A 57,671-nucleotide genomic window follows, 5' to 3' on the forward strand; every position below is an offset into this window, starting at 1 on the left:
AAGGCGTGTTTTTTAGGCTTGATGAGCTACCAAAAGCAGCGCAAGTCGCAGGTGAAGCGCGAGACAAACTTCTGATGCGTGTTATCGGTAGCCCAGACCCTTACGGCAAACAAATTGATGGTATGGGCGGCGCTACTTCAAGCACAAGCAAGACGGTCATTGTTTCGAAAAGCGATCGTGCTGACCACGATGTTGATTATCTTTTCGGTCAGGTATCTATCGACAAACCATTTGTTGATTGGAGTGGCAACTGCGGGAACTTGTCTGCAGCTATCGGTCCATTTGCGATTCATGCTGGTCTAATTCCAGAATCGCGGATTCCTGAAAACGGTATTTTGGAAGTGCGTGTATGGCAGGTGAACATCAGCAAAACCATCGTAGTTCATGTACCCATTGTTAATGGAATTGTTCAGGAAACAGGTGATTTTGAACTGGATGGAGTGACGTTTCCAGCCGCAGAAATTCAGGTCGATTTTATGGACCCAGCGGACGGTGAAGGTTCGATGTTCCCAACGGGCAATTTGGTTGATGATTTAATCGTACCTGAAGTTGGTACCTTGAATGTCACCATGATCAACGCTGGAATACCTACGATTTTTGTCGATGCTGCTGCTATTGGTTATCAGGGTACGGAATTACAAGAAGATATCAATAACGACGTAAAAGCATTGGCGATGTTTGAAAAAATACGTGCACATGGCGCGTTAAAGATGGGCTTAATTCAAGATTTGGAAGAGGCGAAAACAAGACAACATACGCCGAAGGTGGCGTTTGTTGCCAAACCGAAAACGTATCAATCGTCGAGTGGTAAAACCGTTCTAGATTCAGATGTTGATGTACTGGTTAGAGCGCTCTCTATGGGTAAATTGCACCACGCAATGATGGGGACTGCTGCCGTTTCCATCGCTGCGGCGGCTTGTGTACCCGGCACCTTAGTTAATTTGGCTGCAGGTGGTGGAGAAAAAGAATCTGTTACTTTTGGTCATCCGTCCGGAACATTAAAGGTTGGAGCAAAATCCAGTGCGACTGAAGAAAGCGGCTGGAAAGTAGAAAAAGCCGTTATGAGTCGCAGCGCACGAGTGTTGATGGAAGGTTGGGTGAGAGTGCCTGCTGAAACAATCGAAACTTGTTAAGCCAGAACATTATTCCAAGTTGTTTTTGGCAATAAAACTTGGAGTATAAAAAGGAGAAGCACAATGTCTACGTATTTGAAGGAATATCTATGGGCAAAAGAGCAACCGGAATCGTTCTGGCATGCACAAGCTCAGAAAATCGACTGGTTTGAATTTCCTCAAACCATTTTAAAGAAAGACGAAAATGGTATAGAGCGCTGGTATCCCGATGGCTTACTCAATACCTGTTGGCTAGCACTGGATTACCATTGTGAGCAAGGTCGAGGCGACCAAACAGCGTTGATTTACGATTCTCCAGTAACTGGTAAGAAACAACGTTATAGTTACTTTGCATTACGTGACACTGTCGCGCGCGTTGCAGGTATGCTGGCTGACCAAGGTGTGACGAAAGGCGACCGTGTCATTATCTATATGCCGATGATTCCAGAAGCCGCGATGGCTATGCTTGCTTGCGCACGTCTTGGTGCGATTCATTCGGTTGTTTTTGGCGGCTTTGCGCCAAATGAATTGGCTGTTCGCATTGAAGATGCTGAGCCTAAAGTCATCATGACCGCTTCCTGCGGGATCGAAATCAGCAAGGTTATTCCATACAAACCAATGGTCGATAAAGCGATCATGGATAGCCGCTGGAAACCAGAAAAAGTAATTGTATTTCAGCGTCCTGAAAGTTTAGCGGATCTCGACAACGAACGTGATTTAGATTGGAGCGCCCAATACGAGAAAGCGCTGCCGCATGCCTGTGTACCGGTTCTGGCGACAGATCCGCTTTACATTCTTTATACGTCAGGTACTACGGGCAAACCGAAAGGTGTTGTTCGTGACAACGGCGGACATGCTGTTGCGATGAAGTACTCGATGAGCTGTATTTACGATATGCCTCAAGATGGAGTGTTTTGGGCAGCCTCTGATGTGGGTTGGGTCGTAGGACATTCTTATATTGTTTACGCACCGCTCATTCACGGCTGTACTACCATTTTGTACGAAGGTAAACCGGTGAGAACTCCTGATCCGGGTGCTTTCTGGCGTGTATGTCAGGAATATAAGGTGACCGCGTTGTTCTCAGCGCCAACCGCTTTTCGAGCCATTAAAAAGGAAGATCCGAACGGCGAGTTCCTCAACCAGTATCGTCTGGACAATCTGAAAACGATATTTATGGCAGGAGAACGGTTAGACCCTCCGACACTTGAATGGGTACAAGAGAAAACCAACAAACCCGTCATTGATCACTGGTGGCAAACAGAGACTGGTTGGGCAATAGCGGGCAACCCGACAGGTATTGAATTAATGCCTGTTAAAGCAGGGTCTGCAACCAAACCTATTCCGGGCTATCAGGTTGAAATTTTGAACGAATTGGGTGAGGTATTACCGCCAAACCAACAAGGTTTTGTCGCATTGAAACGACCATTACCACCAAGTTGTTTACCAACGGTATGGCGTAATCATGATCGATTTGAAACCGGTTATCTGGCTCAGTTCCCTGATTACTACGTGTCGGGTGATGGTGGTTATCTGGATGAAGAGGGTTACCTGTTCATCATGGGGCGTATCGACGATGTAATTAACGTTGCTGGGCACCGTTTGTCGACGGGTGAGATGGAAGAGATTGTGGGCGCGCACCCAGCCGTTGCTGAATGTGCTGTAGTCGGTGTTCACGATGAACTCAAAGGACAACTTCCATTAGGTTTGGTTGTGTTGAAAGACGGTGTGAAAGTCGATCTAGAGTCCCTCGAATCTGAACTTGTGAATAGTGTTCGCAGCCATATCGGCGCAGTAGCCTGTTTTAAACATGCCTTGGTTGTAGAGCGTTTACCGAAGACGCGTTCAGGAAAGATATTGCGCCGTATTATCCGTCAGATTGCTGATGGAGAAAGTTACACTGTCCCTTCTACAATTGATGACCCAAGTAGTTTGAATGAATTAGAGAAAATTCTGCACGTTTAATCTGCTGTAGGTATCTATTTTCCACTTCTTCATTTTCTACAAATAAGTTCATGGCGAACTTTTGTGCTCCGCTTGCGGGGCACTTTTTTTGTCCATGTCTTTTTAAATACCCTTCAAAAAATTACAAATTGAAACACATTGAAAAACAGTAGGTTAATGCAAGAAGCATAGATGAGATGAATTTATAGGCTTTACATATAATAAGTAAAGCTTACTATATGTAAAAATTTGTTACATATACCAACCCGTAAACCCAAAAATAGCCAATATAGGTAATGTTATGACGACTCCATCGATAGGGTATCTGCTTTGGGACGTAACGCGCTTAGTTCGAAAACGTTATGAATCAGCTTCCAGTTCGACATGCTTAACCCTCGCTCAGGCAAAAGCTTTGTCACACATTGCTTGTAGGCAAGGTGTAAAACAGGTGGATTTAGCAGAAGTGTTGGATATCAAGCCAATGACGCTAGTTCGTGTAATCGATTCTTTGGTTGAAGAGGGGTTTGTTGAAAGACGTCCCGATCCAACTGACCGACGCGCGCACCTTATCTACTTGTTACCAGCAGCAGATGAACAGCTTAAGAAAGTAAAAAGTGTCGCCAATGGAATCTGGGCGGAAGCGCTGGAAGGTATATCGGAACAAGAGAAGGAGCAGTTTATTAGTATGCTCCAACATATTCATAGCAATCTAACGATTGATAACAAGTTAACTATTGATAACAAGTTAACTATTGATAACAAACCTAAGTCTTAATTTTCAGGAACACCTTGTATGTCTAATACCAAACCAGAGCAGGAAAATTCGGTTTCAACATTAGCGCCTAAATCACGTCGTAAAACGAAGCGCGCCGTTATGCTCTTTATTGTCCCTTTACTGGCAGTGGCTGGCGGTGTCGCTATTTATTTGCACGGTGGTAGATACGTTGAAACAGAAAACGCTTATGTGAAAGCGGATAAAACATCGATCACTTCTGAGGTATCGGGTCGCATCGTTGATGTTCCTGTTGAAGAGAACCAGTTAGTGAAGGCGGGGGATTTATTGCTTCAAATTGATCCAACGTCTTACAAAATAGCGGTTGAGCAGGCTCACGCCAATTTAAATGATGTGAAGACCACATTAACAACGCTCAAAGCAGAATATCAAAGCAAACTTGCAAACATTGAGGTATCGAAAAGCCAACACGATTACCTTAAAAAAGAAGAAAAGCGCCAACTTGATTTGTTGAAGAAAAAGTACACTTCTCAATCTCAATATGATTCAGCTCGTCAAAATACACTGCTTGTTGAGCTTGAAGTGAATGCGCTTAAAAAAGGATTAAAACAGGTTGAAGAAAGTCTTGGCGGTGATGTAAACGCACCAATCGAACTTCATCCTAAATATCGTGCAGCGGTAGCGGCATTAGACAAAGCGGAAAACGATCTTGCGCACGTAAACCTTTATGCGCCTGCTGATGGTGTGGTGACAAAAGTAGTAGAGAAAGGTCAGTACATCTCACCGGGAAGTTTGGCAATGATGTTGGTGTCGGATTCGGATATCTGGATTGAGGCAAACTTTACCGAAACTGAATTAACACACGTGAAAACTGGTCAAGATGTTGAAGTGAAAGTGGACTATGCACCGGGCTTTACTTGGAAAGGTACAGTGGAAAGCTTAAGTCCTGCAACTGGTGCTGAGTTCTCAGTTATTCCTGCACAAAACGCAACGGGTAACTGGGTAAAAATTGCTCAACGCTTGCCAATTCGTATTCGTCTAGAGCAAGAAGAAGGTGCTCCTAAACTTCGTGCTGGTTTGAGTGCTGTGGTGACGGTTGACACTAATCATCAGCGTCACTTGTCCCTGTAAGCGGAGTTAGACGATGACATCTCACGTCGAAACTAATGCAGATGATAACCAAGGTAGTAAACGATTATTTATCACCTTGTCAGTCATGCTTGCAACGATCATACAAGTACTCGACACCACTATCGCGAACGTTGCACTACCACATATGAGAGGCACCATGAGTGCCACTCAAGACCAAATATCTTGGGTATTAACGTCTTATATAGTTGCTTCTGCAATTGCAATGCCCTTAACGGGTTTTGTTGCGGCGAGAATCGGTCGTAAACGTCTGTTTTTGTATTCAGTGCTCGGATTCACCTTTGCTTCTGTGCTTTGTGGAGCCGCTCAATCCTTAGAGCAGATCATTTTGTTCCGAATCTTACAGGGTATATTTGGCGCAAGTTTGGTTCCGCTATCACAGTCTGTGTTGCTGGATACTTACCCAACTGAGCAACATGGTTCTGCCATGGCTATGTGGGGGGTAGGTGTGATGGTAGGGCCAATCCTTGGTCCGTCATTAGGTGGCTGGCTCACTGAGTATTACAACTGGCGTTGGGTTTTTTATATCAACGTACCGTTCGGCATCATGGCTTGGATGGGCATTGCCGCTTACGTAAAAGAAACAGCAATCGATACTACACGACGGTTCGACATGTTTGGCTTTGCTTTACTCGGGCTAGCTATCGGTAGCTTGCAAATGTTCTTAGACAGAGGCGAATCGCTTAACTGGTTTTCAAGCTTGGAAGTGATCGTTGAAGCTTCTCTAGCGGTATTGGCTTTCTATATGTTTGCTGTACATATGTTTACGCATAAAGCGCCCTTCCTTGAACCTATGATGTTTAAAGACCGAAATTATGTAGTTGGCCTACTGTTCGGATTTATGATCGGTGTGATATTGCTTGCGACGATGGCACTGTTACCGCCATTTTTGCAAAACTATATGGGCTACCCAGTGCTCGATGTTGGACTTTTACTGACACCGCGCGGGTTCGGTACTATGACCGGCATGATGATTGTAGGGCGGGTCGCCAGAAAAGTTGATTTACGTTATCTGGTTGCTACAGGTCTAGTTCTTATGATTATTTCTCTGTGGCAGATGACGAAGTTCTCTGTTGATATTACTCGTTGGGAAATCATTTGGACGGGCATCGTACAAGGTTTAGGTTTAGGTTTAGTGTTCGTTCCTCTTTCAACATTAAGCTTCTCGACTCTTGCACCACGCTATCGTAATGAGGCAACAGCGCTATATAGCTTAGTTAGAAATATTGGTAGTAGTATCGGTATCTCAGTCGTGACAACGTATTTGTCTCATCGAGTTCAGATTAACCATGCTGTTTATGCTGAGCACATCAATAATTTCAATCTGGCTTTGCAGGATGCGGTGCAGAAAGGCGCGTATGATCTTTCAACCACGGCTGGATTAGTCAGTTTAAATAACGTAGTCACTAACCAAGCGGCAATTTTTGCTTATCTGCAAGATTTTAGATTGATGATGTTCGTGTGTATCTTTACCTTGCCTTTGCTCGTTTTGCTGCGAAGACCTGGAGCGAGCAAGTAGTTCATTAATAGAAAACGCCCTTTATAGGGCGTTTTTCTTTTTTGTTTCGTAGGGAGACATACCTAATCGACGTTAACTGTTGTTGTTAAGGTTTGAAAAAACTAACTGATTGTAATCAGGAAATATTCCGCTTTATGAAGTGTTCTTTTCAACATTATCTTATAAAATCTTAACAAGCTTAATTTTTATGGCATAAAAGCATGTCTACATTTTTGATTGTTCCTGCCCGCGCAGATGATTTGGAAGAGCTCAATGATCTGATGTACGAGCTTCATGATGAGCACCATATTGCTTGTCCAGAGCACTTTAAAACTGCGGAAGAGATAGAGCAGGAAAAGAGCATCGCTCGCTATCTTGATATGCCAGAGTGTTTGGTTTATGTCGCGAAACAACAAAACGCTATCATTGGTTTTATTACTGGTCACTTTTGCGAGTTGGTTTCGACAGTCAGTAAACCTGTGCAAATGGGTAGTATCGATGAGCTGTATGTTTTGCCTGAATATCGCAAGCAAGGCGTCGCGACATTGCTTTATAAAAAGCTTGAAACAACATTTATCGAATATGGTGTTGAACAAGTGTTTGTTGAAGTTTGGGCATTTAACCACAATGCGCATCGCTTCTATGAAGATTCGGGGTTTGAACCGCACATTGCATGGCTAAGAAAATCGGTTAAGCACCGCTAATATAACGAATAAATAACGTAGAGTGAGTTTAGTGTTTCAACGTCGGTTGCTAGAAGTATTTGTCATTTTTTTGCTTTCATACCTGTTACCAGCATACGCCCAAGAGCAGGGGGAAAGTGCTATCCCGAGTAAAGCCGATTCGCTTTATAAAGGGGCTTTATGTCTCATCAAAGCTGATGACAAGATAGTTCTGGTTAATGAAATCATTACTAAGCAACTGTCTATTCCCGGCGGCACAATCAAACCTGGCGAGCCACCTAAATTGGCAGCGCAAAGAGAGACGTGGGAAGAGACCGGAATTGTCGTTACAGTCGGACAAGAGCTAGGGCACACGGATAAAGCAGTCTTCTTTGATTGTGTTAGTGCTTCTGAAATTATCGCATATCAGCATCAGAATTCGATGGGTGGGCATGAGCTGCCAATATGGTTTGCTCCGGATTATGGGGTTGAGGTATCGAGTGCAACCTTGGTTGATCCTCAAAACGTTGATGCACAGAAATATCGCTATCCTGAAGAGTGGCAAGCTACGGTCGAAATGTTCCAACGAGCAACCAATCAACCGGTGAAAATCGTTGCAGATTTGGTTCAGGCGGCGCCGAGTTTTCATCAAAGCGAACTGAAGTGGATACAAGCTTTTCAACTTTGGGTTAACAAGTTACCCGAGCAGTGGAGCGGGTTGGTACATAATCTTCTGTTCAGTGGCAACCTATTGGCGTCACCTATTTGCGGCATCATTTTATTTCCGCTGCTTTACTGGCGCTGTGGCAAATCGGTTTGCTACAAAGTCAGCTTCGCCATCAGTATCACTTCTTTGCTGTGTTTGTTTGCTCAGCAAGGATTCGCGCTTCCGCGCCCCCACGTTTATTTTCCGTCTTTGCAGCTTATTTCCAGTTACGGCAACGGCTTCCCAAGTTTACCGATTGCGGTATGGAGCAGTATCGGTATTTTGCTTATGACGGAAAAAGAGAAATTAGGTGGTCGATGGTTTGTGGTGGCTTATGTGATTTCTGCCATTTGGTTAACGCTATCAAAATTCTATTCTGGAAGCGCATTCATAGCAGATATGGCGGTGGGCGGTTTCCTTGGTTTATTGATCACTTGGAATATTGTTCGTTTCGATATCAAACGTACTGAGAAAGCAAGAACCATGATGGGGTCTCGACGTGTATGGTGGGGAATCAGTTTCGTTGCGGCAGCATTCACTTACTACTGGCAACTTCCGGTTTTTTCGGCGTGGTTAGTGGTTCTTGTCGTGATGGCGGTAATTACCACCACTCTGAAAAGCCAGAGGGAGTACCTGTCTTTCTTTCACTGCGTGCTGTTTACTGTGATATTGTCCGCCGTTTATATGAGCATCTCTTATGTCGCCGCAAAGGTCTCGTCCAGTGGAATAGAGTCTTTGCTAGTGGAGGTATCACGTTATCCCGCGATCATTATTGTGTTTGTTGTGATGATAAAACTGACCGCATCGTCTAAGACAGAAAAGCCCAGTTAAACTGGGCTTTTGCTTCAAGGTATTTGACCGTTTAACGAGCCAGATACGCTTTAATGAATTCACTGATCTTTACTAAATCTGCAACAGCAATAAATTCTTCAGTCGTGTGCACTTTAGACATACCTGTCGAGAGGTTAGCTGTGGTCAAGCCTTTCTCATTGAAGTTGTTTGCATCACTACCGCCACCAGTACTCTTAGTGATGGGTTGAACGTCCATTTGTTCAAAGACATGTTTAATTGCTGCAATGTGAGTGTTGTTATCTGCAATTACAAATGCGTTGTACGAACGTTGTGAGTCGATTTCAACCGTTGCACCATGCTTTTCAGCTACTGCTTCAAACGTTTGAACCATATGCTTTACTTGAGCATCCAGTTTATCGTTATTCAATGAACGAGCTTCAGCAACGATAGTCAGCTCAGGCATCACGATATTGGTCGCTAAACCACCGTTTACCATCCCAATGTTCGCTGTGGTTTCTTCATCAATACGCAGCAGGTTCATCTGAGTTATTGCATCTGCCGCTACAGAAATTGCACTGATACCTTCTTCTGGTGCTAGCCCTGCATGCGCTGGTTTACCGTGGATTGTCACTTTGAGTTTTTGCTGCCCAGGTGCTGAGGTAATGATAGTGCCGATAGGACCACCGCTATCGAGAACAATCCCCTGAGTAGACTTAACGTAGCTCATGTCAAAGTGTTTTGAACCCATCAAACCGCCTTCTTCATGAACTGTAAATGCAATTTCTAGGGTCTGATGTTGTGTTTTTTCTTCTTGCAGTGTTTTGACGGCTTCTAGAATCGCTGCAATACCAGATTTGTCATCGCCACCGAGAATCGTATTACCCGCAGAACGAATAATTCCGTCTTCAATGACTGGTTGAATTGATTTGCCAGGGCTTACTGTATCCATATGGCAAGAGAATACTGTGCTACCCACAAGAGTACCTTCAAGACGTGCGTATATGTTGTAGCCGTTTGAAATACTCTCTGGAACTGGAAGCTTGTGAACTTCAAAGCCTAGTTTTTCTAATTGAAGAGAAAGGACATCAGCAATTTGCTTTTCGTTACCCGATTCGCTATCGATTTGGATAAGTTCTAGGAAGTGTTCGATGAGGCGCTGATCGTTGATTGCAGGCATAAGATTATCTCTTGGGGAAAACAGGAGAAGTACCATGCCTTTCAAAGCAATGGATGACCCTGAGATAAATCAAGGAAACGGCGAAAAATACAAGCAGAGCGGTGAAACTACAAATTATCCTAATTGGTTTTAATAGTTTATCCCTATCAAATTAATGGTTTTATACGATTACTATTTAACATCGAGAGCGAATATTATTCTTTCAACGAAATGAATACACGAAACGAAAAATATAAACATTAAGAGGTGATGTTATGAAAAAGAATCTAATTGGTCTCGACAAAGAACAAAGCCTACAGCTAGCAGAAGCATTGAACAACTTGCTGGCTAATTATCAGGTGTTTTATATGAACACCCGTGGTTACCATTGGAATATTAAAGGCAAAGAGTTCTTTGAACTACACGCAAAATTTGAAGAAATTTATACCGATTTACAATTAAAAATAGATGAAATTGCAGAGCGTATTCTCACACTCGAAGTGCAACCGGTTCATAGCTTTAGCCAATATCTAGAACGTTCAAAAATTAAAGAACATACAAATGCAACTGACGGAGTAAGCACAATGAAAGGTCTTGTTGAAGGTTTTGGCTCACTGATTAGTCAGCAACGTCAAGTGCTGGGTTATGCTTCAGAAGTGGGTGACGAAGGTAGTGCAGCTTTGATGAGTGATTACATCCGCGATCAAGAAAAGCTGATTTGGATGCTTAATGCATGGCTTAACTAAGCCATAGCCCGTCTCAGAAAATTCGCAATCGCCAATCTACGGATTGGCGTTTTGCTTTTGTTTAGCAAAATACGATTTACCCTTACAATCACCTTGCAAGTACAGTGTACAGTCGCATTGAGAGATTGACTTATATCAGGATAGTCTCATTTATTTCTGTTTTAATTTGTTTTTATTAAAACAACGTTTCAATCGTCACATTTTCTCCTATTAGAGAAAGGTAAACTGCGGGCAATTGTTACACTTATATAGGATCATTGTCGTGTTTGTAGGTAAAACGTCACAGCTTGAGTTTGCTGGTTTTTTGTCTCCAGAGCTTAAGAAAATTATTGCTTCAGTATTAGATCGTTTAGAGACTCCAATTGAAAATGGTCGTCACGAAATTGATGGCGCAAATGCATTCTTTATGTTGGTGGATGACAACACTCAGCTTTTAGCGCAACGTAAATCAGAGTGTCACAGCCGTTACCTAGATGTTCAAATCCTTCTGGAAGGTAATGAATCATTTGGTTACAGCCTATCTCCATACAAAGGCTTAGACGAAGACATGTTAGCTGAGAAAGATCTCGCATTTAGTGAGCAAATGGATGTTGAACACTTCGCTACACTTACTGCGGGTGAGTTCATCGTATTCTACCCAGGTCAGCCTCATCGTCCATTAGTTGCTGTTGGTGATAAACCAATGCCAGTTCGTAAAGCGATCATCAAAGTAGATAAAGCGTTGTTTGCTTAATCTATAACGAATACGAATATTCGATATACAAACGCCCGCAAATGCGGGCGTTTGTTTTTCTACCAAATAGCAACGGTGAATTTGGGTAACTACATTCTTTAACCCGACTTGGCGTTATATAAATCGACTTGGCCAGTCAGAGAAAATTGCATCGACTTTATCTAGAAGAGGGAAACGCTCTGCTTCATTTACGGTGTAGCACCAAATCTGATATTGATGCTGACGTAAATACTGGATGTGTTTCTCGGTTATCCACTTATAGTTCAGGTTGCAACTGAACGCCTTCACTTCGTCCAGCAGCTCTTTGTCTTTGGTTGATAAACGTTCGCTCAGAACTCCCAATTTGTAGCCTGCACAATGTAGGTGGAGCTCGCGAATGATGTCATGGCTAAAACTGGAAAGTACGATTTGTTCTTTTGCGATAGGGTGTTGGTCTAACTGCTGCTTAAGTTGTGAAACAACACTGGTCACGTCATGTTTATCAACTTTAACTTCGAGATTCAGACCAAGCTGATGCTGCTGAGCAAGTTCCAGCAGTTCTTCCAACGTCATAATGCTTTCACCTTCAAACTGAGGAGCAAACCAAGCACCAAAATCAAAGGCTTTCAGTTGATCAAGCGTATAGGCATCGACGCGACCTTTACCGTTGCTACAACGATTTATCGTGTGATCATGGCAAACGATCAGTACGTTGTCTTTTGTTGGCTGAATATCGACTTCAACCCAAGATAAGCCCATATCAATTGCGGCTTGGACACTGACGCGAGTATTTTCTGGATAGGTGCCTGCAACACCTCTGTGACCGACAACGATCAGAGACATACAAATTCCTTTGTTGAAAACGAGAGCAGCAAGATGTTATGCAACCACCAATTCTACTTGGTGTGTGTAGCACAACGTCGTAAATTCATGGGTGGCTTCATCGGCGAATAATTTATGCATTTCCGACAACTCACCACTGACCACGGGAGCATAACGCCCAAATTTGGTTTTGTCTGCAACTAACCAGCATTGCTGGCTCTGCTCGATAATGGCTCGGGTTAAGTTAGACTCTTCTGGCGTGAAATCAAGCAGTTGACCTTTGGAATTGAAACCACCGACACCAAAGATACCGACTTTAATGTTGAACTGTCGGTAAAAACGGGTTGTAGTTTCTCCTACGGTATCTTCATCTGAAGGACGCACTGCGCCACCAGCGAGGTAGATAGCGATATTGGGGTTGCGGCTTAGTATTAATGCCGCGTTAATATTGTTTGTCACCACCGTCAGACCCGGATGATCAAGTAACGCCTGAGCGACGTATTTCGGTGTGGTACCGATACCAAGAAAGATGCTGGTTCCTTCTTCAAGTTCGGTGACCACACGTTGTGCGATCTTCTGTTTTGCAGAGAGATTAATCAGTTCTCGATTAGTAAATGACAAGTTGTCATTAGGGCTTGGTAAGGTAATCCCACCATGAACTCGGCGTACCATACCTTTATCACTGAGATCATTCATATCCTTACGAATCGTTTGAACCGACACCTCGAAGCGGTGTGATAGCAGATCACTGGACAACACGCCATGAGCGTGTTGCAGGTACTCGAGTATCTGTTTTTGTCTGGTAGATAAACTCACATCAGTCCTTATGCAATCGCTCGTTTAGCCAATGAAATAGGGCACAAACGCTTTCCCTGTACATCGAAAAGATGAAGGTTACTGCGTGACACTGAGATGCTTAGCGGCTGATTGTGTTCAAGATGCATTTCCGGTGTGACAGCGATAAAGCTGTCATCGTTATGGACGCCAGTTAAGCTACCATGAACCAATTGGTTAGGTCCTAATGGTTCTACAACATGTATTGATAGCTCCAACGAAATGGAATCATGACTTGAGTTCGCGCTAGTGATCTCAGCGTGCTCAGGACGTACACCGAGAGTAATGTTCTCGATGCTTAAGCCATCATACTCTGGCAAGAAGAATTGCTTACCCGCAACGTGCAGTTGACCGTTCTGTAATGTCGCTGGCATAAAGTTCATGGCAGGGCTACCTATAAAACTTGCCACAAAAGTACTTGCTGGTTTGTGGTATACCTCTGCAGGCGTTCCCACTTGTTCAATTTCACCTAACTTCAACACCACAATTCGGTCTGCCAAGGTCATCGCTTCTACTTGGTCATGAGTAACGTAAACACTAGTTACACCAAGCTCTCTTTGTAGCTTTTTAATTTCCAATCGCATGTGCGCACGCAACGCAGCATCGAGGTTCGATAATGGCTCATCAAATAGAAATAACTGAGGATCGCGAACGATCGCTCGTCCCATAGCTACGCGCTGACGTTGTCCGCCAGATAGTTTGGCTGGTTTACGCTCTAAGTACTCTTCGATTTTGAGTGTTTTAGCCACTTTCTCAATTTTCTGTTCGATGGTGTTTTTATCAACACCACGGTTTTTCAGTCCATAGGCTAAGTTGTTGTAAACACTCATATGCGGATAGAGAGCATAGTTTTGAAACACCATAGCGATGTCGCGTTTGGCTGGCTTTTCTGTATCTACGCGGCGACCTGCTAAATGTATTTCGCCGCTGGTGATAGTTTCTAATCCAGCGATTGAACGCAGGATAGAAGATTTGCCACAGCCAGAAGGGCCAACAAGTACAAGAAATTCGCCTTTATCGATAGACAAATCTACACCTTTTACTGCTTGATGACCGTTTTCGTATGTTTTAACAAGTTGTTTGATATATAACATTACGTTGTCCTGCTTAATGCTCGCAGAGCTGTGTACGAGATGCATTGAATGACTATTTTTCACTTTCTATTAATCCTTTGACGAACCAACGTTGAAATATCACCACGACCAAAACGGGTGGCAACATCGCGAGAATGACCATGGCGAAGGCATAGTCGTAGCGTGGGCTATTGGTTTCATTGATGTTATTCAATATCTGTTTGATACCCATTACGATGGTGTTGTACTGCTCATCAGTAGTCATCATGATTGGCCATAAATACTGGTTCCAACCCACAACAAACATAATGATGAATATCGCTGTGATCATGGTTTTGGATAGCGGAAATAAGATGTCAATAAAGAAGCGAATAGGGCCTGCATTATCCAGCTGCGCAGCTTCGAGCAACTCGTCTGGTATCGTTTTGAAAAACTGACGAAAAAAGAAGGTCGCTGTCGCCGATGCAATCAAAGGAAGAATTAAGCCGGAATAGCTATTGAGCATCCCCAAACTTGAAACGACTTCATAGGAAGGGATAATTCGAACTTCCAATGGAAGCAGCAAAGTGACAAAGATCAGCCAGAACCAAGCGCTGGCATACGGTAAGCGGAAATAAACTAACGCGTAGGCCGCCATCATTGAAATGATGATTTTCCCAATAGCAAAACCTAGCCCCATGATGACGGAGTTAAAGATCATGGTTTGCGCGGTTACATCGCCTGTAAAACCTAAGCTTTTGTTCCATGCTTCGTTGTAAACAGCCGAAAAGTTGTTGCCAATGTCCCACTGTAAACCTTGGCTGACTAATACATTTGGCTCATGGGTTGAACTGGCGAATATCAACCATAGCGGCACCAACATAAAAAGAGCGCCAAGGATCAATATCAAATGATCGGAAAGAGAATTGCTTTTCATGATATCTCCTCAGTAATGCACACGTTTTTCGACAAATTTGAACTGTATGAAGGTCAACGCCAGCACCAGCAGTAATAAAACAACTGATTGAGCTGAGCTGCCGCCTAAATCTGCGCCGACAAATCCATCACGGTAGACTTTGTAAACCAGTGACGTTGTAGAACCACCGGGGCCACCGTCTGTGAGCGTGTCGATCACACCAAAGGTGTCGAAAAATGCGTAAGTCAGGTTAATGACCAATAAGAAGAATCCGGTTGGTGCAAGAAGCGGGAAAGTAATCGTCCAGAAACGTTTGCTGTCACTGACACAATCCAATGTCGCCGCTTCTTTCACGGCATAAGAAATGGATTGGAGACCCGCGAGAAAATAGACAAAATTGACCGCTACCTGTTTCCAGACTGATACCAGAATCAAAGCAATAGTGGCGTCAAGCGGATCAGTTTGAACACTGAATTTCCAACCAATGTGTTCTAAGAAATCTGTAAGTACACCGATGTGCGGGTTAAATAGGAAGCCACCAATTATCCCAGCAATAGCCGGAGCCACTGCATAGACCCAAGTGAGCGTGACTTTGTATGCGCTCTGACCGTGAATCACATTATCGGCTTTTACCGCCAGTAAAAGCGCAATGGCTAACGAAAGAAATGAGACAAGAATAGAAAAAATAAGTGTGAATCCAAGAGATTCTAAATATTCCGTAGACTGAAAAAGAATCTGGTAGTTTTCAAACCAGACAAACGTTGAAGACATACCCCATGGGTCTTCAAGCATGAAAGAGAGGTAAACGGCTTTTGCGGCTGGATAGACGAAGAAAATGGCAATAATGGCGATTTGCGGAGCAAGCAAAAAGTAGGGCATGGGAGAGTGAAAGAATTGTTGTCGACGTTCCACAAGCTTTGTCCAATAGGTGTAAAAAAAATGCCCACTGAACCTAATATCCAGTGGGCATGGGAAGAGTTATTTCACTGTACGAGCAAAACGATCCAGAAGCTTATCGCTTTCGTCTTCTACTTTGTCCAGACTTGCCTGAACCGTTGAACGACCCGCGAAAATGTTGTCAAACTCACGGTGCATAACTTCACGGATTTGTGGATAGAAACCTAAGCGGTAGCCTTTGTTCCATTCTCCAGAAGCCAAGCTAAGTTGTTTAACACCAACTTCAGCATCAGGTTGTTCGTTATAGTAGCCAGATTGCTTGGTAAGTTCGTAAGCTGCGTTAGTCACCGGCACATAGCCAGTAGTCTTGTGCCAGTACATTTGGACTTCAGGTTTGGTTAGGTAAGCAAAGAAGTTAGCGACACCTTTATCTTCATCTTTACTGTGACCACTTAACGCGAACAACGCTGCGCCACCAATGAAAGTATGAACGCCTTTGTTATTGAGTTTTTCCCAATAAGGTAGATACGTCGTACCCAATTCAAATTTCACGCGGTTACGTAGACCACCGAAAGAACCAGATGAACCCATCCACATAGCCACTTCTTGACGTTCGAACGGTGTTTGGTTTGCGTCCCAGTCACTGCCGTAATATTTGAAATAACCTTTATCTGACCATTCTTTCAGTTTGTTGAAATGCATCACCATGTCTTTAGTGTTAAACATGATTTTTGAAGAGAGCGCTTGGTAGCCATTTTCTTTATCAGATAGCGGTAGGTTATGGCGAGACTTAAAGTTTTCGAACATGATCCAAGGGGTATGTGATTCTGAGAATGCTACATAGCCTTTTGCTTTTAGTTTTTCAGCAAGCGCTTCAAGTTGTTCGTAAGTTTGCGGAGCTTCTGCACCGACTTTCGCTAGGATATCTTTGTTGTAGTAAAGCACTGGGGTAGAGCTGTTAAATGGCATACCAACCATCTTACCGTTGTTATCTGCGTAAAAGTTACGCACACCGGCAAGATAGTCTTGCGCAGAGAACGGGTAACCTGCATCAACCATAATGTCCTGAACTGGTTTTGCTACGCCCGGTGCATTCATGATTGTCGCAGCGCCGGCATCAAACACTTGAAGAATGTTTGGTGATTTGCCAGCACGGTATGAAGCGATACCTGCAGTCAGAGTTTCTGTGTATGAACCTTTAAATACAGGCGTGATTTTGTATTCAGTTTGTGAAGCGTTAAAGTCTGTAGCGATTTTGTTTACCGTCTCGCCCAGTTGTCCGCCCATTGCGTGCCACCACGTAATTTCAGTTGCTGCAAAAGAAGTTCCTGAAACAGTTGCTGTAAGCAACCCTGCTACCCATAGCTTATTCATTGACTTTATTCCTTGTTAAGTTTCGAACGATACTGTTTGTGTTTCGTTTGATGCTATGGTGGCGAAGAAATGTTTCACATAGGTGGACGAAAAATGTCACTGAGGTTAAAGATTTATGGATCAAGTGACTTAAATCACATTAAACAATGATAGTTTTATTGCACCAATTTGGTTTACTGTGAATGTTTAATGAACTATAAAGGAGCGATATTGCAGTAAATAACGCCATAAAGAACCTAATTTGCAAAATATAATTGGAATGAATGTTGCTAATACTAGTAAAATCTACAATCCTAATTTTGATCTTGTTAAGTTGTTCAAGGAACGAATATGAAAATTGGTGTTATTGGTGCTGGCGCAGTTGGAGTAGGTATCTGTAACTACTTATTAACTCTAGGTAGTGTGAGTGAGCTGACTATTCTTGACCGCGATGTGAAACGTGCGGAAGGGGAAGCATACGATTTTAGACATACAGCGGCGCTGACTTTCTCGAAGAACACGCGTATTACGCCAACCGATGATTACATGGAATTGATTGGTGCTGATATTGTCGTGATCACTGCGGGTGCCCAAATTCAGCAAGGGCAAACACGTATGGATATAGCGGAAATCAACGCAAAGATTGGCGTTGATATCGCAAAGAAAATCGAGCGTGTAGCGCCTAAAGCGATTTTGATTGTAGTCACCAACCCATGTGACATTGTCACTCATAGCATCGTTGCGAATACGGGCTACAGCCCACAGCGTGTTATTTCCTCTGGTTGTGTGATTGATACAGCTCGCCTGATGGCGATTGTCGCGCAACGCGTTAACTTAGACCCGAAAAACGTATTTGGCTATGTATTGGGTGAACACGGTAGTGAATGTTTCACACCTAAGAGCTTGATCAGTATTGCTGGTCAGCCAGCAGATTATTACTGTGATTCCAATAATATCCCGCGAATTGATGCAGATGAGCTTCTGGAATCGGTTAAGCAAGCAGGTTTCGAAATCTTTAAACGCAAGAACAACACAGTTCATGGTATCGCTGCGAGCGTCTTCCGTATTATCCAAGCGATCATGATCAACGAACATTCAGTGCTTCCAGTGGGTACTTTATTGCGAGGTGAATACGGCTATAAGGATGTTGTTCTTAGTCTGCCTGCTGTTATTGGTAAGAATGGGGTAGAGAAGATACTTATTCACCCATTTACTGACGAAGAGAAACAGCGTCTCGACGAGATCACAACCAATCTTCGTAACCAGATGGTCAATGTCGCTAAGTTGACCGGTTTAAGTTATTAAAATAGACAGTTGCTAAATACACCGTGACTAAAGAAACCAAATAGAAAAGGTGGCAGATGCCACCTTTCTTTTATCCAAACTTTTATGTATCCGAAGCTTAAAGTTACGGTTGCTTCTTCAATAGGTTTTTCATTCGCTAAAATGCGTCACATCATTGTTGCTAGTTAGAAAAATCGCTAATATATGAAAATCTAGTTGATAATGAGAGTTTTTATCAATAACATTCCTGCACAACTACGCGCTATTTGATTACCATGATGAATCTTTTAAAACCCAGTTTTATCCTTATTTCCGCAGCAATGGCTTTACCCATTCATGCCAATACGCTTGACGATGCGAAAGCGATTCAAAATAAAACCAACGCGGCTTCCGCTGCCAGTCAGCAAAAAATCGACAAGAGTTCGAATGTTGCAATAGAGCTTCAAGCTGAAATCGAACAGTTAAGCGAGCAAGTAAAGAACTTAGAAGTTTATCGAAACCACTTACAGGCATTGGTTGATAACCAGCAACAAGAAATGGTGAGCTTGGATAAACAAATTGAAGAGATCAAAGATACTCGTCAGGGCATTGTTCCTCTTATGTATCAGATGATTGATGGTCTGCAAACCACACTTGAGCAAGACAAGCCAATTCGTTTACAAGCGCGTACCGAACGTCTTGAGCAGCTTAAGTCTCTTATGCCGAGAGCCGATGTCAGCGATGCAGAGAAATTCAGAAGAATTCTCGAAGCCTATCAAATTGAGATGGACTACGGACGTAAGCTGGGTTCATACCAAGGTCAAATTACGTTGAGTGATAACGATTCTGTTGATGCGGATATCTTATATTTGGGGCGTGTAGCGTTAATCGCTCGCAATCCAAATGCCACCCAATACTGGACTTGGAATCAAGCACAGAAACAATGGCAAGGTTTAGATAGCAGTTATAAAACTAACCTTGATTCTGCGTATAGCTTAGCAGCTAAACAGATTGCACCTACGCTTGTTACTCTCCCTGTATCGCTTGTTAATGCGGAGGCAAATTAACATGAAGAACAAATTTGCTCCGTTAATATGTGCAGCTTTAGTTATTGGCGTTAACGCTCCTGTTGTTGCAGCGAACGATATTGTCAGCCAAGCAAAAACGGAAAACACGGCACAACGCAGTCACGATGCAAAGCGTGAAGCGGAATTTAAGCTCACTGAACAGCAACTCAAAGACAAAAAAGCGCAACTCTTGGCACAGCGTAATAGTCTTCAAAGCCAAGCTGACAAGCTTTCTGCTGAGTTTTCTAAAAATGAGGATTCACTTGCTCGCTTGGAAGAGAAACTGCGCTTAGAAACGGGAAGCCTGGGTGAGATTTTTGGCGTTGTTCGTCAAAACGCTAAAGAGATCCAAGGTGATCTTTCACAATCAGTTACAGGTGTTGATCGCCAAACTAACGCAAACGTGATTGAAGAGATTGTTGCTGCGAAGTCTTTACCATCAATGAAACAGCTAACTGGTTTATGGCAAGCAATGCAAGAACAAGTCATAGCAAGCAGTGAAGTATCAACAACAAACGTCACACTAATTGATGGAGAAGGACGTAAGCAAACCGTTCCAGCTACACGTATTGGTGCATTTGGATTGGTTTCAGAGCAAGGTTACTTACAGTGGAACAACGGTCGTAAAGATGCGGTTGCTTATCAGGTTCAACCAGAAAATGCTCCAACCTTAAACTCATTGAATACACTGGAAAACGGGAACGTTGCTTCGGTTGTATTAGATCCTTCTCATGGGATTTTGCTTGAGCAACTAGCACTTACACCAACATTAGGTCAGCGTCTTGACGCGGGCGGTGTAGTCGGGAAAATCATTTTAGGGCTATTAGCAATTGGTTTGATTATCGCTTTGTATCGTGGCGTCTCTTTGGCTATCGCTCGACAAAAGATAGCTGCCCAGCTTAAGAATCCACAGCAACCTGGTAATAACCCGCTTGGTCGTGTGTTATCTGTACACGATAAAGAAAAGCATCGCACTGTAGAAGCATTAGAGCTGCGTTTATTAGAAGCTGTTGTCGACGAGCAAACGGGCTTAGAGAAAGGTCTGTCAATGCTGAAACTGTTAGCAGCACTAGCACCGATGCTTGGATTACTCGGAACTGTGACGGGTATGATTGAGACTTTCCAAGTCATTACTCAGTTTGGTAATGGTGATCCTAAAGTGATGGCTGGTGGTATTTCTATGGCACTAGTAACCACCGTACTTGGTTTAGTTGCTGCGATGCCACTACTGTTAGCTCACAATATCTTGAGCTCACAGGCAGAGAACATTCGAAATATCTTAGAGAAGCAGGGCATCGGTTTAGTTGCAGAGCAAGCTGAACGGGAAAGCAGTGAAGCGGTTTCTGCCAAAATGGTCAATGCGGCGTAAGGGTTGAACATGCAAGCTGACTGGTTTACGTCATTCAATAATCTGTTTTTACCACTGACCGAATTTATGGATCAGGGGGGGGCAGTATTGTGGTGGCTTGCTGCGGTTGTAGCCGTGTGTTGGCTGTTGGTCGTTGAACGTATTATCTATCTGGTGTTTACCTTTCCTAAGCAGCGTAAACACTGGATAGATCTTTGGCACCAACGCACGGAACACAACTCTTGGCATGCTCACGCCATCAAACAAGGTTGGATAGGGCAAGCTCATATTGCTTTAACTCAGAACCTCAACGTTATCAAAGTGATGGTTGCAATTTGCCCGATGTTGGGTTTGCTAGGCACAGTTACTGGGATGATCTCGGTTTTTGATGTGATGGCAACGCAAGGCAGCAGCGATCCGAAATTGATGGCTTCAGGTATTTCATTGGCAACACTGCCCACTATGGCTGGAATGGTTGCGGCTTTGGCAGGCATGTTTGTTCATGCGCGCCTAGTGAAAACGTGTCGTCTATTTGAAATGAAATTAGAAAAATCTTTAAGGAGTCAGCGATGAGACTCGGTCGACGTCAATCTCAGCAAGAAGAGGCACAAATAGATCTAACTTCTATGCTGGATATCGTATTTATCATGTTGATTTTTTTCATCGTGACCAGCTCTTTTGTACGTGAATCGGGTGTGGAAGTTAATCGGCCTACAGCTTCAAACGTTGTCAGTCAAAAAGATGCTGGAATCTTCGTAGCAATTACATCTGCAAATGACATCTACATTGATAAACGCCAAGTCGATGTCGAGCGCGTGCAAGCTACACTTGAGCATTTGCTATTGGAACAGCCTGAAGCCTCTTTAGTGATTCAAGCTGACGAGCACGCATACAACGGAACGGTTGTTCAGGTAATGGATGCTGCAAAAGGCGCTGGTGTGAAGAGTATTGCGCTCGCTGCGGAGAAGCGTTGATGCTGCGTTTACTGTTCGCAACGCCGATTGCTGCTCTTATCTCTTTAAGCCTGTTCGCTTTTATGGCTTGGATGGTTGATAACGGTAATCAACGTGTACCTAAAGCTAGTCAACCGCTTAGTTTTAACATGGTGATGTTAGAGCAGGAAAATCAGGTGCAGCGCAGACAACGAAGTGTTCCTGAGCAGCCAGAATTGCCAGAACCGCCTCCACAATCTCCTGTTTCGCAAAAACAGACTTCGGTGGCCAACACGCAACAGCTTTCTAGCGTTCCATCATTAGGTTTAGATACCGCAATTAGCGGTATTTCGATCAATGCTCCAACCTTTGGTGATTTTGGTGTTAACCAACAAGCAATGCCATTACATCGTGTCGAGCCAACATACCCAGCACGTGCTTTACAAAGGGGGATTGAAGGCTATGTTGTCATGAGTTTCACCATTGATGAAACTGGGCAACCCACAGATATTCAAGTGGTAGAAGCAGAGCCGAAGAGAGTGTTTGAACGTGATGCAATACGGGCGTTGAGAAACTGGAAATACCAACCTAAGTTACTGGATGGTAAAGCGGTGACCCAACCGGGACAATCTGTGAAATTGGAGTTCAAGTTAGCCAAATGATGAAACGACTAATCGTCAGTCTATTGTTGCTGGTATCCACTTCGAGTGTAACAAACCGTATGGCTGTTGCTGCGGAACTAAGCCAATATGCTGCAAATAAAGCAATGAAAGCTAACCAGCTAGCGCAAGAAGACAAATTGCCTCAAGCGATTGAAACGCTTAAAACCGCTGATGTTTCTCGTGGCTATGACAAAGCGTACTTCTCTCGAATGTTGGGCGTTTTCTACTGGCAGAATGAGCAAATTAAACCGGCCATTAATGCTTTAGAACAAGCGGTAGCTAGCGGTGAATTAAAGGACGACCAAGGTTGGTTAACAGAACGTATGTTGGCTGATTTATTGTTAATGAATCAACAATATAATCAAGCTCTGCCTCATTACTATCAACTGAGCAAAAATATCCCACAGACGCAAAATGCTAGCGAACTATGGTTGCGAATTAGCCAAGTACACTACCAAATTGAACAATGGCAAAAAACGCTAAGCGCAATTGCGGAGTATGACAAATACAAACAACCTGACGCTGTTACTCCGCTGTCAGTAAAGTTAGGTGCGCAGCTTCAACTAGAACGCTGGGAAGAGGCCATCCCAACGCTCAAGAAGTTAATCAATCTAGAACCGGAGCGTAGCAACTGGTGGTTACAACTGGTGAATCTGGAGTTGAGAACCGGCAAGAAAAAAGATGCATTGAGTAGTTTGGGTTTAGCTCAATTGCAAAAAATCGAATTGAGTGATGCAGATTTACGTTTATTGGCTCAGCTCTATGCCCATAACGGCATCCCTGAGCGAGCTGGTCTTGTATTAGAGCAATTGAAAGATGCCCAAACAAATGTTGATTTGATTACAGAACGCGCTTTCTATTGGCAGCGAGCAAAAGAATGGGACAAAGCCATCGACACTTGGGCATTAGCTGCGAAATTTGACGGTAAGTACCACTGGAACATCGCTCAGATCTTAATGCAGCAAGCTCGTTACGATGATGCACTATCTGAATTGGATAACGTAAAAGAGAAGGGTAAACAAGCTCAAGTTGCCTTAGCCCGTACTAAAGCGTTATACAAACTCAACCAACTTGAACCAGCACTGATTGAAGCTAAGAAAGCAAACAATATTGAACCTTCTGACGAAGCAAAGAGCTGGATAAAGTATTTAACTCAGCTGCGAAAAGCAAAAGACAACCAAACATCGTAAATGAGGGCCTATTTTATAGGCCCTTTGTTTTGTTAATGATAATAGTTTGCACTGTGTAATGATAATTTATATCATTATTAAATCTTGACCGTACGGCTATTTTCAATGGGTTTATCCACAGTACATTTCGAAAAACTATTCGTTCATGCTCGAAACATCACTCCTTATTTAGATGGCAACCTTGTTGAACATGAAAGTAGCTGTTTAAGCCATGGTGAGAGCCCAAAGTCGATCGAATCTCTTTACACACAAATTGCAAATCGACATCCAGAAGCGGGACAAGCTTATTGGTTAACTCGCACATGGGATTTGCTGTGTTGGCAACCCGTATTTGTCTCATTCATTGCAATTTATACACAAAGAGCCTTGCCAGATGTAGCGACGATTTCGCAGAAACAACAACACTGTTTTATTTCTGGTTTTAGTTTTATGGATCACGAATGGACGCATGCAAGTCGATCGGCCCTGATAAAAACAGCGGGAGAGCAACTCTCTCAACTATTTGAAAACTATAGAGAGGCAATTAACCAGTGGGGAAGAATTCGCCCTGGGTTTACGAATCATCTACTCGCTGATCAGCTATTGAGTTGCTTAGTCCGCTTACAAGAACTCAGACCAAGTTATTCCAACGGCACTATTTTGCAACAAGCCAAACTTTGGTTGGATGCTTTTAATCTTCCTCATAAACACATCAGTAGCTTAATAGTGGATGTAGCCACCGACCGCTTAAAAGTGGTCAGAACCAGTTGTTGCCTTGTATACAAATGTGACGGGCGACCTTTATGCGCAAATTGTCCACGTTTAGAGAGCAACAAGGCGAATGCTGCAATCGCAGCAGTACAACAGGTTGCAGCTTAATCGGCGATATCTATCTGATTGATAAGTTAAACCCATTTGCGAGGTTAACCAGTAAGAATTATCTTTAAATGGTTAAAACGATAATAAGGGTTTAAAAATGGCAGGACAAAAGGCATTAGTAGTCGAAGGTGGGGCAATGCGCGGCATTTTTGCTAGCGGCGTTCTTGATTCATTTATGGAATTAAACCACCGTCCATACGATTTCGTTATGGGAGTATCTGCTGGTGCTTCAAATCTTGTAGGTTACTTGTCTAATCAACCTCTACGCAGCTATCAAGTGATAACTCAACTTGCTACTAGCAGTCGTTTTTATAACCCTGGCCGTTTCCTAAGAGGCGGTGACTTAGTTGATGTTCGATGGCTAATTGATGAAGCAAATGAGCGTTACCCGATCAACGAAGAAGCGCTGTTCTCGTCAATTCCTTTTTATGCAGCTGCCACTAACATCGAGACGGGCAAGCCTGATTACTATCAAATTACTCCGGATAATTTTGTAACAGCGATAGAAGCCACTTCTGCGTTGCCTATTGTCTACAAGAAAACTCCTTGTTTCGATGGGCAGTGCTATACAGATGGTGGCGTGTCTGACTCTATTCCAGTGAAAGAAGCTTATCGTCGTGGTGCACGTGATATCACTGTTGTTCTTTCTCATCCAGAAAGTTATGAGATGCCAAAGGTTAAAAGTGAATGGATGATGAAAAAACTATTTGCTCGCTATCCAGAAGTTGCTAAATCAGTTACCGCAAGGGCTGAGAAATACAATGGTTCGCTGGAGTTCATTCGTAACCCGCCTAGAGATGCGAACATTCGAGTTATCGCTCCACCTGAACATTTTGCCGTTAAACGTCTAACCATGAATAAAGGAACATTAGATCATGGATACAGCATGGGTTTAATTGCAGGTCGTATGCACGTCCACAGTTTGAAATAACAGGAGTACATTATGAGCTTTCTAGAAAAAATGATTGTTTTTGTATGTGAAATTGACACTTACCAAAGCGTACTTGCTGGGTTGGAAGATACCTATTTAGAAAATGAATCACCGGATAAGTAAAAAGGTCAGCATCGCTGACCTTTTGTTTTCTGAGGGGGTAGGTTACTTCGAAGCAAAATCTAACTGGACTTGTTGATCCTGCTTTTGAATCCAGAGTAGTCTCAGGCTGAGCATAACTGCCGCAGAACTTAATCCGACTATGAATCCAATCCAAAATCCTTTTGCACCCATAGGTTCTACGATTAAATCGGTCATTGCTAACGTATATCCCGTAGGTAATCCTAAGATCCAGTAAGCAATAAAAGTACGAACAAAAATTGCGTTCATATCTTTATATCCGCGTAACGAACCAGCCGCGATAACTTGTATTGCGTCAGTACATTGATAGATACCAGCAAAAATTAATAGCTGCATAGAAAGGGCAATAACCTCTCTATTATCCGTGTAAAGATGCGCTATCTGTTCACGGAAAATCACTGTGAATGCTGCAGTAATTAATGCAGTCGCTACACCAAAAAACAGCCCAACGTGAGATGCAACCGCTGCACCTTGTACGTTTTCTTCACCGAGCGAATGTCCCACACGGATAGAAACGGCTGCACCGATGCTCATCGGTAACATGAAAATTAAGGATGAAAAGTTAATTGAAACCTGATGTGCGGCGACAACTAACGATCCCAAAGGCGCTAAAGCAACCGCTACCACAGCAAATAGTGTCACCTCAAAAAACAGAGCAGCTGCGACTGGTAAACCCAATCGGAATAAGCGCCATTGTGGTTTGAAATGCGGTTTATGAAAGTGAGCAAACAGTTTCACGTGAGCTAGTCGATTTGAAGTTGCAACGTAGAAAAGCAACATCAGAAACATCAGCCAATACACGATCAAAGTTGCTACACCACACCCAACACCACCTAGCGCTGGGGCTCCTAGCTTACCGTATACGAAGATCCAGTTGAGAGGTATGTTAATCAATAGCCCAAAGAAACCAATGACCATGGCTGGTTTGGTTAATGACATACCTTCGGCAAAGCTGCGCAAAACTTGAAATAGCAAAAATGCGGGTACAGCAAAGATCATTGCGTTGATGTAACCAATGGTTTTTTCGGCCATTAATGGTTCGACTTCCATCAACTTCAAAATAGTACTGGCTTGCAGTAATACTAGGATTGTTGGAATAGAAACAATTAAAGCTAAAAATCCACCCTGATGAATTTCAGACGCAATTTTATGCTGTCTGCCTGAACCATTGAGCTGCGCCACTACAGGTACCAGTGCCATTAAGAGGCCAATACCAAACAGAATTGTTGGCATCCAAATACTGGAAGCGACAGAGACAGCTGCTAAGTCAATTGCACTCACACCACCAGCCATAACGGTATCGACGAAACTCATACCGGTTTGAGCGATGGAAGCTATTAGAACTGGCGTTGATAACTTTACTAATTTTTTTATTTCATTTTTATAATGTTGCACAAACTTCTCCGAAGGGAATATTTACTGCTTAATTAATCGGCGGGTCGTACTGGTGGGAATGATAAAGAAATGTCACACTGATCACCACGAAAAAGTATTGGAATTACAAAATGTTTACTGGGATTGTTCAAGGCATGGCGAAAGTCGTTGCTATTGATAAAAAAGACATGTTTCAAACCCATGTTATTGAACTAGAACCCTTATTAATTAAAGGGATATCAATTGGTGCTTCGATAGCTCACAACGGCTGCTGTTTGACGGTAACTCACGTTGATGACAACCGTATTTCATTCGACTTAATGCAAGAAACTCTCAAACTGACTAACCTAGGTGAACTTGAAGTGGGTTCTATGGTGAATGTCGAGAGAGCGGCTAAATTCGGTGATGAGATCGGTGGACACACTATGTCGGGTCATATTATGGATACTGCGACAGTTAAAGAAGTGATTGATTCGCCAAACAACAAAACTATCTGGTTTGAGTTAGCGCCAAAGTATATGAAGTACGTTTTGCCGAAAGGTTTTATTGGATTAGATGGCTGCTCCCTGACTATTGGCGAAGTCAGTGAAAATAGTTTCAATGTTCATCTCATTCCAGAAACATTGCAAAGAACACTCTTTGGTCAACGAGCTGTCGGTGACAAAGTAAACGTTGAGCTTGATCCGCAAACTCAAGCGATTGTAGATACCGTTGAACGAGTGCTTGCTGCTAAACAATAAGTCCAGCGTTAACTAGTACGCAGCAGCGAACAAAATATTATTGGTCTAGAAAATTTGCTCGTCATCAGCATCAACTTGTAGCTCAACAATATCGAGCTGCTCATTGATCATCAAATTCATATGAATTGGATTACAGCAAGCAGGGCAGTCATCATAAAACTCTTGGCTGCCATTTGAAGAGTCCAATGTTACCGGAACGTGATGCCCACAGTGGGGGCAAATAATCGATTTTTGGATAAAGTTTTTCATCTTGATTCTCGCTTCGTTTTTTATTGTTGTTAGTTTAATAGTAAGACGAGAAGTTGATTCTGAACGAGAAATAAGTGCAAATTTTGACCATTGAATATAGAAAAAAGAGCTAAAGTTAATTAGCTCTTTTTTTGTTTATTTTTAATGAGATAGAAGGTTCGTAAATAAGTTTAGAACGAAAGAATTTTCTTAATCAGATACTCAGCTTCATCCAAATAGTGTCCACCGAAATGGTTGTAGTGATTCAGTATGTGATAAAGGTTATAGATATCTTTTCGCTCTACGTAACCGAAATCCAACGGCATGACTTCTTCATAGGCTTGATAGAATTCAGGTTGAAAACCGTTAAACAATTCCGTCATCGCAATATCGCATTCCCTGTCTCCCCAATAAGTCGCTGGGTCGTAGCAGATTGGACCAAGCGGTGAGTTTGCCACATTCTCATTCCACAAATTGCCATGCAATAGTGACGGACGCGGTGTATGGTTTGCTAGCCTCTGCTTAACAACTTCAACGAACTCGTCGATATTGACCAGATGAACACCTTTCTCATGCATCAGTTGCAGTTGCCAACCAATTCTCTGCTCTGCAAAAAACTGACACCATTTCTTCGCCCAGTTATTGGGTTGAACGATACAACCTAAGTAGTTATCAATATCAAATCCGTATTCTTTTTGATCACCCCATTGGTGCAATTTGGCGAGTTGTAAACCGAGTTTAAAACTGTTTGTCGCGTCATCTAGTGGTTTAGTCACTAGGTAATTTAAGATAATGAACGCATGATCCTTAGTGCTACCAGTAAGAACATGTTCAGGGACGTGAATACTGTTACTTTCTCGTAGAATCCGTAAGTTTTCAGTTTCAGCTTCAAAGTTTGGTAAAAAGTTACGGTCATTTAGCTTCACAAAATACCGCTCTTTACCGTCGGTAATCATATAACTTTCGCTAATGTCGCCGCCCTGTAGTTTGGTTTTTTCTACAAGGTCGAATTGGAACATCAAAGTATCTGAGAGTTGTTGGGTGATAGCTTGCCACATAGTATGAACTCCATGACCGTCCTTTAATCCGTTTTAGTTTAGAACATCAAATGTGACTTTACTGAACCGTAAAGCAAATAATTTCATTCACTTAGTTTGAATGCGCTGTTAATCCGCATATTTGTGAACTTACTCATAAAACGTTTCGTGAACTATATTGCCTTTTGAATGAATAGAAAGTCACAATGACTTTAGCAAATGGTTTAGTTGTTAACTTACTAGGTAAAGTTCTATAGCTTTCTTATACTAAGTTAGATTTTTATCAATGAATCGTTTGAAATTTCATCAAGCAAACATATCAAATGTGTGAAATTTTCTTCACATAGCTTAGTATTATTGAAGGTACAGTGAGTTACTGGTGACGAAGCAGTAAAGCGGAGAATTAAAGTGGTTGTAGAAACCGATGGTTATTTAGCGCTAATAGAACATCTTGCATTCAATATGGATGTATTCACCCGTGGCGGCGGTGACACCGGTAAAGAAAGCGTTGAAGATGTCGTTACTGATATGGTGGCGAGCAACATCATGGCTGTTTTCGAACAGAACCCTGAACTTCATTCAAGTGTGCGTTTCCAACTTCTAAAAGAAGCCGATTCTGTCGTGGAAGATTTAGGTGAGGTACTGGCTGGTGTATGGGCAAAACCCGCAACGAATGATCAAATCATTTTCCTTGATGAATACATTGCGTTGGTGAAAAACTTATTCGATACAGCAGTAGCCACTTACGATTAGGTTATTTCGTTAAGCTGTCGACTCTTCTAAATTGCCAAAATTTAGAAGCCCAATAGGGGTTATCTAGCCGTGAAATGATGACTCCTTGAGATGTAGAGGCATGCATAAATCTCAAATTTCCCAAGTAAACGCCGACATGGTTCGTCGTTTTTGTAGTTTTAAAGAAGACTAAATCACCGTATTTAGCAGCGTCATATTTAACATTCTCACCGACTTTACTTTGAGACTTTGTCGTTCTGGGCAAAGGTAGTTGCCAAGCGTCACGATAAGCAATCTGAACAAACGCAGAGCAATCAATTCCATCCATGGTATTCCCGCCTAACCGGTAAGGAACACCTTGCCATTGGTTATAGATACTGAAAAAAGATTCTTCGCGCGCGATGATATTATCAACACTAAGGCTGGCATTAAACGTTTCCTGTTCTTGGGTATAAGCATTATTTGCACTTTGTTTTTGAGCACATCCAGTCACCAATGAAAATATAATAACCGCAAATAATGAGCGGTTAGTTATTGGTTTCTGAAATAAATGTGTCATAAAAATTTCCTAAAATACCGGACGTTGTATTTAAACTGGTATCGGACTACCTTAGAAATGAATAATTCAGCCAAGCCCCGAATAACATTTTCACTTATTCAAACACTTTCTATTATTTTTGTCACTATAACCTTACTTGTCATAGTTCTTTCTGTCACTAGCGTGCGTGGAATTGACAAAATTGGGTATCAATTTAGCCATCTCTCCGAACGAGCACTGCCGTTATCTACCAACAATGCAGCGCTTACTCAAAATATACTCGAACAAGTTAAATATATTGGTTATGGGACAAGAGCTAAATCGGTTGAACAATTAGATAGTATTCGCGCTGATTTATTAAAGTTGGATCAAAATGCCACTGTTCGACTGGAGGAAATGAAAGGAATCACTCAAGAATTTGGTTCAATAATAGATTCAACGTTGCAAGAAGAATTAACTCAAAATATCGAGAAGTTTTCTCAGTATTCAACAGCAATTATTCAGTCACAGCAAACTCAACTTGAACAAACGGCAAAAATTGCAGAACAGGCTACTGGTTTTAGATATGGACTTAGTTCGATTGGTCCTGAAATGAACCGTATCGCTTCGTTTTTAGCTATCGATAATCCAGAATCAATGGACGCGGCAAACCGATTTGTAGCCGCATCTGGTGTCATGGAAAGCACATTTCTTCTATTTATGGTTCAAGAAGAGATGGAGCTGGCACAAAAAGAATACAAAGAATTAAAAACGCGTATTTCAGGACTTGAACTCGCTTTCGATGATTTTAAAGAGTGGCATCCAGACGTTAAAGAATTTGCCAGCCTCACCGCACCTTATCAGATGGTTTTGGAAGGCTTTAAATCAGGTGGAATACTAGACCAAATAATGATTCGTTTAGAAACAGCGCAAAATCAAAATTCGGACTTTACCCAAGCAGCTTTAATGGCTGACAACATTGCAGATCAGCTCGCTGCACTGTCAAATATCACAACCGAAATTATTCAATCTAAAGAACAGGAAGTTCAAAGCACCATCAACGAAATTACGTTAGCCTTGTTGATCGGCGGAGCTGTACTTGTCTCTCTTGTCGTTGTTTCATGGCTTGGACTCAGAGTTTGGGTAAACAAAGGTATGAAGAATATAACGACCAGCCTTACTTATATGACCGAACATGATTTCAGTCATAGCCCAGCGCTAGTTGGACCAATGGAGTTTCATGATATTGCCGGGAAACTCAACCAAGTTATCGCATCAACAAATGAATCATTAACAACAGTGACCTCAAACTGTGAATCACTCTATAAGACTGCGCAATTAAGTCATGATGCTGCAGAATATTCTAATCAGGGACTGACGTTACAAAATGAAGCTCTTTTGAGTATGGTGACCACGATTAACCAATTAGAAGCCTCTATTCGCGAAATTGCGGGCGTTACTAATGATTCATACACAGACTCCGTGACCGCAGCAGAACACTCATCTCAAGGTGTTAAAGCAGTAGAAGAGAATCGCTACCGATTAGAAGCCTTAGAAGAATCGTTAAACACCAACGAATCTGCTATGAGTGAGCTAGATAGTAGTGTTTCTCGAATCAGTGAACTCGTCGATTTGATTACTGGCATTGCAGAAAGTACCAATTTGCTGGCACTAAATGCCGCTATTGAGGCTGCGCGAGCGGGAGAGCATGGAAGGGGATTTGCTGTTGTTGCTGACGAAGTTCGAAAGCTCGCTAAAGATACCACTCAGCAAACGGGTAGCATCCGTGACATGATGAGCCAGCTACAGGCTTCGGCTGCGAAGTCACGTCAAGCCGTATTGGAGTCCAGAAATGAGATGGTCTCAGCGCTTCAATCTAGTGACGAAGTGAAACTGACGTTTGCTGATATTGAAAGCGCAGTTACACATATTCGAGCCAGAGTAGAGCAAATTTCCGTGGCGACGGAAGAGCAAGAGCGAGCGACAGCCGATGTGAGCCGATCGATCGTACAAATTTCTGATCAAGCTACACAAACAAAACATCAGCTAGAGTCCATGGTTGATAGCTCTCAGCAAGTGGCAAGCATAGCAGGTCAACAAAAAGCGATGCTTGATAAATACTGCTTGAATTAGGTTTTCAGCACAGCTTTGTTACTTTTCTCTGAATGGTTGGGTAAGCATCTTATCCAACCATTGCTCCCTAGAACGTTTGAACATCGGTAAGCCAATTCTCATTTCATCGTGTCCTAGATAAGGCTGAGCGATGTAAGTACCGAAAATTCGATCCCATATCGACAAGAAAAATCCAAAGTTAGAGTGGGTTTCTCGTTCTATTACTGAATGATGAACTCTGTGCATATCAGGCGTTACAATCAGTTTTCGCATCCATCCGTCGAGTTTCAAAGGCAATTTTGCATTGCTATGGTTAAACATAGCACTCGCATTCAGCACAATTTCAAAAGTAACTACGGCCCAAACAGGCGCGCCAATCAGTGTTACCGCGCCAATTTTAATCCACATAGAAATCAGAATTTCAATTGGATGGAATCGTGCGCCAGTGGTCACATCTATATCTTGATCTGCATGGTGCATGCGATGGAGTCGCCATAAGAATGGCACACTGTGGAACATAATGTGCTGCCAATAAATGATGCCATCAAGCAAAACCACTGAAAAAACGAGAGACCATGTATGAGATACATCCAGCCAGTGCATAAGGCCGAAAGAATGGGCTTCTGCCCAGCTTGCTGCAGAGAGGGCGACAATCGGCATAAGGAGTGTAATTAGTACGCTGTTTAGACCAACTAAGCCGAGATTATTAATCCAACGTACAGACTTGCTCTGAGAAAGGTGTTTACGTGGAGCATTTGACTCCCAAAATGCGCAAATCAATAGCACCAAAACAAAGAATGCTAACCTGATGGTTTCTGGTTGGTAGGACATAACTACCTCCGTGTGATACCTATTTACCGTGTCATAACCATTTATTTCTTGAACATCATTTACTGATTTACAAAGTGATGTAATCCAATCACTAATCAGAGTTTCAAACTTAAATTGCGCTGGAGAACTCGACTAACAGCGGTTAAACTCTGCGCCACTTTCAGTCAATCAAATTTTTTAGTACAAAAATTATCAGTACTAGAAAATTAACGTACTTCTACAGATATGAGAATCCATGCTTTCCATCGTTTGTACCAATATCGGCTCGAACGATCAACAAAACCTTTTTTAGCTCGCGGCTGCAAAATTCAACGTTGTGCATACTGTAATGTGGGGCTGACGCATTGTTTGTGTCAGCATCAGCCTGATATTGATACGCAAGTTGCGGTATTACTTATTGTTTCTCAACAAGAAGTTTTTAAGCCAAGCAATACTGGTCGACTGATTGCAGACATCGTAAAAGAAACGTACGTATATCAATGGAATCGCACGGAGCCTGATTCTCAGATGTTGGATCTTTTACAAGATCCATCCTATTTCCCAGTTTTAGTTTTTCCTGCAGAAACAGAAGAAGAACATGCACGAGTAATGCAAGAAGTAGAAAGTATAGCTGCAGGTAGAAAACCACTGCTTATTTTCGTCGATGGAAGCTGGCGTGAAGCAAAAAGAATTGTACGCCGCTCTCCTTACTTATCACATTTGCCATTAATCTCAATCGAGCCTCAAGTTCTTTCTCAATATGTGATGAGAAAATCAGACAACGAGCAGCATCTTGCTACCGCTGAAGTCGCGAGTCTTGTTCTGGATAAATTCGGGGAAAAATTGGGCGCTGAAACGTTACGCTTGTGGTTTGAAACATTTAAAGAAAGCTATTTGCTGGGTAAGACTCGTATAAAACCCAAGCAAGAAAAAACGGCGCTCAAAGAATATTTGCAATTCACGCAAAGCCTAGATTGAGACCGAACACTCAATACTGCTTTACATTTGCGCAATCAAAATGTGTAGCCGGATAAATAAGTGTTTGGTCACGGATTGCATGGGGTGGGTTATGGATAATAAGCCAATATTTTTTAATCGCGAATTAATTACGCTGATATCGGTCAGATAGCTTCGGTCATTTGGGTGATTTGGTTATTTAACAGCTTTTGTTAATTAGCTAAAGGATGGCGCAATTGGTGCGTGAATCGCTTTAAATAATTTCCTTATTACTGGGATTGAGTAGGAGAGGTTTGCATGTATTACGGCTTTGATGTCGGCGGCACTAAGATTGAATTTGGTGCGTTCAATGAGAAACTTGAGCGTGTTGCTACTGAACGTGTACCGACACCAACAGAAGACTACCAGCAGCTAGTTGAAACAATTGCTGGGCTAGTTGCTAAGTATGATGCTGAATTTGGCGTAGAAGGTACAATTGGTTTAGGTTTGCCAGGTATGGAAGATGCTGACGATGCAACGGTATTGACAGTAAACGTACCGTCAGCAAAAGGCAAACCACTGCGTGCTGATCTCGAAGCTAAAATTGGTCGTAGCGTAAAAATTGAAAACGATGCGAACTGCTTTGCTCTTTCTGAAGCATGGGATGAAGAACTGAAAGATGAGCCATCAGTACTAGGTTTGATCCTAGGTACAGGTTTTGGCGGCGGTTTAATCTATAACGGTAAAGTGTTCTCAGGTCGTAACCACGTAGCGGGTGAGATCGGTCATATGCGTCTGCCAATTGATGCTTGGTTCCATTTAGGCGGTGATAAAGCGCCATTATTGGAATGCGGTTGTGGCAACAAAGGCTGTATGGATAACTATCTTTCAGGTCGTGGTTTTGAGTTAATTTACGCACATAACAACGGTGAAAAGAAGAAAGCTATCGATATCATCAATGCATACAACGAAGGTGAAGAGAAAGCAGTTAAACACGTTGACCAGTTCATGGAACTATTGGCAATCTGTTTTGGTAACATTTTCACTGCGCATGATCCACATGTGGTTGTTCTTGGTGGCGGTCTATCGAACTTTGATTTGATTTATCAAGAAGTGCCTAAACGTATCTCTAAACATCTTCTTTCAGTAGCAAAATGCCCGAAAATCATCAAAGCAAAACATGGTGATTCAGGTGGTGTTCGTGGTGCTGCATTCTTGAATATCGAATAACACTGAGTTTCAGTTGGTTAAATAGAAAAGGGCTTGAGTATTCAAGCCCTTTTTTACTGTCATCCCTAAACCACCTGTTCGCTGATGCTTATTGGCGGTAGTGATGATTGCGAGAAGTTTTTAACTATTTAACTTGTGGCTTTGGTTTTTGTCCAACACCCAAATTCTCTTTAGGTTTAAGAGTAATGATGCCAAAGCCCAATTTCTTGAAATGGTTATCGCGATAGTTGCGAACAGCTTTGGTATCAGAAATTTGCTCTAGCTGCTGTTCCATTTTCAAATAATCAGTTATGTCTATACCCTCAGCTTCTGCTACAGCTTCATGGATGTTTCTGTGCTGTTGGTAAGAGAAAGTCAGCGTTTTCTCTTCATCTTTGTAGGTATAAATAATAGTGCGAGCCATAATTTCTCTCGTTAGCAGCAATTTTCAAACGCTAGATTCTGCCTTGAAGTGGAATGATTGTCACGCTTTCACCGGATTTAACTGTATCTACTGCTGGTGATATTTCGATTAAGCAGTTGGCTTCACTCATTGAACGCAATATTCCAGAGCCTTGTTTTCCCGTCGACTTAACTACTAACTGCCCAAACTGGTTAATGCTGTAGACACCGCGTGTGAACTCAGTCCGACCTTGGCGCGATCGAAGTTCTTCCGTCGCTATAGCATTAACTTTTAACGGTTGCCAATTCAACTCGCCCTGCATTTTACGCAATGCTGGTTCAACAAAATTAATGAATGAAACCATTACCGCCACTGGGTTTCCCGGTAAACCAAAGATAGGTTTATCGTTAATGCTGCCGAATGCGAGCGGGCGACCAGGTCGCATATTGATACGCCAAAACTCAATCGAGCCTAACGATTCGAGTGCTGACTTAATAAAGTCAGCATCTCCAACCGAAACTCCACCTGAGGTGAGTACAACGTCCGCTGATTGTGATGCTTTGTGTAATGCATCAATCATCGCTTGTTCGTTATCTTCTATGATACCAAGGTCAATGATTTCACATCCTAGCTGAGTTAAAAGCCCCATCAATGTGTATCTATTGGAATCAAAGATTCGAGAATCATTGGCAGGAATACCCGGTTCTTGAACTTCATTGCCCGTTGAGAAAATGGCGACTTTCAGTTTTCGAAACACGGGAACGGCATCCATACCTAGTGAAGCAATCATTCCCATTTCTGGAGAATGTAAGCGTTGACCTGTTGCAAAAACACGTTGACCAATTGCCAAATCTTCACCAGCTTGGCGAACATTTTGACCCGCTTTTATTTTTGCGTCACCAAACGTGACTGTTTTCCCAGATACGGTGGCTTGCTCTCGCATGACAACGGTGTCAGCACCTTGTGGAACGGCAGCACCTGTCATGATTTTTACTGCTTGACCTGATTCAACAACTTTCAGATAAGTGTCACCAGCCATAATTTCAGCGACTATTTGATAGTGCTCGCGATTTAGGTCATCACTGCGTATACCAAAGCCATCCATCGCTGAGTTTCTGTAAGTTGGGACATTGACAGGGGATGAAATGTCTTTAGCTAACACTCGGTTATTAATGTTTGCTAGTTCAATTGATTCAACATCTGTTAGGACAGGAACGCGATCAAGAATGGCTTGGCGACCTTGCTCTACTGAAAGAAAAGCTGGAGATAACGTATCACAGCTTCCTGATGTCGGCTTTTCTTTACCAAAATCATTTGCGTAATTAACGACAAACGTGGCAATGCTTTCTAAATCGTTGATGTTGAGTTGAGGGAGATCGGACTCAACGATTTCATCTGCGGCAATTGCAATGATGTTGTTATCGTTTAAGTAGAGCCAAGGCTTGTTAAGTTCACTTCTATGCAATTCAACCTTTGGGAAAGCTATGTTTTTACAGCCTTCAACTAAGATGATGTCGAGTTTTTCACTATCGAAACGACTGAGAAGATAGTTGAACTCCGCTTCTGCCTCTGGCGTTTCCGTCATCAACACGTGTCGATTGCGTGAAGCAATCAGCATTTGGCTGGCTCCGGCTTTTCGTAAGCGATAGCTGTCTTTACCTGGTATATCGACATCAAAATCGTGGTGAGCGTGTTTTAATACACCTAAACGTAAACCTGCTCTGGTAAGCATTGGGATTAGTGCTTCAAGCAGTGTCGTTTTACCTGTACCAGAATATGCGGCAAAGCCTAAAAGAGGCAGATGAGGGCGCTGTGTGTTCATATTTGTAACGCTCCGAATTGGGTCAGTTCACCTGGCGTATTTAAGTTAACAAAACACTGTGGTGAGTCGCTAAAGTCGACGTATTCAGTATGACAGTCGTTGTAAAGCAAGATTATCTTTCTATCCCCACGCTCTAAAAACGCCGTTAGTTTAGGAAGTACACGTTTATGGTAAAGCGTAAAGACTGGCTGAGAATGTTCACCGTCGTGGGCTACGATGATATCGGTTTGTTCGGAAACAGCCTGACAAAAACGCTCCACCAAATCTTCAGAAATCAGTGGGCTATCACACGGGACAAATCCAACCCAGTCTGTTGGCGCATTCAATAATCCGCTGTGAATACCACCCAAAGGTCCAGGGTAACCAGCAAAACTGTCGCTGATAACCGTTCCGTAGTGGCTGTATTGTTCTAGATTACGATTCGCATTGATAAGTATCTGAGATGTTTGTTGTTTCAAACGTTCGATGACATGTTCAATTAGCGGTTTGTTATTAAGCTTAATAAGCCCTTTATCATGTCCACCCATTCGAGTCGCTTGCCCTCCGGCAAGAATGACCCAACTAGTTTGAGAGGGAAGTAACATTGGTACTCTCTTTTTCTGGTTTTACTATGTGTAGCAATGGTGTTTCGATAAGTGTGCAGTCATTTATCCACCATTGTTTCTTGCAAGTTGCAGTCAAGGCGTTGGCTTGATGGCTGGTAATGACAAGGCTAGAGCCTCTGGCTAGCAAGTCCTTCGCCATGATGACCAATCTATCGATGGATTCTTGGTCAAGTGAAGCACTTGGTTCGTCCATCAACAAAATGGAGGGATTTAAAATCCAAGCGCGGGCCATCGCCACTCGCTGTTTTTCTCCACCGGAAAGAACGGAGATATGCTCATCAGCTAACGTTTCTAAGCCAACCATTCGTAGAGCATTGATAACTGTAGAACGTTTTACCTTGGTACTCAGTGATGAAAACTTAATGCCGTAAAGCACATTTTGGTAGACAGTTGCATCAAACAAGTAAGGTGTTTGATGTAAATAGATAACCTGTTGGCGTGCTGATGATTGAAAAACTCGTTGCCACCAAGGTAAAGAGTTAGAAACATTGCCTTTTGAAGGCTTTTGAAGACCTGCCAAGATTTTCAGTAACGTTGTTTTACCGACACCATTGTCTCCTTTGAGATAAATGGCATCGTTTGGTCCTATAGAAAGATGATCGATATGAAATAACACACGATCTTTGAAACGCATTGATAACTGTTGAGCGTTAAGTGTTATCGACATTCTTATCCTTACGTTCTCAAAAAGCCTTTTCCACGCATTGCAGAAAGAGCAAAATTCAAGGCTAGTGCTAGGCATAGTAGCACCATTCCTAATGCAACTCCTTGAGCAAAAGCGCCTTTGTGACTTTCCATAGCTATGGCTGTTGGGATATTTCGGGTCAAGCCCATAATATTTCCACCAACCATCATAGAACAGCCTACTTCAGTAACGATTCGTGAAAAACTCGCAATAACGGCAGCGAGAAGAGGAAATCGGGTTTCCCATATGATAGTGGCTGCAATTCTGGGCGTTGAAGCGCCAAGAGTCATTGCCGTCTCTACTGAACGCCTGTCACTCGACTGCAATGTGCCGTGCATCATAGAGACGAGAATAGGGAAACAAATCATCATCTGACCAATGATCATTGCTTTCTGAGTAAAGAGCAGAGACCAGTTCCCAAGGGGGCCAGAACGAGAAAGAAGCATGTACAGCAACAAACCAATGACGACTGTAGGCACAGCTTGTAGGGTATTTATTACCGACAACAACAGCCATTTCCCTCGAAAGTTACTGTACGCAAGTACGAAGGAAAACAACATCGCGGGGATTAACACCACACAGATAGCAGAAAGAGAGACACTAAAGGAGACCGCAACGATCTCCCATAGTTCAGCATCAAAATTGATCAGTAACGTAAATGCTTCTTGAGTAGTTTGCCAAAGGCTCATACAAGACCGTTATTTGTCAGCGTTAGCAACAAAAAGCTGTTGACCGTTTAGAGTAAAACTGTTGATTTGTTGCTGACCTTCTGCAGAAACTAACCAATCACTGAAGGCCTTGGCACCTTCGTAGTTCGTTGCAGGATAACGCTCTGGGTTGACTAAAATGACTTGGTAAGGGTTGAACAGCTTATCGTCGCCTTCAAAAACAATTTTAAGTTCAAGTTTGTTTTGGTATGCCAGCCAAGTACCGCGGTCAGTCAGAGTATAAGCTTGCATTTCAGACGCCATGTTAAGCGTTGGTCCCATACCTTGACCAACAGACTTGTAACCGCCGAAGTTTGGTTCAATTTTCGTTTGAGCCCAAATACCTAGCTCTTTCTTATGAGTACCTGAATCATCGCCGCGTGAAATGAAAGTCACGCCATCTTTCGCGATGTGGCTAAACGCATCCAGCACATTTTTCTGTTCAGTGACTTTAGCTGGATCATTGTTTGGACCAACCAAAACAAAATCGTTGTACATCAATTTGCGAGGTAGAACGCCAAAACCGCTGTTCACGAAGTCAGCTTCTGATTTAGGAGCATGTGTCATCACTAAATCAACGTCGCCATTTTCGCCCATTTTAAGCGCTTTGCCGGTTCCAGTAGCAATAACATCAACTTTGTAGCCTGCTTCTTTTTCAAAAATAGGCAGCAAATAGTCTAGTAAGCCTGAATGGTACGTACTGGTAGTGGTCGCTAAACGAATACGGTGTGCATCATCTGCACTTGATGCTGAGTAGCTGACTAAAACCAATGACGCCGTTGCAAGAGTAAGAGAAACTTTATTATTCATTATGAAATCCATTTTGATTTTGGGCTGAGCTAATTCATTCACTAACCTTCACTGAGAAAGTTAGCAAAACAGACTCTATAGCAAACTAGATGCCAGATTTAAACCAAGGTTTTTTGTATGGGAAATAGACAATATCATGATTTGTATTAGAAAATTAGGCGATAGCGCACAATTGTAGGGACAAAATGTCTCAGCATAGACACATTGGTAGTATTGTTATGTGAGTCGTTCTGTCCTAATGAGCTATCTTCGAGAAAATCATGACTAATACTATAGACTCCAAACAAGCGCCTTTGTACCAAGCATTTTCAGTCCTTGTCGTCGATGATGAACAGGGAATGCAGACCATTTTAAAAAAGGCACTCACTAAATGGTTTTCTAAAGTTGATTGCGCAAGTTCAGTGGATGAAGCTGAGTCACTACGTAGCGAAAATCACTATGATTTGATTATCCTCGACATCAATTTGCCGGGTAGGTCTGGCATCGAATGGGAAGAAGTCTTCAGCGACGAATATAATAAAGCAGAAGTTATTTTCATGACTGGCTACGCGGATTTGGAAACGGCAATCAGCGCTTTAAAGCTAGGTGCATCCGATTTTATTCTCAAGCCTTTCAACCTCGAACAAATGATGCAAGCCGTTAAGCGCTGTATGGATAAATGCTTAAATGAGCGTATGCAATATGCGCTCAAACATGATTTCGAACGCCATACAACCAGTCAGATCATTGGCCAGTCAGAGAAAACCAAGCAACTGAAACAGCTTATCGTGCAGTTTTCTCCTTCTCGAGCTTCTGTATTAATTGAAGGTGAATCCGGGACAGGAAAAGAATTGGTGGCACGAGGAATACATGAAGCGAGTGGGCGTAAAGGACCATTTGTTCCAGTGAACTGCGGAGCTATTGCGCCTGAACTATTAGAAAGTGAGTTGTTTGGACACACTTCTGGAGCCTTCACCGGAGCGAAGAAAAGTCGTGAAGGTTTATTTCGAGTTGCAAATGGTGGAACTTTGTTTCTGGATGAAATAGGCGAAATGCCATTAACCATGCAATCATCATTGCTGCGAGTATTGGAGCAGCGCGCTATCCGTCCTGTAGGATCTGAAAAAGAAATTAACGTTGACGTGCGTATCGTTGCTGCAACGAACCGCAATTTGCAAAAAGAAGTGGAACAAGGACGTTTTCGCAGTGATCTTTACTATCGTTTAAACGTTCTTAAAATTGATGTCACCCCCTTACGTGACCGTAAAAGTGATTTAAGGGAGCTAGTGCCGTTTTTTACTCAGAAACTGTGTAAAGAGCTGGCTATGCCACTACCAAAATGGGCTCACGAAGATGTGAGTGCAATGAACGACTACAATTGGCCAGGCAATATTCGAGAACTCAAAAACCTGATTGAACGTTGTATTTTGCTCGGTAAACCACCAGCACATTACTGGCGTGAGATTAGTGGTATACCGCATCCTACTAATATTTCAGTGACATTGTCACATGTGGCAGGCGTGCCAGAGTATATAGAAACAAGGGATCGAGAGCCTGCAACAGGTTATCCCAACGCTTGGACGCTCAAAGATGTCGAACGCGCACACATTGAACAATTAGTTGAGTTTCATGACGGCAATAAGTCTGCAGCGGCACGAGATTTGGGCGTCGCAAGAAAAACACTAGAACGTAAATATAAAGAGTGGGAAAGCGAAGGATCTGAAAATGTGGAATGATTTTCCGTTGTGGCGCAAATGGAAAAACCGATTCCAAACTATGGTTCGTTATCGTTTATTGATTCTTACATCTGTACCGATTGGCTTCACGTTACTCGCACTGATCGGCATTTCAGTATACTGGTCGCTACATTACACATGGCAAAGCACACTGATTGATGTGGCGGAGCGTCTTGGTGTTGCAAATCGTTCTATTGCAATGCAGCAGGATAACCAAGCCAACCGAATCCAAGCGCTTGCAGACTCTTATGAGTTTAGAATCAGGCTTAAAAACCAACCTTTTCATGATGTTGAACTGTGGGTCAATAATCAGAGGGAACGGTATAAGCTTGATTTCTTAACGTTCCAAACTATTGATAGCTCTCAAGAGAGAGAGAATTATCTCACTCTGAGCGAGAAACAGGCGTTTTTTGACGTTCTTGAAGCAAGTGAACTGAATCGACTCTCATCAGATCTTGCGCTAAGGGCAAAGGTCAAACAACTGGCTGAAGAATCCTATGAAAGTCGGGGCTTTGTGAGTCGAACAGTGGTTGCTGTAAAGGATGAAGACCAACAACTTGTTGGATTTCTAGATGGTGGTTTGTTGCTAAACAACAGTACGGCTTTAATTGATGAGATCCGCGACATTGTTTATCCATTTGCGCACGATAAACTCAGACCCGTTGGGACTTTAACCCTATTTTTGGATGATTTACGCGTCAGTACCAACGTACCACTTAATAGTGATGAAAGAGAAGGGCGTGCAATTGGCACAAAGGTTTCCAACGAAGTTAAGCAAGCGGTTTTAGGGCATGGCGAAGATTGGATAGACAGAGCCTATGTTTACGATGCTTGGTATATCACTGCGTATCAGCCAATCAGAGATCATAACCAGCAGGTCATAGGTATGCTTTACACCGGTTATTTAATGTGGCCATTTGTTAAAACCTACCTTACTAACATTTTAGAAATTGCAGTCACAACGTTAGTTTTACTCGCGGTATCAAGTTTGTTTGTTTATCGCGGGTCACGTGATTTGTTCCGTCCAATTGAACGTATCCATAGGGTAGTCAAACTTGTTCAATTAGGTAAAAACCAACGAATCGGAAAAATAGGCTTGGATGAAAAGCATGAGCTTGCACAGTTGGCTAAGCAGTTCGACAACATGCTCGATCTCCTTCAGCAGCGTAACAATGAAATTCAAAATGCTGCCAATGAACTGGAAGAGAAAGTCCAATCACGTACGACTAAGTTAAGAGAAAAAACCGAACAGCTAGAACACCATATCGAACTGCTTCATACCACAAGAGATAAACTTATCGTTCATGAGAAACTGGCTGCTCTTGGTGAGTTGACCGCGGGGATTGCACACGAAATTAATAACCCAACAGCGGTGATCCTCGGTAATACCGAACTCATTCAATTTGAACTAGGTGCGGATGGCGCGAGAGTGGAAGAGGAGATTCAAGCCATTCTCGAACAGGTAGACAGAATTCGAAATATTACGCGTAGTTTGCTTCAGTACAGTAGACAAGGCGGTGTGCAGGATGAAATTACGTGGCAACATGTCAATCCAATTATTGAAGAGAGTATTACGCTGGTAAAAACCGGAGCGAAGAAGCGAGATATCGATTTCGTAGTTGATCTTAAAGCTCGTACCTCTGTCGAAGTGAATCGTCATCTTCTGTTGCAAATACTGGTCAACTTACAGATGAATGCGATACATGCGATGAACGGCAAAGGAAAACTGACAATACAGAGTAAAGATTGGTATGAAGAAGACCGTTGTGCAGGTGCCATTATCATGATTGAAGATGAAGGGTGCGGTATTAAACCAGAAAACCTGAAACGTATATTTGATCCCTTCTATACCACTAAACGAGATGGCACAGGGTTAGGACTTTCAGTTTCCCAAAGCATGCTCAGCCAAACTGGTGGTGAAATTCGCGTACAATCGGAGGTTGGTAAGGGCAGTGTGTTCAGTGTCTTTTTACCAGTTAAAGCAGAAACAGATGTCATCATTGCCAAATCAGCCTCCTGATGTTTCAAACGGCCAAATAAAAAGACCTCCTAATGGAGGTCTTTTTATTTGAGCAGAATTATTGAGTATGAATCGCAATTTTTGGTGGCTTAATACCATGCTGTTTGAACTCGTCCATAACTCGCAAAGTAATATCGGTTTCAAACAATTTTTCGTACGCAGTATCAACCACATACGCTTTGCAAGTTAACTGAACAGCCAGATAGTTATCGGTTATGGTTTGCTTAACCAGTACAGCAACAGGTTTGGGAAGATGAATGTAACGGCTTGAGGATGCTGCTTCTTGAATCAAATTGCGCGCTAATACAATGTCTTCATCCATGCCCACATAGAAAGGTATCACCACCTGCATATCAAGTGCACCATAGTTACCGCTGACTGCAACTTCGTTTAAGAACTTGTTATTTGGGATTGTAATGATGTCATCGGATAACGTTCGCATGCGAACAGACCGTAAACCAATGGTAATAATATCGCCATAATGCCCCTCAAAGGTGACGCGGTCACCTACCTGAAATGGGCGATCAATCATCACTGTCATACCGGCGATAAATGAAGCAGCTAAGTCCTTAAGAGCGAAACCGATAGAAACCGCTAGCGTACCGCCAATCAGTGCGAGAATCTGATCGTTAATTCTAAAGCTGAGAACAAACACAACTACACCGGCAGTCATATAAATGAAAAACTGGAGGAAGGATTGCAGTTTCTGCAGCAGCATTCGATATTGTGCGAATTGACTGCCTACCGTATCGACAAGCGAACTCATGAATTTGAGCAGTAACCAAGTGCCCGCAATGATAAGAATGGAGAAGAACACACCGCTCCATCGAACTAAACTGGCGATCTGTTGGAAGCTCTCTGCATTGACAGATTCTTCCGCTGCATACGTTGGCCATGTTAGACCCAATAAAGCGATTGAAATTAAACGAGATAATAGATGCGTAGTACTTTTCTTCATTGTTTATTTCACCAGTAGATGTTGGCGATCAAGAACGTTGGTAATGGTGCGATACCAGTGATCAGAAACTCGAGCTTTGTCTTCTGCCCATTCAAGATATCCACGGCTTTGGAAATAGCGCACGATACCAATCACTTCAGCAATACTTAGCTGAGTACATTTAGACAACTCTTCACTTGATGCCACTTCAAGTTGCACAATAGAACGCAATACGGCGAGCATTGGTTTTGGCATTTGTTCGAGGTCTTGGGAGTCAGGAACATGGAATAAACTGACATTCACAACACCAGTTTCTTTATTGCGATTCAATGAGCGACGGAAGAAACGCAATGCGACGGTAGGGTTACCATCCGAATAGTGCCAAAGTATGCGGTAGAAGCCTTGCTTTGCACGCTCGTCATCGCTGGAATCATCTTGATCCCACTGGCGTGGAACAACGAGGCCATCAAAACAGACCGGAGATTCGATATCGCGGTTGATACGGCTATCTAGCAGCGCTTGCATCTGCTTCTCATTCCAGCGAGGTAGAACCGTCACCCAGTCAAACAGCAAGCGTTCACCGCGTGCTCTATCAACAAATCGCCAGTTCGATTTTTCAATAGCCATGATGACTCGATGATTTTTCTTAGAGCGACGAAGTAAATTCGTTAACTTCATCAAACTGTTTAAGCCACCAACCATCGGCTTCACGAGACGTTGGGCGTTATCAATTGCGATGAGATATGTTTGTTCACTCTTGCGTAAATGGGAGAGTATTTGTATCTCAGATGCGTCGTCTTCTAGCCCCAAACTTAACGCAAGTAATTCTAGCAATTCGGCATAGCCTGAATATGGACAGTTTAGATACAAAGGCTCTGCGTTTTTCACTTTGTGTAGCAAGGTATATAGCAGCGTTGTTGTTCCGATACCTCGTTCACCTGTTACAACGCAGATAGCAGGGCTGTCTGTCATTAGATATCGAGATAACTGCTTAATCTCATCGGTAGCGTAATCAATCAGTTCACTGTCGATTGAACCTGGCAATATGTATTCAAACGCCTCGTTGCCTTTAATCCGAACGTGGTTGTGGTCTGAAGCAATACTCTCATTCTGTTTAGCCACTTCTATTCTAAATAAATACGCGAGCGCCTGACTAAAGAAAGTGTAGTTGGATAATGCAGCAATCAGCCGGTATTGCAATGTGTGCATTAATAACCATGCAAGAGTGATTGTGGTTGCAAAAACTCTTACTGCGAACGCATCTTTTTTACTGATGGTCCAATTAACCCACAGAGGCCTGTCGGAGGCTTTTTCTGCGTACGCGAAGATACGCTCACGCCAGAGGTTGAGTACTGAGACAATCATGACAAAGAACCATGCGTACATAGTGTTTAGAATCCAGTAATAGATAGTTCCCTTACCCAAAGTGCGCATGGATAGCTGCAGGATTACGCCTGTAATAATCACAGTCCAAACAATACGGCGAATAGTGCTGAGTCTTAAGGCCATTAACGTTTTGTTCGACGTATGGCTGGTTCGATAAGTAAATTCAAGAATCAAGCTAACCGCGATTGATCCGCCCCAAATCCACCAAATAAATATTTCAAGAAAAACAAGGTGTTGAAGACTCTTTATCTCAGCCAGCACTTGAAGTGAAAACGTTATGGCAATTAGCCAAGCAATTGCTTTGTTTGCTTTGCTGGCATACCAAATGATCCTCGCCCAAAGGGACGGCTCAGATTTGTCTTTTAGATAGGTGTTTCTAAACAGTTCAATTAGGCGACGACTGTGGCGTAGCCACCAAACCAAAAGAAAATAGATAAACAACACCTTACACACAGACCAAATGAAGGGCACTGGTGATATCAACAAGTCTTCAAATAGTGACTTGAAGCTTCTAATTTGAAAGAAGAACAGGTATTCAACGTTGAGTTGAGCCAACTTCCATTCTTGTTTGAATTGGGTGACACCCGTCGGACCAAAGCCAGTAATTTCAGCACGAGTGAGTTCGTCGGCTGAGCGTAACAGATGTTGTTTTGATTGAGTTAAGCTTACTTGAGTGAGGTAGCTCTGTTCCAAGTTAAACCAGTTAAAGTCATCGTTCTGATTTCGATAAGCAATCAGAGCCTGAGAGAAGTCACTGATGTTCTTCGATTGAAGAGATAGTGTTGTATGAAGCAGATTAGAAACGACCAGATACTCTCTTTGCGTCATAAAGAGCGAATCTGGAAGTTTTTTTATCTGTTGTTCAATTTCTAAAGCGCTGTTATTTGCTTTGGGAGTTGTGCTGATATCATCAGTATCCCATTCAGCATGAGCAATCTGCCCACTGACTAGCCAAAATATCAAGAAAAGACGTAACAAGTTTTGCATATGCGTTATCGTTTAAGTAAGCCATTGATTTCATAAAACAGTGTAGATCGTATATCGGGTTTTAGATACAGGAACACAGAGTAAAAAATGCAATCAAAATAACGCTGTATCAAATCTGATACGCCCTTGTATATAAGGTTGTATAAAGAGTTTTTACTTATTTGAGTGACTTATTTTGTGAGCGATTGAATCCATCACTCAGATTCATCTGCCAAATGGCCTTTAACATCAAATTCTATTTTCTCCACACCGCTATACACTTGAAAACGACGACCTTTAGCTCGTGCAATGGTGGTTATGCCAAATTGATGTGCCAACTCTAATCCCATTTGTGTCACACCAGAGCGTGATAACAAAACGGGAATACCCATTTGAGCAACTTTGATGACCATTTCTGAAGTTAATCGCCCTGTGGTATAGAAAATCTTGTCGTCTCCAGTCTCTCCGTTAAGCCACATTTCACCCGCTAAAGTATCTACCGCATTATGGCGGCCGACATCTTCGACGAAAGAAAGCACTTCATGACCTTGGCACACCGCACAACCATGAACTGCGCCAGCGGCTTTATAGGTGTCGTTATGATGGGTGAGAGCTTCAAGCGCATCGTAAATTGCCGATTGCTTAATCGGAGACTGTGGAACCTTATAGCCTTCGAGCTGTTTCATCACATTGCCATACATGGTTCCCTGTCCGCACCCTGAAGTAACGGTTTTTTTCTTCAACGCAGGTTCTAAATGCTCAAGAGACTCTTTGGTAATGATGACAGCACTATTGGTTTCCCAATCAATAATGACTGATTCAAGTGCTTCAGGATCGTTGAGAAAACTTTGGTTCTTCAAATACCCGAGTACCAAGGCTTCTGGTCGAGAGCCTAATGTCATTAAGGTGACTATCTCTTTCCAGTTAAGCATGACAGTTAAAGGACGTTCGCATGCAATAGATTTAGTTAGACGTTCACCGTATTCGTCGAATACGTCAACTTCGATAGTTTGAAGTGGGTTTTCACTGGTTTTTATGATTTTTGGTTTTGCCACGTGATATTCCTGATGGAGTGTTGATGCATTAAACAAATTAATAGGCACTGAAATTAATAGGCACTGATCGATAAACAAGTTAGAAACAGCAATTTCTATTCCACCGCTTATCAGTGACTTGAACCGATTAGGACATTTTCATCATTTAAGCGCAAATTAATGCGACATTTAACCCATGACATTCGCAAAATACCAACTAGGCTTGAGTCAATGGCTCAATATTTGCTTTATGTCACTTTAAACAACTATATAAACATAAACCAAAACAAGAATTGATTAGGTTTCCTATGTCAGAAAAACAAGTACAAGCTCAGCCTCTTGTAGCAAACCAACCTAAGGCAAAAACAGAAAACAGTTGGCCGATAAATTGTCGCCTCAAAGAACATGAAATCACGGCAGGGATGTGGGTAACCACACAATGGCAATTGCTTGGATTTGACCTAGTTACGGATGAGAGTTCAGAGCACGTTGCTACTCTAGAGCTCTATCGGGATGAACGCACAGACTACCGATTTAATCTCAGTTCTCAAAGTCCAAAACTGTTTCTAATCTTAGAACAACCGGAAGACGGTGAAACACCGAAAATTATCCGCTTAATCGCATCACAAAGCGTGGCTGGTCAGTATATGGATGGAGAATACTTGGTGCTATCCAATGACATGCCATTACCCGTTCAAGCATGGATGGAAGCCTTCATCGGTAGACACGGAGAACTGTTAGAAATTCGTGGTAAGAAGCGCAAAGGCGCGGGGAGGTCTAGTGGTCAATGATTCATTCTTAACGCGTTGGTCCAAGCGCAAGCTGGAAAGTGAGAAAGAGGATTCTGTCTCTCAAGCGGCTGATAAGAAAGCGATTGAAACACAATACGTTAATAACGATTCAGAAACAGCTAAGGAAAATGTTTGTCTTGGGAATTCGCCAGTAGAGACAATGGATTCCCGTTCAGCAAGTGAAACTGCCAGCAACTTAGCCCATCAGGCCGACAGCGGTTCTAATAGTCCTAAAGAGGCTCAAACACTTGCTTCTTTACTCACCTCCGAAGCTGATAAAGAAATCAAAAAGGCTGCTCTGCGTAAATTGTTTTTAGGTGGAGAGTTTAGCGAAGTGTGTCGAATGAATGATTACGCACAAGATTTCAGTTCAATCAAACCTCTTTCTCCGGAAGTAGCGCAGACACTAAGAGGATGGTTGAAGGAGTCGACTGAAAACTCAGAGCAACAAGGTGAATTGTTGACTGAAAACCAGCCAGCTATGGATGAGATTATTGATGGATCAACAGTTTCAGAAACAGATTTGGACTCGTTAGACCAAGCCGATTCGATAGTAAACGAGGTAGAGCCTTTGGCCGAGCATTCTCAATTCGAAGGTGAGACAAAAAATACCATATAAATCATAGGTACATTTTGACTAAACGATAAATAAGCATGTGAGACAATTTGTCTCATAACATGGATACACCCTTACTTAGCTTAGTGTTATCTACGTATATTGTTGTAATTGTTGAATAAATTTGTTGGAACACTATTTGCTAATATAGGTTCATATCCAGATAAAAAGTGTGTGGATAAACACTGGAAGCGAGCAAATGCTAAAACAATACTTACAACAATCGACTTCGCAAAATGGAATCGCGCGGTATTCTGCCATTGAAAATACCGTCGAACTAGCAAACCTTATTCCTCCAACCGTGAGTTACGAAACCTCTGGAGATACATTGATTATCGGGCCAACAAGCCTAATCGAACGTATCGCAGAGCAATTATCACAAGTTCAATCTATCTCTTTGCTTTCCGTTGATGGAGAAAAAGGCAAAGAACCGAATGTCTACTTTGCAGATAGTATTCAAATTAGCGGCTATCTCGGTGCTTTTGATGTTCAAATACAAAATCATGGTGTCTCAACCTCGCTATCTAAAGTAGCTATTGGTAAAGACTCGTTCGATATTATCCTCGATATGTCTTTGAACGGTGTGATGACTGAAGAAGTCCCTGTTCCCGGATATTTTCCTGTCGGACGTGGCTATCCCAAATTGGCTGATGCATTAGAGCAAATCCCAAACTTGGTCGGTACATTTGATAAACCGAAGTTTTTCAGACTGGATACCGATTTGTGTGCGCACAGTTCACGCGGTGTAAAAGGCTGTGAACGTTGTGTAGATGCCTGTCCAGCCGGCGCATTATCAAGTGAAGGTTCGGATAAAACCGGCCATAGAATCGAGATAAATCCTTATCTATGTCAAGGCGTTGGTACATGTGCGACAGCTTGTCCCACGGAAGCTATTCACTACGCGTTACCTACACCAAAAGAGACACAAAAGTTCATTGAACGTTTGTTGAGAAACTATTTTAAGGCTGGTGGCGAAAAACCGATTGTTCTTATCTGTAGTTCGGAACATGAAATTCATAATTTAATGGCGCTGAAAGTCCTACCAGAAAATGTTATTCCAGTTACGGTAGAAGAACTGCCATCGGTGGGAATAGATACTTGGTTTGCCGCATTAACGAATGGTGCAACACAAGTGCTATTTGCCGCAAGTCGTCGTATGCCCAAAACGATTCAACGTGTTCTTGAACAAGAGGTTGCGACAGCTCAAACATTGCTGTCGCAATTAGGATTAACTAAAGAGACTATTAACATCCTTTATTTGGAAACGCTTCGTGAAGGAGCTCCAAATTTAGTTACTGAAGATCTACAACTTCGTCTGGGCGAGTTAGAAGGCAATAAACGTACACGTTTGTTTACGTCACTTGATGCGCTCGCCCAACAATTCAATATTGCTCAAGTTGCTCAGCCACTGGAAGCCTCTTCAGTGTATGGAGCGATAGAGTGTTCGACTAAAGATTGCACCTTATGTATGGGGTGCGTTGCAGTTTGTCCAACTCGCGCCCTTCATCATGATGGAGACATTCCCGGAATTAAGTTTGTTGAACAAGATTGTGTTCAATGCGGACTATGTATCAAAGCTTGTCCTGAAAATGCGCTTACAAGCGTTCAGCAAATGAACTGGAATAAAGTTGCGCGTCAATCTGCGGTCACACTCCATCAAGAAGAGCCAGCAAAGTGTCTTCGATGTCATAAACCTTTCGCCCCACAATCGATGATAACAATGCTGCAGAATAAGTTACAAGGTCACTCGCACTTTGCTACACCTGAAGCCTTGAACCGTATTGCTATGTGTGAAGACTGCCGAGTGATCGATGTGTTCGAGTCAATGGCTAACGATCCAGAACAACAGTTGAGATATTAGGAGTAGAGAATGGAACAGCAACAATCAATGCGCTCAGATATCTATTTATTGTTAGCAGCTTTGTTCAGACAACCGCCGACAAAAGAACTTTTGGAATTTCTTTCAGATTTAGAGTTTGAAGTTAACGGCACACCAATGGCTCAAGCGTGGTCTGAGTTATCGATAGCATCAGCGAAAATCAATCTTGAAGCGGTCGAGGATGAATATCACGAATTATTCATTGGAATTGGCCGTGGGGAAGTTGTGCCGTTTGCATCTTGGCATCTAACCGGTTCATTGATGGAAAAGCCGCTTGCAGATATTCGTTTAGATCTCAGCCAACTCGGTCTTGAGCGTAGTGAGAATGTAAAAGAGCCAGAAGATCACATAGCTGCGCTTTGCGAAACCATGGCTTATTTATGTGAACAAACCGAATCGGCACAGAAATCGTTTTTCAATAGTCATTTAGCGCCATGGTATGAGCGACTTGTCACTCAAATTGCCGATGCGCAACACACCAGTTATTACCATGCTGTCGCCAAATTAATGGATGCATTTTTGTCTTTAGAAAAAGTGTCTTTTACTGAGGCGAAGGTAAGTAAACGCAATACTCACAAAATAGAAGTAAAGAACCTGACTGAATAAGTGCCTACGCACCTTCAGACTTACCTTGTTGGCAACAGCAGGGACGAGATAAGGAAGCAATGATGAAAAAACAACAACAAGACATCGACACAAGCAGACGTGACCTGCTCAAAGGACTTGGAACTGCCGCGGTAGCGGGTGCTGTAGGAGCAACCGTTTCACAAAGTGTCAGTGCACAAGAGCCATCTTTAACTGTACCTACAACAAAGAAAGACGGTTATCACGAGACTCAACACATTCGTGATTACTACGACACGCTATAGGAGCTCTCAGATGAGACTAACTAAACGTTCGGATAACGTGACAAAAGAAAAGAATCAGCTCGGGATTAGCCGTCGTGCTTTCATGAAAAACAGTTCATTAGCAGCTGGTGGCGCCGTTGTTGGCGCAGGACTGTTTGCGCCTGGTATGATCAAAAAGGCACAAGCTGAAGAAGTTGACCGTAATGCAAAAACAGAAGTGAAACGCACGATTTGTTCTCACTGCTCTGTGGGCTGTGGTATCTACGCTGAAGTACAAAATGGTGTCTGGACAGGACAAGAGCCTGCGTTTGATCATCCATTTAATGCTGGTGGACACTGCGCGAAAGGTGCAGCTCTGCGAGAACATGGCCATGGTGAGCGCCGTTTAAAATATCCAATGAAGCTTGAAGGTGGGAAATGGAAAAAGATCTCATGGGATCAAGCTATTAACGAAATTGGTGACAATGTTCTGAAGATCCGTGAAGAATCAGGCCCAGATTCAGTTTATTGGCTTGGCAGTGCAAAACACAGCAACGAACAGGCATATCTTTTTAGAAAAATGGCGTCACTTTGGGGTACCAATAACGTTGACCACCAAGCGCGTATTTGTCACTCAACTACAGTAGCAGGTGTTGCAAACACATGGGGCTACGGGGCAATGACCAACTCTTTTAACGATATGCATAACTGTAAATCAATTCTGTTTATTGGTTCAAACCCTGCTGAAGCTCACCCTGTTGCAATGCAACACATCTTAATCGCTAAAGAAAAAAACAGCTGTAAGATTGTCGTCGCAGACCCGCGCCGTACCCGGACTGCAGCAAAAGCAGATCACTTTGTCTCTTTGCGCCCTGGTACTGACGTAGCGTTTATTTGGGGTTTGCTATGGCATGTATTCAACAACCAATGGGAAGACAAAGAGTTCATCCGCCAACGTGTATTTGGAATGGACGAAATCCGCGCTGAAGTTGCTAAGTGGAATCCTAAAGAAGTTGAACGTGTAACAGGTGTGAGCGAAGAAGACGTATATCACACAGCGAAAATACTCTCAGAAAATCGCCCTGGTTGTGTTGTTTGGTGCATGGGTGGTACTCAGCACACCACGGGTAACAATAATACTCGTGCTTATTGCGTACTTGAACTTGCTCTTGGAAACTTAGGTAAGTCGGGCGGGGGTGCAAACATCTTCCGCGGCCACGACAACGTTCAAGGTGCAACCGACTTAGGTGTACTTTCTCATACATTGCCGGGTTACTACGGTTTGCTTGATGGTTCTTGGAAACATTGGGCTCGCGTGTGGGATGTCGATTACGAATGGATTAAAAATCGATTCGACCAAACCGAATATCGTGGCCACAAGCCAATGAATAATATGGGTATTCCCGTATCTCGTTGGATTGATGGCGTGCTAGAAGACAAATCAAACATCGAACAGAACGACAACATCAGAGCAATGTTCTACTGGGGACACGCAGTAAACTCACAAACTCGTGGTGTTGAGATGAAAAAAGCGATGCAGAAACTGGACATGATGGTCATTGTAGACCCATATCCAACGGTGGCTGCTGTGATGAACGATCGTACAGACGGTGTTTATCTTTTACCTGCCACAACTCAGTTTGAAACTTACGGTAGTGTTACTGCATCAAACCGTTCAATCCAGTGGCGTGACCAAGTTATCGAACCTTTGTTTGATTCTAAACCAGACCACGAAATCATGTATTTGCTGACCACTAAACTGGGTTTCGCAGAGCAGTTATTCAAAAACATTCGTGTCGAGAATAACCAGCCAGTGATTGAAGACGTAACTCGCGAATTCAACCGAGGCATGTGGACGGTTGGTTATACAGGTCAAAGTCCTGAACGTCTTAAAGAGCACCAACAGAACTGGCACACCTTCCACAAAACGACCCTTGCTGCAGAAGGTGGTCCAGCGAATGGTGAAACCTATGGTTTACCATGGCCATGTTGGGGTACTCCAGAGATGAAACACCCTGGTACCCATATTCTTTACGACACATCTAAAACAGTGGCAGAAGGTGGCGGTACATTCCGTGCTCGCTACGGTGTGGAATTTGAAGGCAAAAACCTACTAGCTGAAGATAGCTTCTCTAAAGGAAGTGAAATCGAAGATGGATACCCAGAGTTTAGCGCTAAGCTACTGCAACATCTTGGTTGGTGGGATGATCTTACCCCTGAAGAGAAGGCCGAAGCAGAAGGTAAGAACTGGAAAACCGATATGTCTGGCGGCATTCAACGTGTTGCGATTAAACATGGCTGCATCCCGTTTGGTAACGCGAAAGCACGTACCATTGTTTGGGAATTCCCAGATAGAGTTCCGCTACATCGCGAACCGTTATACACACCACGCCGAGACTTGATTGCTGATTACCCAACATGGGATGACGCAGAGTCAATCTATCGTCTGCCAACGCTTTATAAGTCAATTCAGGCTCAGGATAAGTCTCAAGAATACCCAATTATTCTGACTTCTGGACGTTTGGTTGAGTATGAGGGTGGTGGTGATGAAACTCGTTCAAACCCGTGGCTAGCTGAGCTTCAACAAGAAATGTTTGTGGAAGTGAACCCTAAAGATGCAAATGATTTAGGCTTCAAAGATGGTGATATGGTTTGGGTTGAAGGTGCGGAAAAAGGGCGTATTCACGTTAAAGCGATGGTTACTCGTCGAGTTCGTCCGGGGATGGCATTTATTCCTTTCCACTTCGGCGGTAAGTTCCAAGGTGAAGACTTAAGAGGTAAGTACCCTGAAGGTACACAGCCTTATGTTGTTGGCGAGTCAGCAAACATTGCAACCACTTATGGTTACGATCCAACGACTCAGATGCAAGAAACCAAAGTCACACTATGTAACATCCGTAAAGCGTAAGGAGCACCACGATGGCTAGAATGAAATTCCTTTGTGACACCAAGCGCTGCATTGAATGCAACGGTTGTGTGACCGCATGTAAAAACGAAAACGATGACGCATTAGAGTGGGGTATTCAGCGCCGCCGCGTCGTGACATTGAATGACGGTGAACCGGGCGAAAACTCGATTTCGGTCGCTTGTATGCACTGTACAGATGCACCATGTATGGCTGTTTGCCCGGCAGACTGCTTCGTACACACTGAAGACGGCATCGTATTACACAATAAAGATCTTTGTATCGGTTGTGGTTACTGCTTGTTTGCTTGTCCATTTGGTGCACCGCAATTTCCTAAGCAAACTGCATTTGGTGAACGTGGAAAAATGGACAAATGTACATTCTGTGCTGGTGGTCCGGAAACCGAAGCAGGCTCAGAAGAAGAGCGTAAAAAATACGGTGCTAACCGTATTGCGGAAGGCAAACTACCAATGTGTGCTTCTTTGTGTTCGACCAAAGCGCTTATGGCGGGCGATGCAGAAACAGTTTCAGACATCTTTCGTCAACGTGTTGTTGAGCGTGGCGCGAAAGGAGCTGGTTGGACAAATGGTGAAGATCTTTCTTATGACGCAACGAGGAGCTAGTAGTTTATGCGAAATCTAATTGTTCGCGCTGCTAGTCAGGTGCTGCCTTTATTGGCAGCACTGCTGTGCTTAGCTTTTCCTCCTGCTTTCGCAGAGGACAGTAGCAAAGCAGTTAATGGCAAGGCTGATGTTGCGCAAAGTGAGATGAGCCAACTCGCTGGTGCTGATTACTGGCGACAAGTTCGTCAAGGTGTATCTGGATATACGACTTCTCAATCGCCAGAACATGGAGTACTGATCAGTAAGCCGGGCGAAACATGGTTCATTTTGAAAGAAAAATGGATGTCTCCAGCGGGCGCAATTGCCATATTCGGCAGTATTGCCTTAGTTGTGCTAGCTTATGTGATTGTTGGCCCCATTATGTTAAGCAAACCCCGAACAGGGAGAAAGCTCAACCGTTGGTCTCGATTAGACAGGGCATTACACTGGTCGATGGCTTTCACATTTCTTACTCTAGCGTTCAGTGGCTTGATGTTGGTTTACGGTAAGCATTTCTTAAAACCATACATACCAACAGAGCTGTGGGGTTATATAGTTTTCGCTGCGAAGCAGTATCACAACTACGTTGGTCCTCTGTTCTTTGTCTTGTTGGTGTTTATCCTACTCAAGTGGTGGAGAAAATCTCTATTCACTAAAGTGGATATTCAATGGGCTTTGAAGTTAGGCGGTATGGTTGGCAAACACAAAGGTACTCATCCTTCTGCTGGCTTTTCCAATGCAGGTGAAAAAGCCGTTTATTGGCTGCTTATTGTATTTGGGGCTTTTGCAGCTGTTAGCGGATTGTTCCTAGATTTTCCGATTTTCGGTCAAACACGCCGAGATATGGAAATGTCTAACCTTGTACACATGTTCTCAGCACTTATTTTGATCTGTGGTTTTGTTTTCCATATTTACATTGGTTTGTTTGGTATGGAAGGCGCTTTAGAAGGTATGGTGACTGGTAAAGTGGATGAAACATGGGCCAAAGAGCATCACGACTTATGGTATGCAGAAGTGAAAGCAAAAGGCGAGATCGAAGAAGCTGATGCCACGATAAGCAATTCTCAATCTTTACCGATAGGGGAGCCAATGCATGACAAGCGCTAATTCGAAAAATGCCGCAGACAACAAATCCGTTTGGTTTGTATACATTGCTAATATACTTACGCCGTTTACTTGTCTAATCTCCGGTGTGATTGGAATCATTTACGCTGGATACCGCTTAGACAAAAACGAAGATGGTGAAGTGGCGAATTCACACTATTACGGTTTGATTCGTACCTTTTTCCTATTTTTAACTTTCTTCGTTGTGCTCATTATCAGTGTTGCGACTACAAATGGGCTGATCATGGGAGTTAATCGTTATTGGTATGCCCATTCGTGGCTAACAACCGTCGGTAGCGCAATCCCTTATGTTGGTGCATTGATAGCTCTATTCGCCATTTCTATATGGTTTGTAAGGATGTACAAAGGAATGCAGCAACTAAAAAACAACATTCCGCATGCACCATCAAAGGGCCCAAACTTGTAAAAATATATCCACCTACACTCATACAGGATGATATTTGTACAATAATTGTGCGCACCACATTAGTTCATTTGAACTAATGTGGTGCTTTGTATAAGCATAAAAGCCTCTTCATCTAGCATCTCTTGCACTCAAACTTAATTTTAATTAACTATAAATCAGATAGTTATTAATTATTTTTTCATTACTCCATAGTGATGGAATGTTATTTGCTCATGCAGGGCACAAACATAATAAATTCACCAATATTGTGAATTGCAAAACC

General features: G+C 42.8%; 55 protein-coding genes (1 of these 55 running past the window's edge). 34 read left to right on the forward strand and 21 right to left on the reverse strand.

What is annotated here, in order from left to right; all coding sequences use genetic code 11:
* From prpF to ACOSVQ_RS05920, 7 genes are all read left to right on the forward strand, one after another.
* Nucleotides 1-1,133: the 3' portion of a 2-methylaconitate cis-trans isomerase PrpF gene (gene prpF / locus ACOSVQ_RS05890; protein WP_491981610.1), read on the forward strand. It extends 52 nt beyond the left edge of the window; the window shows 1,133 of its 1,185 coding nt (coding positions 53-1,185); its start codon lies off the left edge, out of view; the stop codon is at nucleotides 1,131-1,133.
* Nucleotides 1,134-1,196: 63 nt separating this feature from the next.
* Nucleotides 1,197-3,074: a propionyl-CoA synthetase gene (locus tag ACOSVQ_RS05895; RefSeq protein WP_491981611.1), complete on the forward strand. Its 1,878-nt coding sequence runs from the start codon at nucleotides 1,197-1,199 to the stop codon at nucleotides 3,072-3,074.
* 280 nt (nucleotides 3,075-3,354) lie between these two features.
* Entirely contained in the window at nucleotides 3,355-3,828 is a 474-nt protein-coding gene (locus tag ACOSVQ_RS05900; protein ID WP_491981612.1) for a MarR family winged helix-turn-helix transcriptional regulator, read from the forward strand.
* Between the two features lie 18 nt (nucleotides 3,829-3,846).
* Entirely contained in the window at nucleotides 3,847-4,917 is a 1,071-nt protein-coding gene (locus tag ACOSVQ_RS05905) for an HlyD family secretion protein (protein ID WP_491981613.1), read from the forward strand.
* 13 nt (nucleotides 4,918-4,930) lie between these two features.
* On the forward strand, nucleotides 4,931-6,454 hold the full coding sequence (locus ACOSVQ_RS05910) for a DHA2 family efflux MFS transporter permease subunit (RefSeq protein WP_491981614.1): 1,524 nt from the start codon (nucleotides 4,931-4,933) through the stop codon (nucleotides 6,452-6,454).
* Between the two features lie 200 nt (nucleotides 6,455-6,654).
* On the forward strand, nucleotides 6,655-7,137 hold the full coding sequence (locus tag ACOSVQ_RS05915) for a GNAT family N-acetyltransferase (protein WP_491981615.1): 483 nt from the start codon (nucleotides 6,655-6,657) through the stop codon (nucleotides 7,135-7,137).
* A 31-nt stretch (nucleotides 7,138-7,168) separates the two neighbouring features.
* Nucleotides 7,169-8,632 (forward strand): NUDIX domain-containing protein, encoded by a 1,464-nt coding sequence (locus tag ACOSVQ_RS05920; RefSeq protein ID WP_491981616.1) that lies wholly within the window; start codon nucleotides 7,169-7,171, stop codon nucleotides 8,630-8,632.
* A gap of 31 nt (nucleotides 8,633-8,663) precedes the next feature.
* Here ACOSVQ_RS05920 and ACOSVQ_RS05925 read toward each other — a convergent pair whose 3' ends face one another.
* Nucleotides 8,664-9,770 carry a M20/M25/M40 family metallo-hydrolase gene (locus ACOSVQ_RS05925; protein ID WP_491981617.1) on the reverse strand — a complete coding sequence of 369 codons (1,107 nt, stop codon included), beginning with the start codon at nucleotides 9,768-9,770 and terminating at the stop codon, nucleotides 8,664-8,666.
* Nucleotides 9,771-10,024: 254 nt separating this feature from the next.
* Here ACOSVQ_RS05925 and ACOSVQ_RS05930 point away from each other — a divergent pair, with 254 nt between their 5' ends.
* Nucleotides 10,025-10,495, forward strand: coding sequence for a Dps family protein (locus ACOSVQ_RS05930; protein ID WP_491981618.1), 471 nt, complete (start codon nucleotides 10,025-10,027; stop codon nucleotides 10,493-10,495).
* 262 nt (nucleotides 10,496-10,757) lie between these two features.
* A complete protein-coding gene (locus ACOSVQ_RS05935; protein ID WP_491981619.1) occupies nucleotides 10,758-11,228 on the forward strand; it encodes a NanQ anomerase/TabA/YiaL family protein in 471 nt (156 codons plus the stop codon).
* A 114-nt stretch (nucleotides 11,229-11,342) separates the two neighbouring features.
* Here the strand turns inward: ACOSVQ_RS05935 and ACOSVQ_RS05940 are convergent, their stop codons facing one another.
* From ACOSVQ_RS05940 to ACOSVQ_RS05965, 6 genes are all read right to left on the reverse strand, one after another.
* On the reverse strand, nucleotides 11,343-12,050 hold the full coding sequence (locus ACOSVQ_RS05940) for a glycerophosphodiester phosphodiesterase family protein (RefSeq protein ID WP_491981620.1): 708 nt from the start codon (nucleotides 12,048-12,050) through the stop codon (nucleotides 11,343-11,345).
* Between the two features lie 36 nt (nucleotides 12,051-12,086).
* Complete coding sequence (locus ACOSVQ_RS05945; RefSeq protein WP_165311422.1) at nucleotides 12,087-12,845, reverse strand: DeoR/GlpR family DNA-binding transcription regulator; 759 nt, start codon at nucleotides 12,843-12,845, stop codon at nucleotides 12,087-12,089.
* Between the two features lie 8 nt (nucleotides 12,846-12,853).
* A complete protein-coding gene (ugpC, locus tag ACOSVQ_RS05950; protein WP_491981621.1) occupies nucleotides 12,854-14,020 on the reverse strand; it encodes a sn-glycerol-3-phosphate ABC transporter ATP-binding protein UgpC in 1,167 nt (388 codons plus the stop codon).
* The gene (ugpE, locus tag ACOSVQ_RS05955) at nucleotides 14,010-14,852 is read right to left on the reverse strand and encodes a sn-glycerol-3-phosphate ABC transporter permease UgpE (protein WP_491981622.1); all 843 of its coding nucleotides are present in this window, start codon (nucleotides 14,850-14,852) and stop codon (nucleotides 14,010-14,012) included. The genes ugpC and ugpE overlap by 11 nt, the downstream gene beginning before the upstream one ends.
* 9 nt (nucleotides 14,853-14,861) lie before the next feature.
* Complete coding sequence (locus tag ACOSVQ_RS05960; protein WP_491981623.1) at nucleotides 14,862-15,743, reverse strand: ABC transporter permease subunit; 882 nt, start codon at nucleotides 15,741-15,743, stop codon at nucleotides 14,862-14,864.
* Between the two features lie 66 nt (nucleotides 15,744-15,809).
* Nucleotides 15,810-17,102, reverse strand: a complete 1,293-nt coding sequence (locus ACOSVQ_RS05965) for an extracellular solute-binding protein (protein ID WP_491981624.1) — start codon at nucleotides 17,100-17,102, stop codon at nucleotides 15,810-15,812.
* 330 nt (nucleotides 17,103-17,432) lie between these two features.
* Between ACOSVQ_RS05965 and ACOSVQ_RS05970 the strand changes: the two genes are divergently transcribed.
* From ACOSVQ_RS05970 to ACOSVQ_RS06010, 9 genes are all read left to right on the forward strand, one after another.
* A complete protein-coding gene (locus ACOSVQ_RS05970; protein ID WP_165311418.1) occupies nucleotides 17,433-18,386 on the forward strand; it encodes a lactate/malate family dehydrogenase in 954 nt (317 codons plus the stop codon).
* A 257-nt stretch (nucleotides 18,387-18,643) separates the two neighbouring features.
* Nucleotides 18,644-19,411 carry a DUF3450 domain-containing protein gene (locus ACOSVQ_RS05975; protein ID WP_491981678.1) on the forward strand — a complete coding sequence of 256 codons (768 nt, stop codon included), beginning with the start codon at nucleotides 18,644-18,646 and terminating at the stop codon, nucleotides 19,409-19,411.
* On the forward strand, nucleotides 19,407-20,780 hold the full coding sequence (locus ACOSVQ_RS05980; protein WP_491981679.1) for a MotA/TolQ/ExbB proton channel family protein: 1,374 nt from the start codon (nucleotides 19,407-19,409) through the stop codon (nucleotides 20,778-20,780). The genes ACOSVQ_RS05975 and ACOSVQ_RS05980 overlap by 5 nt, the downstream gene beginning before the upstream one ends.
* A gap of 9 nt (nucleotides 20,781-20,789) precedes the next feature.
* Entirely contained in the window at nucleotides 20,790-21,332 is a 543-nt protein-coding gene (locus tag ACOSVQ_RS05985) for a MotA/TolQ/ExbB proton channel family protein (protein WP_491981625.1), read from the forward strand.
* Nucleotides 21,329-21,733, forward strand: a complete 405-nt coding sequence (locus ACOSVQ_RS05990; RefSeq protein ID WP_165311415.1) for an ExbD/TolR family protein — start codon at nucleotides 21,329-21,331, stop codon at nucleotides 21,731-21,733. The genes ACOSVQ_RS05985 and ACOSVQ_RS05990 overlap by 4 nt, the downstream gene beginning before the upstream one ends.
* Nucleotides 21,733-22,353 (forward strand): energy transducer TonB, encoded by a 621-nt coding sequence (locus ACOSVQ_RS05995; RefSeq protein ID WP_491981626.1) that lies wholly within the window; start codon nucleotides 21,733-21,735, stop codon nucleotides 22,351-22,353. Before ACOSVQ_RS05990 ends, ACOSVQ_RS05995 begins: the two co-directional genes overlap by 1 nt.
* Complete coding sequence (locus tag ACOSVQ_RS06000) at nucleotides 22,353-23,543, forward strand: tetratricopeptide repeat protein (RefSeq protein WP_491981680.1); 1,191 nt, start codon at nucleotides 22,353-22,355, stop codon at nucleotides 23,541-23,543. Before ACOSVQ_RS05995 ends, ACOSVQ_RS06000 begins: the two co-directional genes overlap by 1 nt.
* Nucleotides 23,544-23,648: 105 nt before the next feature.
* Nucleotides 23,649-24,401: a siderophore ferric iron reductase gene (locus tag ACOSVQ_RS06005; protein ID WP_491981627.1), complete on the forward strand. Its 753-nt coding sequence runs from the start codon at nucleotides 23,649-23,651 to the stop codon at nucleotides 24,399-24,401.
* A gap of 97 nt (nucleotides 24,402-24,498) precedes the next feature.
* Entirely contained in the window at nucleotides 24,499-25,332 is an 834-nt protein-coding gene (locus ACOSVQ_RS06010; protein WP_491981628.1) for a patatin-like phospholipase family protein, read from the forward strand.
* Nucleotides 25,333-25,497: 165 nt separating this feature from the next.
* On the opposite strand, the gene ACOSVQ_RS06015 is transcribed toward ACOSVQ_RS06010, so the two are convergent.
* On the reverse strand, nucleotides 25,498-26,868 hold the full coding sequence (locus ACOSVQ_RS06015) for an MATE family efflux transporter (RefSeq protein ID WP_491981629.1): 1,371 nt from the start codon (nucleotides 26,866-26,868) through the stop codon (nucleotides 25,498-25,500).
* 110 nt (nucleotides 26,869-26,978) lie between these two features.
* On the opposite strand from ACOSVQ_RS06015, the gene ACOSVQ_RS06020 reads away from it, so the two are divergent.
* Entirely contained in the window at nucleotides 26,979-27,587 is a 609-nt protein-coding gene (locus ACOSVQ_RS06020) for a riboflavin synthase subunit alpha (RefSeq protein ID WP_491981630.1), read from the forward strand.
* Between the two features lie 45 nt (nucleotides 27,588-27,632).
* Here the strand turns inward: ACOSVQ_RS06020 and ACOSVQ_RS06025 are convergent, their stop codons facing one another.
* Both ACOSVQ_RS06025 and ACOSVQ_RS06030 read right to left on the reverse strand, forming a co-directional pair.
* Nucleotides 27,633-27,836, reverse strand: a complete 204-nt coding sequence (locus tag ACOSVQ_RS06025; RefSeq protein WP_491981631.1) for a CPXCG motif-containing cysteine-rich protein — start codon at nucleotides 27,834-27,836, stop codon at nucleotides 27,633-27,635.
* Nucleotides 27,837-28,006: 170 nt separating this feature from the next.
* Nucleotides 28,007-28,873: a fructosamine kinase family protein gene (locus ACOSVQ_RS06030; protein ID WP_491981632.1), complete on the reverse strand. Its 867-nt coding sequence runs from the start codon at nucleotides 28,871-28,873 to the stop codon at nucleotides 28,007-28,009.
* A gap of 387 nt (nucleotides 28,874-29,260) precedes the next feature.
* Here ACOSVQ_RS06030 and ACOSVQ_RS06035 point away from each other — a divergent pair, with 387 nt between their 5' ends.
* Complete coding sequence (locus ACOSVQ_RS06035) at nucleotides 29,261-29,605, forward strand: DUF3802 family protein (protein ID WP_491981633.1); 345 nt, start codon at nucleotides 29,261-29,263, stop codon at nucleotides 29,603-29,605.
* 1 nt (nucleotide 29,606) lies between these two features.
* Here ACOSVQ_RS06035 and ACOSVQ_RS06040 read toward each other — a convergent pair whose 3' ends face one another.
* A complete protein-coding gene (locus ACOSVQ_RS06040) occupies nucleotides 29,607-30,143 on the reverse strand; it encodes an NlpC/P60 family protein (protein ID WP_491981634.1) in 537 nt (178 codons plus the stop codon).
* A 57-nt stretch (nucleotides 30,144-30,200) separates the two neighbouring features.
* Here ACOSVQ_RS06040 and ACOSVQ_RS06045 point away from each other — a divergent pair, with 57 nt between their 5' ends.
* Complete coding sequence (locus ACOSVQ_RS06045) at nucleotides 30,201-32,234, forward strand: methyl-accepting chemotaxis protein (RefSeq protein ID WP_491981635.1); 2,034 nt, start codon at nucleotides 30,201-30,203, stop codon at nucleotides 32,232-32,234.
* 18 nt (nucleotides 32,235-32,252) lie between these two features.
* Here ACOSVQ_RS06045 and ACOSVQ_RS06050 read toward each other — a convergent pair whose 3' ends face one another.
* Complete coding sequence (locus ACOSVQ_RS06050; RefSeq protein WP_491981636.1) at nucleotides 32,253-33,044, reverse strand: sterol desaturase family protein; 792 nt, start codon at nucleotides 33,042-33,044, stop codon at nucleotides 32,253-32,255.
* Nucleotides 33,045-33,269: 225 nt separating this feature from the next.
* On the opposite strand from ACOSVQ_RS06050, the gene ACOSVQ_RS06055 reads away from it, so the two are divergent.
* Together ACOSVQ_RS06055 and nagK are read left to right on the forward strand one after the other, a co-directional pair.
* Entirely contained in the window at nucleotides 33,270-34,001 is a 732-nt protein-coding gene (locus tag ACOSVQ_RS06055; RefSeq protein WP_491981637.1) for a tRNA-uridine aminocarboxypropyltransferase, read from the forward strand.
* Between the two features lie 276 nt (nucleotides 34,002-34,277).
* Nucleotides 34,278-35,189: an N-acetylglucosamine kinase gene (nagK, locus tag ACOSVQ_RS06060; RefSeq protein WP_491981638.1), complete on the forward strand. Its 912-nt coding sequence runs from the start codon at nucleotides 34,278-34,280 to the stop codon at nucleotides 35,187-35,189.
* 124 nt (nucleotides 35,190-35,313) lie between these two features.
* Here the strand turns inward: nagK and ACOSVQ_RS06065 are convergent, their stop codons facing one another.
* Genes ACOSVQ_RS06065 through ACOSVQ_RS06090 form a run of 6 tightly spaced genes read right to left on the reverse strand, consistent with a single transcriptional unit; the run spans nucleotide 35,314 to nucleotide 40,200 of the window.
* Nucleotides 35,314-35,592 (reverse strand): DUF2960 domain-containing protein, encoded by a 279-nt coding sequence (locus tag ACOSVQ_RS06065; RefSeq protein WP_165311401.1) that lies wholly within the window; start codon nucleotides 35,590-35,592, stop codon nucleotides 35,314-35,316.
* 31 nt (nucleotides 35,593-35,623) lie between these two features.
* Nucleotides 35,624-37,393 (reverse strand): bifunctional molybdopterin-guanine dinucleotide biosynthesis adaptor protein MobB/molybdopterin molybdotransferase MoeA, encoded by a 1,770-nt coding sequence (locus ACOSVQ_RS06070; RefSeq protein ID WP_491981639.1) that lies wholly within the window; start codon nucleotides 37,391-37,393, stop codon nucleotides 35,624-35,626.
* On the reverse strand, nucleotides 37,390-37,977 hold the full coding sequence (mobA, locus tag ACOSVQ_RS06075; protein ID WP_491981640.1) for a molybdenum cofactor guanylyltransferase MobA: 588 nt from the start codon (nucleotides 37,975-37,977) through the stop codon (nucleotides 37,390-37,392). The genes ACOSVQ_RS06070 and mobA overlap by 4 nt, the downstream gene beginning before the upstream one ends.
* Nucleotides 37,955-38,665 carry an energy-coupling factor ABC transporter ATP-binding protein gene (locus ACOSVQ_RS06080; RefSeq protein WP_491981641.1) on the reverse strand — a complete coding sequence of 237 codons (711 nt, stop codon included), beginning with the start codon at nucleotides 38,663-38,665 and terminating at the stop codon, nucleotides 37,955-37,957. The genes mobA and ACOSVQ_RS06080 overlap by 23 nt, the downstream gene beginning before the upstream one ends.
* A gap of 8 nt (nucleotides 38,666-38,673) precedes the next feature.
* Nucleotides 38,674-39,372, reverse strand: coding sequence for an ABC transporter permease (locus tag ACOSVQ_RS06085; protein WP_165311397.1), 699 nt, complete (start codon nucleotides 39,370-39,372; stop codon nucleotides 38,674-38,676).
* 9 nt (nucleotides 39,373-39,381) lie between these two features.
* The gene (locus ACOSVQ_RS06090; protein ID WP_491981642.1) at nucleotides 39,382-40,200 is read right to left on the reverse strand and encodes an ABC transporter substrate-binding protein; all 819 of its coding nucleotides are present in this window, start codon (nucleotides 40,198-40,200) and stop codon (nucleotides 39,382-39,384) included.
* A 260-nt stretch (nucleotides 40,201-40,460) separates the two neighbouring features.
* Between ACOSVQ_RS06090 and ACOSVQ_RS06095 the strand changes: the two genes are divergently transcribed.
* The gene (locus tag ACOSVQ_RS06095) at nucleotides 40,461-41,915 is read left to right on the forward strand and encodes a sigma-54-dependent transcriptional regulator (protein ID WP_165311396.1); all 1,455 of its coding nucleotides are present in this window, start codon (nucleotides 40,461-40,463) and stop codon (nucleotides 41,913-41,915) included.
* Nucleotides 41,905-43,935: a sensor histidine kinase gene (locus ACOSVQ_RS06100; RefSeq protein ID WP_491981643.1), complete on the forward strand. Its 2,031-nt coding sequence runs from the start codon at nucleotides 41,905-41,907 to the stop codon at nucleotides 43,933-43,935. Before ACOSVQ_RS06095 ends, ACOSVQ_RS06100 begins: the two co-directional genes overlap by 11 nt.
* A gap of 58 nt (nucleotides 43,936-43,993) precedes the next feature.
* On the opposite strand, the gene ACOSVQ_RS06105 is transcribed toward ACOSVQ_RS06100, so the two are convergent.
* From ACOSVQ_RS06105 to ACOSVQ_RS06115, 3 genes are all read right to left on the reverse strand, one after another.
* Complete coding sequence (locus ACOSVQ_RS06105) at nucleotides 43,994-44,893, reverse strand: mechanosensitive ion channel family protein (RefSeq protein ID WP_491981644.1); 900 nt, start codon at nucleotides 44,891-44,893, stop codon at nucleotides 43,994-43,996.
* A gap of 3 nt (nucleotides 44,894-44,896) precedes the next feature.
* Nucleotides 44,897-47,245 (reverse strand): AAA family ATPase, encoded by a 2,349-nt coding sequence (locus ACOSVQ_RS06110; RefSeq protein ID WP_491981645.1) that lies wholly within the window; start codon nucleotides 47,243-47,245, stop codon nucleotides 44,897-44,899.
* Nucleotides 47,246-47,439: 194 nt separating this feature from the next.
* Entirely contained in the window at nucleotides 47,440-48,279 is an 840-nt protein-coding gene (locus tag ACOSVQ_RS06115; RefSeq protein ID WP_491981646.1) for a formate dehydrogenase accessory sulfurtransferase FdhD, read from the reverse strand.
* Nucleotides 48,280-48,566: 287 nt separating this feature from the next.
* Here ACOSVQ_RS06115 and ACOSVQ_RS06120 point away from each other — a divergent pair, with 287 nt between their 5' ends.
* The 9 genes from ACOSVQ_RS06120 to ACOSVQ_RS06160 all read left to right on the forward strand — a co-directional run bounded on the left by ACOSVQ_RS06120 (nucleotide 48,567) and on the right by ACOSVQ_RS06160 (nucleotide 57,409).
* Nucleotides 48,567-49,049: a DUF3305 domain-containing protein gene (locus tag ACOSVQ_RS06120; protein WP_491981647.1), complete on the forward strand. Its 483-nt coding sequence runs from the start codon at nucleotides 48,567-48,569 to the stop codon at nucleotides 49,047-49,049.
* Nucleotides 49,039-49,668: a DUF3306 domain-containing protein gene (locus ACOSVQ_RS06125; RefSeq protein ID WP_491981648.1), complete on the forward strand. Its 630-nt coding sequence runs from the start codon at nucleotides 49,039-49,041 to the stop codon at nucleotides 49,666-49,668. The genes ACOSVQ_RS06120 and ACOSVQ_RS06125 overlap by 11 nt, the downstream gene beginning before the upstream one ends.
* 196 nt (nucleotides 49,669-49,864) lie before the next feature.
* A complete protein-coding gene (locus ACOSVQ_RS06130) occupies nucleotides 49,865-51,526 on the forward strand; it encodes a 4Fe-4S binding protein (RefSeq protein ID WP_491981649.1) in 1,662 nt (553 codons plus the stop codon).
* Between the two features lie 27 nt (nucleotides 51,527-51,553).
* Nucleotides 51,554-52,150 carry a TorD/DmsD family molecular chaperone gene (locus tag ACOSVQ_RS06135; protein ID WP_491981681.1) on the forward strand — a complete coding sequence of 199 codons (597 nt, stop codon included), beginning with the start codon at nucleotides 51,554-51,556 and terminating at the stop codon, nucleotides 52,148-52,150.
* 62 nt (nucleotides 52,151-52,212) lie between these two features.
* Nucleotides 52,213-52,413 carry a twin-arginine translocation signal domain-containing protein gene (locus ACOSVQ_RS06140; RefSeq protein WP_165311387.1) on the forward strand — a complete coding sequence of 67 codons (201 nt, stop codon included), beginning with the start codon at nucleotides 52,213-52,215 and terminating at the stop codon, nucleotides 52,411-52,413.
* Nucleotides 52,414-52,423: 10 nt separating this feature from the next.
* Entirely contained in the window at nucleotides 52,424-55,279 is a 2,856-nt protein-coding gene (locus ACOSVQ_RS06145; protein ID WP_165311386.1) for a formate dehydrogenase subunit alpha, read from the forward strand.
* Nucleotides 55,280-55,290: 11 nt separating this feature from the next.
* Nucleotides 55,291-55,899: a formate dehydrogenase FDH3 subunit beta gene (gene fdh3B, locus ACOSVQ_RS06150; protein ID WP_165311385.1), complete on the forward strand. Its 609-nt coding sequence runs from the start codon at nucleotides 55,291-55,293 to the stop codon at nucleotides 55,897-55,899.
* Between the two features lie 6 nt (nucleotides 55,900-55,905).
* Complete coding sequence (locus tag ACOSVQ_RS06155; RefSeq protein ID WP_491981650.1) at nucleotides 55,906-56,985, forward strand: formate dehydrogenase subunit gamma; 1,080 nt, start codon at nucleotides 55,906-55,908, stop codon at nucleotides 56,983-56,985.
* Nucleotides 56,972-57,409 carry a hypothetical protein gene (locus ACOSVQ_RS06160; RefSeq protein WP_491981651.1) on the forward strand — a complete coding sequence of 146 codons (438 nt, stop codon included), beginning with the start codon at nucleotides 56,972-56,974 and terminating at the stop codon, nucleotides 57,407-57,409. The genes ACOSVQ_RS06155 and ACOSVQ_RS06160 overlap by 14 nt, the downstream gene beginning before the upstream one ends.
* Nucleotides 57,410-57,671: the final 262 nt, after the last annotated feature.

It is taken from the genome of Vibrio sp. HM8-C (assembly GCF_058630515.1).

What these genes read in the sequence shown, in the direction of transcription:
- ACOSVQ_RS05930 (WP_491981618.1), top strand. Translation starts at nt 10,025, where the DNA reads ATGAAAAAGAATCTAATTGGTCTCGACAAAGAACAAAGCCTACAGCTA.
- ACOSVQ_RS06160 (WP_491981651.1), top strand. Translation starts at nt 56,972, where the DNA reads ATGACAAGCGCTAATTCGAAAAATGCCGCAGACAACAAATCCGTTTGG.
- ACOSVQ_RS06000 (WP_491981680.1), top strand. Translation starts at nt 22,353, where the DNA reads ATGAAACGACTAATCGTCAGTCTATTGTTGCTGGTATCCACTTCGAGT.
- ACOSVQ_RS05975 (WP_491981678.1), top strand. Translation starts at nt 18,644, where the DNA reads ATGAATCTTTTAAAACCCAGTTTTATCCTTATTTCCGCAGCAATGGCT.
- ACOSVQ_RS05990 (WP_165311415.1), top strand. Translation starts at nt 21,329, where the DNA reads ATGAGACTCGGTCGACGTCAATCTCAGCAAGAAGAGGCACAAATAGAT.
- ACOSVQ_RS06065 (WP_165311401.1), bottom strand. Translation starts at nt 35,592, where the DNA reads ATGGCTCGCACTATTATTTATACCTACAAAGATGAAGAGAAAACGCTG.
- ACOSVQ_RS06085 (WP_165311397.1), bottom strand. Translation starts at nt 39,372, where the DNA reads ATGAGCCTTTGGCAAACTACTCAAGAAGCATTTACGTTACTGATCAAT.
- ACOSVQ_RS06005 (WP_491981627.1), top strand. Translation starts at nt 23,649, where the DNA reads ATGGGTTTATCCACAGTACATTTCGAAAAACTATTCGTTCATGCTCGA.
- ACOSVQ_RS05905 (WP_491981613.1), top strand. Translation starts at nt 3,847, where the DNA reads ATGTCTAATACCAAACCAGAGCAGGAAAATTCGGTTTCAACATTAGCG.
- ACOSVQ_RS06020 (WP_491981630.1), top strand. Translation starts at nt 26,979, where the DNA reads ATGTTTACTGGGATTGTTCAAGGCATGGCGAAAGTCGTTGCTATTGAT.
- ACOSVQ_RS05895 (WP_491981611.1), top strand. Translation starts at nt 1,197, where the DNA reads ATGTCTACGTATTTGAAGGAATATCTATGGGCAAAAGAGCAACCGGAA.
- ACOSVQ_RS05900 (WP_491981612.1), top strand. Translation starts at nt 3,355, where the DNA reads ATGACGACTCCATCGATAGGGTATCTGCTTTGGGACGTAACGCGCTTA.
- ACOSVQ_RS06070 (WP_491981639.1), bottom strand. Translation starts at nt 37,393, where the DNA reads ATGAACACACAGCGCCCTCATCTGCCTCTTTTAGGCTTTGCCGCATAT.
- ACOSVQ_RS06055 (WP_491981637.1), top strand. Translation starts at nt 33,270, where the DNA reads ATGAGAATCCATGCTTTCCATCGTTTGTACCAATATCGGCTCGAACGA.
- ACOSVQ_RS05970 (WP_165311418.1), top strand. Translation starts at nt 17,433, where the DNA reads ATGAAAATTGGTGTTATTGGTGCTGGCGCAGTTGGAGTAGGTATCTGT.
- ACOSVQ_RS05985 (WP_491981625.1), top strand. Translation starts at nt 20,790, where the DNA reads ATGCAAGCTGACTGGTTTACGTCATTCAATAATCTGTTTTTACCACTG.
- ACOSVQ_RS06030 (WP_491981632.1), bottom strand. Translation starts at nt 28,873, where the DNA reads ATGTGGCAAGCTATCACCCAACAACTCTCAGATACTTTGATGTTCCAA.
- nagK (WP_491981638.1), top strand. Translation starts at nt 34,278, where the DNA reads ATGTATTACGGCTTTGATGTCGGCGGCACTAAGATTGAATTTGGTGCG.
- ACOSVQ_RS06040 (WP_491981634.1), bottom strand. Translation starts at nt 30,143, where the DNA reads ATGACACATTTATTTCAGAAACCAATAACTAACCGCTCATTATTTGCG.
- ACOSVQ_RS06090 (WP_491981642.1), bottom strand. Translation starts at nt 40,200, where the DNA reads ATGAATAATAAAGTTTCTCTTACTCTTGCAACGGCGTCATTGGTTTTA.
- fdh3B (WP_165311385.1), top strand. Translation starts at nt 55,291, where the DNA reads ATGGCTAGAATGAAATTCCTTTGTGACACCAAGCGCTGCATTGAATGC.
- ACOSVQ_RS06100 (WP_491981643.1), top strand. Translation starts at nt 41,905, where the DNA reads ATGTGGAATGATTTTCCGTTGTGGCGCAAATGGAAAAACCGATTCCAA.
- ACOSVQ_RS05915 (WP_491981615.1), top strand. Translation starts at nt 6,655, where the DNA reads ATGTCTACATTTTTGATTGTTCCTGCCCGCGCAGATGATTTGGAAGAG.
- ACOSVQ_RS05995 (WP_491981626.1), top strand. Translation starts at nt 21,733, where the DNA reads ATGCTGCGTTTACTGTTCGCAACGCCGATTGCTGCTCTTATCTCTTTA.
- ACOSVQ_RS05910 (WP_491981614.1), top strand. Translation starts at nt 4,931, where the DNA reads ATGACATCTCACGTCGAAACTAATGCAGATGATAACCAAGGTAGTAAA.
- ACOSVQ_RS06045 (WP_491981635.1), top strand. Translation starts at nt 30,201, where the DNA reads ATGAATAATTCAGCCAAGCCCCGAATAACATTTTCACTTATTCAAACA.
- ACOSVQ_RS06120 (WP_491981647.1), top strand. Translation starts at nt 48,567, where the DNA reads ATGTCAGAAAAACAAGTACAAGCTCAGCCTCTTGTAGCAAACCAACCT.
- ACOSVQ_RS06130 (WP_491981649.1), top strand. Translation starts at nt 49,865, where the DNA reads ATGCTAAAACAATACTTACAACAATCGACTTCGCAAAATGGAATCGCG.
- ACOSVQ_RS06135 (WP_491981681.1), top strand. Translation starts at nt 51,554, where the DNA reads ATGCGCTCAGATATCTATTTATTGTTAGCAGCTTTGTTCAGACAACCG.
- ACOSVQ_RS05965 (WP_491981624.1), bottom strand. Translation starts at nt 17,102, where the DNA reads ATGAATAAGCTATGGGTAGCAGGGTTGCTTACAGCAACTGTTTCAGGA.
- ACOSVQ_RS06025 (WP_491981631.1), bottom strand. Translation starts at nt 27,836, where the DNA reads ATGAAAAACTTTATCCAAAAATCGATTATTTGCCCCCACTGTGGGCAT.
- mobA (WP_491981640.1), bottom strand. Translation starts at nt 37,977, where the DNA reads ATGTTACTTCCCTCTCAAACTAGTTGGGTCATTCTTGCCGGAGGGCAA.
- ACOSVQ_RS06095 (WP_165311396.1), top strand. Translation starts at nt 40,461, where the DNA reads ATGACTAATACTATAGACTCCAAACAAGCGCCTTTGTACCAAGCATTT.
- ugpE (WP_491981622.1), bottom strand. Translation starts at nt 14,852, where the DNA reads ATGAAAAGCAATTCTCTTTCCGATCATTTGATATTGATCCTTGGCGCT.
- ACOSVQ_RS06105 (WP_491981644.1), bottom strand. Translation starts at nt 44,893, where the DNA reads ATGAAGAAAAGTACTACGCATCTATTATCTCGTTTAATTTCAATCGCT.
- ACOSVQ_RS06010 (WP_491981628.1), top strand. Translation starts at nt 24,499, where the DNA reads ATGGCAGGACAAAAGGCATTAGTAGTCGAAGGTGGGGCAATGCGCGGC.
- ACOSVQ_RS06080 (WP_491981641.1), bottom strand. Translation starts at nt 38,665, where the DNA reads ATGTCGATAACACTTAACGCTCAACAGTTATCAATGCGTTTCAAAGAT.
- ACOSVQ_RS06145 (WP_165311386.1), top strand. Translation starts at nt 52,424, where the DNA reads ATGAGACTAACTAAACGTTCGGATAACGTGACAAAAGAAAAGAATCAG.
- ACOSVQ_RS06050 (WP_491981636.1), bottom strand. Translation starts at nt 33,044, where the DNA reads ATGTCCTACCAACCAGAAACCATCAGGTTAGCATTCTTTGTTTTGGTG.
- ACOSVQ_RS06155 (WP_491981650.1), top strand. Translation starts at nt 55,906, where the DNA reads ATGCGAAATCTAATTGTTCGCGCTGCTAGTCAGGTGCTGCCTTTATTG.
- ACOSVQ_RS05940 (WP_491981620.1), bottom strand. Translation starts at nt 12,050, where the DNA reads ATGTCTCTGATCGTTGTCGGTCACAGAGGTGTTGCAGGCACCTATCCA.
- ACOSVQ_RS05925 (WP_491981617.1), bottom strand. Translation starts at nt 9,770, where the DNA reads ATGCCTGCAATCAACGATCAGCGCCTCATCGAACACTTCCTAGAACTT.
- ACOSVQ_RS06110 (WP_491981645.1), bottom strand. Translation starts at nt 47,245, where the DNA reads ATGCAAAACTTGTTACGTCTTTTCTTGATATTTTGGCTAGTCAGTGGG.
- ACOSVQ_RS06140 (WP_165311387.1), top strand. Translation starts at nt 52,213, where the DNA reads ATGAAAAAACAACAACAAGACATCGACACAAGCAGACGTGACCTGCTC.